Origin of the sequence: Gordonia sp. CPCC 205515, assembly GCF_048537925.1 — a bacterium.
GTDB lineage: Bacteria > Actinomycetota > Actinomycetes > Mycobacteriales > Mycobacteriaceae > Gordonia.
This window is the reverse complement of record NZ_JBCLVJ010000010.1, coordinates 1-56,422: the sequence shown is the minus strand read 5'-3', so window position 1 is coordinate 56,422 and position 56,422 is coordinate 1. Positions and strand designations below refer to the sequence as shown.

Below are 56,422 nucleotides of genomic sequence, written 5' to 3'. Positions count from 1 at the left end.
GACGTCTCCGACGACGACGCGGCAGCGTTACTCGGGGAGTCATCACTTCCGCCGGTCGACCAGACGATCAGACCGATGATCAGCGCAACCACAACGGCGGCACCACCAATGGCGACGACTCGTCGTCGCCAATAAATCTCGGGTGGCAGCGGGCCTTGCGGTTCGATCACGCAGCCCACGCTAACGGCCAGGGAACCGGCCCCGGTCGACCCTGACCGGCGTGTCGCGCAAACAGCCTCTGACCGGCCAAAAGTCTCAAGTTGGGGTTAAGGCCGACATGTGTCGCAGGCCATAGCCGAACCTGGGTCAGGCGGTGGCGGCTGCACTCGGTACGACCGCCGTCGGCAGGTCGCCGACCTCGCCGTACACACCGCGCAGCTGAACGCGACCTTCGCCCAGCTGATAGGTCAGGCCGACGATGGCGAGTTTCCCGGTGGCCACCCGATCGGCGATGATCCGGCTGCGCTGCATGATCAGCCGGCCGGTCTCGACGACGTGGCGCGCCTCGAACTCATCGACGCGGGTCAGTCCCTCGCTGCGGCCGGCGAGGATGCTCGGTGTCACCTTCTCCACGACGTCGCGGATGTACCCGCCGGGGATCTGCAGGTCGTCGAGGGCGTCGAGGGTTGCCTTGACCGCACCGCAGCTGTCGTGGCCGAGGATCGCGATCAGCGGCACCTCGAGCACCTCGGCGGCGTACTCGAGCGAACCGAGCACGGCCGAATCGATGACCTGACCTGCGGTACGAACGACGAACATGTCGCCGAGTCCCTGGTCGAAGATGATCTCGGCGGCCAGGCGCGAGTCGGAGCAGCCGAAGAGCACGACGTGCGGGTGTTGCCCCGAGGCCAGACGCGCACGGTCCTCGCTACCCTGACTGGGATGCTGAGACTCGCCCACGACGAAGCGGTCGTTCCCTTCGCGCAGTACCTGCCAAGCCTTCGACGGAGTCAATCCTGCAGTCATGACGACTAGTGTGCCACCGGCCACCCTCCTCGGCTGGTTCGACGTCCACGAACGGGATCTGCCCTGGCGGGAGCCGGGCTTGTCCGGCTGGCAGATCCTGATCAGCGAGATCATGCTGCAGCAGACGCCGGTCGCTCGGGTGACGGGCCCGTGGCGGGAGTGGGTGACCCGCTGGCCGGTGCCCTCGGCCATGGCCGCCGCTTCGCAGGGTGAGGTGCTGCGAGCGTGGGGCAAGCTGGGCTATCCGCGCCGCGCGCTGCGGCTGCACGAGTGCGCGACGGTCCTCGCCGAACGCTTCGACGACCGCGTGCCCGACGACGTCGCGACCATGCTCACCCTGCCCGGCATCGGCGACTACACCGCCCGCGCGGTCGCCTGTTTCGCCTACGGACAGTCGGTCCCGGTGGTCGACACCAATGTGCGTCGGGTCATCGCCCGCGCCGTGCACGGTCGCGAGCAGCCGGGCAATCCGTCGCGCTTCGACCTCGACGACGCCAATGAACTCCTGCCCAAGGACCGCAAGGGCAGGCTCGCGCCGTCGGCACCCCGGTTCTCCGCCGCGTTGATGGAACTCGGCGCACTGGTATGCACTGCCCGTAACCCCCGATGCGACGACTGCCCACTGTCCGACTGCACGTGGATTCGGTTGGGACGCCCCGCGCACACCGGGCCGCCGCGCAAGGTGCAGAAGTTCGCGGGGACCGACCGACAGGTCCGCGGACTGCTGCTCGACGTCCTACGCGGAACCGAGCATCCGGTCGACCGCTCCCGCCTCGACACGGTATGGACCACCGACATCACCCAACGCAACCGCGCGCTGGACTCGCTGCTCGTCGACGGCCTCGTCGAGCTGACCACCGACGGTCGGTATTGCCTTGCCGGAGAGGGCGATTGATTCGACGCTCGGTGTCGGCTCGCTGACCGACTGTGCGCACCCGCCAATCCTGCTACGTTGGCGCGATGAGCGAACCGCCCAGCGTGCCGCCGACCGGCGGCCCTGAACCGTCCAATCAGTCATATCCGCCGCCGCAGCCGGGATACGGGCCCGGTTACCCGCCGCCACCCCACCCGGGTTATGGCTATCCACCGAGCCAGCCCGCACCCGGCCAATATCCTCCGGGTCAATATCCCACCGGCCAGTACGCGGCCGGCCCGCCGCCCGGCTCCCCCTACCCGCCGAACGACCCCACCAAGCTGGACTTCGGGAAGGCGTTCAGCTGGTCGTGGGATCGGTTCCGCGACAACCTCTGGCCGATGCTGCTGCCCGGCATCCTGATGTTCGTGGCGGTGCTGGTGTTCGGCGGCCTCATGATCCCGGCGGGCATCTGGGCGTTCAGCAACCTGGAGACCACCACCGACGCGTACGGCTATTCGACGACGACCGGCTCGGTCAACGCGGGCGGCCTCCTGCTGATGGTGCTGCTGGGAATCCTGCTGACGATCGCGCTCATCTACCTGTACATGGCGGTCTATGCCGGATCGATCCGTACCGTCAACGGTGAGCCCGTCACCAATCGAACCTTCTTGACCACCATCCGTTTCTGGCCGCTGCTCGGCACGATGATCCTGGTCGGAATCGTGGTGACGATCGGGTTGATCCTGTGCATCATCCCCGGCCTCATCGCAATGGTGCTGCTGCAGTTCGCGCCGTTCTTCGTCGTCGATCGCAAGATGGGCCCGATCGCTGCGATGAGCGCGTCGTCGCAGCTGGTGCGTCAGCGCGTCGGCGATTCGGTGCTGGTGTTCATTGCCATCTACGGCATCAACTATCTCGGGCAGGCGCTGCTCTACATCGGCAGCATCTTCACCATGCCGTTCACCGCGCTCCTGCACGCGTACTCGTATCGCCGGATGAGCGGGGCACCGATTGCCTACGACACGGCCGTACAACCCGGATGGCCGACAACGCCGCCCGGCGCAGCACCGCAATACGGCGCCCAGTATCCGCCGAACCCGCCGTACCCGCCCCAGAACCCACCACAGCAATACGGTCCCGGAAGCTACGGTCCGCCAAGCTGATCCGCGTCTACAGCGCGGAGAGGAAGGCCTCGACGGCGCCCCGATACAAATCGGGCGCGTCGTCGTGGACGAGGTGGCCCGCGCCGAGTGCCGACAGGTATCGGGCGGAGTCGTTGACCGAGGCCATTTTTCGCATCTGGCCGGGCGGCGCGACGGTGTGTTCGGCTTCGATGAGCAACGACGGCACGGCCACCGACTGCCACTGCGACCAGAAGTCGCGGGTACCCCACTCCTCCGCGATCTCGGTCCAGATATCCAGCCGCCCATGCAGTTTGCCGTCGTCGAAGGCTTCGTAGAAGTACCGGCCGGCGACGGCACCGAACATTGCCTGCGCGTCGTCGACGGACTCGAAACGTTGCGGCCAACTGTCGAACCACGGCGTCCAACTGCGGGTGGTGCGGCCCCGGAAGTCCGGTGCCATGTCCTCGATCACCAACGCGGACACCATCTCCGGATAGGTCGCGGCGGTACACCAGGCGTGCAGCGCGCCCATTGAATGGCCGACGAGCACCGCCGGGCCCTGGTCGATCCACACGAGGATCTCCGCCAGATCGGCGACGAACCGTTCGGTACTCAACTCGGTGGGATCGGCGGGCAACTCGACGTCGGCCCCGGTGTGAAACGCCGCGTCGAAGGTGAACACCCGGCCATGCCGACGCAGCCACGGAATCTGCCGCCGCCACGTCCGTCCGCGCCCCATCAGACCGTGCAACAACACGATCGGACCTACTCCGCGCACGGGTAATCCGTCTCGGTCGATGGGTCCACCGTGGTCGAGCAGACCGATGTCGGCGCAGGCCGCGGATGTCGCAGTCACGCCGTCCACCCTATGGCGCCGGCCGGGAATCAGTCCGATGCCACGTCGACGTGGTCGGGATAGAACGCCACGTGCCCGGCGATCTCGTGGACCGCGGGATAGGGCTCTCGGTAGGTCCAGACCGCGTCGGTGATCTCCCGCCCGTCGACGACGAGGTCGTAGTAGGCGCAGTCCCCTTTGAACGGGCAGTACGTCGTCGTGGCACTGTCCCGCAGCAACTCCTTATTCACATCGGACAACGGAACATATTGCATCGGTGGATAATTCGCCTCGGCGAGGGTGAGCGCCGCCGAGGTGTCGGCGATCACCACATCACCGACGCGTACCACGATCCGCGCTCCGGTGGGACTCACCGTGATGGGATGCTCGTCGGATGGTTCGAGCCGTTGTCGGGCCATGTCGATCCTCCTGTTCGTCCTGCATCGATTACACCGCACCCGCGCCGATTCGCCGAGAGTTGCCAGTAGGGTGGATGCATGACTGTTGTGAAGATCAACGCGATCTCGGTGCCCGAGGGCGCCGGTCCGGAACTCGAGAAGCGATTCGCCAATCGTGCGCATTCGGTGGACGGTTCCAAGGGATTCCTCGGGTTCCAGTTGCTGCGCCCGGTCAAGGGCGACGACCGCTACTTCGTCGTCACCCAATGGGAGACCGAGGAGGACTTCCAGGCGTGGGCGTCGGGTCCGGCTCGCGAAGCGCACTCGGGTGAGCGCGCCAAGCCGGTCGCCTCCGGTGCGGACCTGCTGGAGTTCGAGGTCGTCCTCGACGCCAGACCGTCCGCCTGAGCAATTCCGTGACACCGCCGGTCACGCCGATGTTCCCGCTGGGCACGGCGTTGCTTCCGGGTGAGCCGTTGCCACTGCGGATCTTCGAACCGCGTTACCGGCAGATGCTCGCCGACTGCCTCGGCACCTCCAAGGAATCGGGACGGTTCGGGGTGGTGCTGATCGCCCGCGGCAGCGAGGTCGGAGGCGGTGATGTGCGCAACGAGGTCGGGACGTACGCACGGATCGAGAACCTCCTGCGCCAGCAGGACGGCCAGGCGTCCCTGACATGCACCGGCACCGAGCGGTTCCGCGTCCTCGAGTGGTTGCCCGACGACCCTTATCCGCGCGCGATCACCGAGGTGCTGCCGGATCCGGTGATCGGCGACGACGACCGGGCGGCTCTCACCGAGCTGAGTGTCGCGATCCGGTCGTTGGTCGCCGATGTAGCCGCGGCCCGCAACGCGCCCCTCGACAGTCTGCCCACCTTCGACGACGACGATCTCGCCGAGCACGGCGTCTTCGGGTGGGCCGCGCGCCTGCCGATCGGCGCCGCCGACCGCCAGGGCCTGCTCGAGTGCACCACCGTCGCCGAGCAGGTCGCATTGCTGCGCGACGCAGTCGACGGCATCTCCGACATGATCCGCTTCGGTCTCTGAGGTTTCACCGCCGGCTGAGCCGGGCCGGAGCGCCAGCTGAGGCCCGTGTCGCAGCCCCCTGGCCAACGAAGTAGAACGTGTTCTAGTATCGGTCCCGGGAGCAACGCACATCACTCATGCACAGGGGAGCAGCTACATGACCGAGACCGTCGAGTCCCGTCCGAGCGCCGAATTGGTCGGCGCCGGCGATCAGCCGCAGTTGTACCTCGGCGGACAATGGGTCGACCCGCACTCGACCGAGACGTTGGAGGTCTTCTCCCCCGCCACCGGCGAGCGCGTGGGATCGGTTCCGCTGGCCGACGACACCGACGTCAACACCGCCGTCGAGATCGCCCGCACGGTCTTCACCTCGGGCGTCTGGCGCGACCGGACACCCGCCGACCGGGCGGCCGTCCTCAACCGTGCCGCCGATCTGATCAATGAGCGCATGGGCGATATCTCCGCACTGGTGTCGGCGGAGATGGGTGCCACGCCGACCGACGTCGCCACCTTGCAGGGACTGCCGGCCACCGGCGTGCTGCAGGGCTATGCCGCGGCCGCCACCGATTTCCCGTGGGAAGAACTCCGCACCGGCATGTTCGGCGAGACCCTGGTGACCCGCGAGGCCATCGGTGTGGTCGGCGCGATCATCGCGTGGAACGTCCCACTCTTCCTGCTGGCCAACAAGTTCGGGCCCGCGCTCGCCGCCGGTTGCTCGATCGTCCTCAAGCCCGCACCGGAAACCCCGCTGAATGCCAATCTTCTCGCCCAGATCTTCACCGAGGCCGGCGTCCCCGAGGGCGTCATCTCGGTGGTGCCGGGCGGGGTCACCGCCGGCCAGACCCTCGTCGATCATCCCGACGTCGACAAGATCACCTTCACCGGATCCACCGCCGCCGGACGCGCGATCGCCGCGCGGTGCGGTGATGCGCTCAAGCGTTGTTCGCTGGAACTCGGCGGCAAGTCGGCGGCCATCGTGCTCGACGACGTCGACCTCGAGTCGAACATCTTCATGCTGGTGTTCTCGGCCGGACTGATCAACGCCGGTCAGGCCTGCGTCGCCCAGACCCGCGTACTGGTGCCACGTTCACGGCACGACGAGATCGTCAGTGCCATGGTCGAAACCGCGAAGACGTTCGTTCCCGGCCTACCGACCGCCGAGGGCACCATGCTCGGCCCGCTGATCACCGCCAAGCAGCGCGACAAGGTCGAGGGCTACGTCGCCAAGGGCAAAGAAGAGGGCGCCACTCCCGCGCTCGAAGGCGGCCGTCCGGACGGACTCGAGAGCGGGTTCTACGTGACGCCAACCATCTTCACCGGTGTCACCAACGACATGACCATCGCCCGCGAGGAGATCTTCGGCCCGGTCATCAGCGTCATCGCATACGACACCGTCGACGAGGCCATCGAGATCGCCAACGACTCCGATTACGGTCTGGCCGGCTCGATCTGGACCTCCGACGTCGAACGGGGCGTCGAGATCGCCAAGCAGGTACGCACCGGAACCCTCGGAATCAACTGGTACGCCATCGATCCGGCGTCCCCGTTCGGCGGGTTCAAGAACTCCGGCATCGGTCGGGAGAACGGTCGCGAGGGGCTGGAGTCCTACCTGGAACACAAGTCGATCCTCATGCCGATGGGGTACATGACACCACAAGCCTGAACTCTCACAGGGGAATCGGGGCCGGTCACTGCCGAGTGACCGGCCTCGTTTTTTGTGCGGCACGCTCCGCGTCAAGTAGGAGCCCGCGTCATCCATCCGCTGGCTGAGGAGCGACGAGCGAGCGCAGCGAGCCCGACGCGTCACGAAGCCGGTCGCGAGCCCTTCGTGGCTCGGCTAGCGCCTCGCTCCTCAGGGATCGGGTGGTCGCCACGCCTCACACCTCACACCTCAGGGATTACGGCGTGGGCGCTGCGGTACTCGCCCCGGGCGGGGTCGGCACCGGGACGGCTGCACTCGACGACGGCGGTGCCGACGGATTGAGCGGGACACCGTTGGCCGGGGCCTTGTCGGTGACACCGATCTTGCTGCGGAACGAATCATCGGTGATGACGTCGATGCCGCTGATCTTCCACACGCCGTCCTGCTCGACCATGTCGAACGTGAGGCGGCTCGGGTCGACGCGGACCAGTTCCTTGTCGCCGCGGGTGACCGACTGATTCATGAAGATCAGCACCTGCGAGGTGTTCTTGGTGTTGGTCACCACGCCGGCGTCCTGGATGGTGACCTCGGAGACGACGCCCTGCTTACGCACCTCGGCGGCCAGGTTGTTCTTGCTCACCAGGTCGTCGTAGGTCGGTTTGGCGGCGCCGGTGAGCACGCTCTGCGACTTGGCGATATGGTCGTCGACGTTGTTCGGCTGGTAGCCGAACATTGTTGTGGCGTATCGCTTTGCCGAGTCCAGCGACGAATTGCGGGCGTTCTCCACGCTGCGCAGATCCCAGTAGCGCCAGCCGAGGAAGGCGGTCACCACGATTGCCGCGAGCGCCAGCACCGCGATGGTCACGCCGGCGAGTTTGCCGGTGGTCGTCCGCATTACGTCACCCACTCGAAATTGGTCATCTTCAGGTCACCGTTGATCCGGGTGAGCTGAACCCGCCACCGGAAGGTCTGAACGATGGTGTCCTGCTTGGCATCCGGTGACTTCATCTGCCACCCGGACACCAGGATCACGGTGCCTTCGTCGGGGGTGGCCTTGGTCACCGCGTTGGAGATGATGGTCGATTTGGTGTCGACCTTCTGGTCTTGGACGAGTCCGACGGCTTGCCGCATCGAGTCCTGCATCTGTTGCTGCGCACGACCACTCGTCTTGGTCTCCATGGTCTTCATCGCCTGGTCCACGTTGCCCGGATTGAGGGTGGTCAGGTTGACGATCATCTGACTCGCGAAGGCCGAGTACTCGGCACGTAGGTCATTCAGGCGCTCCTGCCGCGAGATACCGACCGCGAACGCGACCGATGCGGCGACACACGCGATGATGAGCACGATGCCAACCACTCCGGCGATCAGCCACTTCGCCGACGCTCCCCGACGACCGGCGTACCGCACCTCGGAGGCTTGAGCCACAGCGCTTTCCGGCGCCGCTGCCCGCGCACGCCGGCGGTCCCGATAGGTGAGGGTCTTCTCGACGTCGCTGGGGTCGCGTGCGTCCGCACCGGCGGCTTCCGTCGAATCGACCTCGGTAGGAACATCTTCGGTGGGAACGTCGTCGGTTCGAACGTCGACGGTCGGATCTTCTTCGGCCGCGGTGGTCACGGCGTCCGGCGACGTCGGCTTGGACCGTCGCCCACGCCCGAGCGGCGCCGAGCGCACCGGGGTGCGCGCGGTCTCCACCGGTTGCCGGTCCCGCACCTCGGTCGTGTCGGTTGCCCCGGTGTCGGTTGTCCCGGTGTCGGTCACTTCTGCACGGTCGTCGTGATCAAGCTCTGCCATGTGCTGCTTTGTCCTTGCGATTTCTGTCCGAGTCCGGCGTTGTAGGTCTTGCCGTCCGGACCGATGAAGTCTCCCGAGTCCGGATCGTAGCCGGTGGCGTAGACGGCCGGATCGGCACCGTGCTCGGTCGGTGTCCCCTGGGTGACATGCCCGGCTGGTTTGCTCCACGGGCTGGGGAACGGAAGCCCTTGCGGGAACGGTGAATTGTTGTCGCTGACCGGCTTGTACCCGGTGCGACATTCTTCCGGCGTCGGTGCCCGTCGACCCGGGAACTCGACACACGGGAAGTTACGGGCGCCGCGCACCGCGAGATTCGAGTCCTGCGGCACCCGGCACAGCATGCCGGGCGGTACGTCGCGGGCGGTTTGCGCGTTGCCGAACCGCCAGTCGGTGTACGGCAGGAAGCCGACGGTGCACGTGCCCGGGTCCTGGAAGCCCAGCGAGAAGTTGACGTTCGCGCCGTAGCGCGGGCTGCCGGTGTTCATCGCCGTGTACAGCTCGGCCAGCACCCGCGGATACAGCACGATGATCTGCTGCAGGTTCGGTAGGTACACCGCCATGGTCTTCGCTGCGACGTTGAGGTTGGCGATGGTCATCGGCAACGTCTGGTTCATCGAGGCGAAGAGTTCCTGGCTCTGCTTGGCCGCTCCGGGCCCCTTGTCCAGGATGCTGACCAACTCGGGCCGGTTGGCCCGCAACTGATCGGTGAACTTGGTGACCTCCGACGTCCAGGTGCGGATGCTGTCAGCGGTCTGCGACTGCGTTGCCAGCAGCGGCCCCGCCTGCTGCACCAGCTTGATGGTGACGTCGGTGTTCTTCGTCGCGTCCCCGACGAGCAGCGTCATCGAATCCAGGAGTCGTTGCAGCGCTTCGCCGGTGCCGTTGAATGCCAGGAACGCCTCGTCCATCGCCGACCGCAGCGCGGTGTCGTCGATGTCCTTCAGCAGGGCGTCGGCCTGGTTGAGCATCGTGGAGATCTCGACCGGCACATCGTCGCTGCTCACCACCGATCCGTCGTAGAGGTTGCCCGACTGCCCGTCGGGTTGCGGCATGAACTCGACGTATTGCTCGCCGATCGCCGACACGCTGCGCACCGACGCCGTCGACGACGCCGGGATCTTGGCGTCGCTGTCGATGCTCAACGTGGCCTCGACGCCGGTCGGACTGAGCCGCACCGATTCCACCTTGCCGACGTTGACGCCGCGGAAGCTGACGTTCGCATTCTGGTACAGCCCACCGGAACTCGGCAGGTTCAGCTGCACCTTGTACTGCCCGACGCCGAACATGCCGGGCACGCGGACGTAGTAGATGGCCATCGCGACCATCGCGATGACGGTGACGATCGCGAAGATGAGCAGCTGGATGCGGACGAATCTGGTGATCTTCATCAGTTGCCACCTCCTTGCGGTGCCGCGGTTTTCGGCGCCGGTTTCGGAACCGATTTGGCTGCGGGTGCTTTGGCGCGCGGTTGCCCGCCACCCGGAACGAGCGGGGATGTGAACGGATTGAGGCCGCGCTTGGCGGCACCGGCCGGTGCTCCGACGACGCCTTCGGGCCCCACGAGTCCGATGGAACTGAACATGCCCTTCTTCAACCGGTCGAACGTGAGGTCGAGCACCAGGTCACCGTTGACGTAATCGCCACGCACGATTCCCGGGATCTTGTCCTCGACGAACGGGAAGGTGAAGAGCAGACCGAGCGACTCGGTCAATGCCGGACCTGTCGACTGCAGCTGGTCGAGCAGCGGCGACAGGTTCTTGACGATGTTTCGGATGTCCGCGGAGTTGGCGTCGAGGATGTCGTTGGTGGTGTGCGACAGGCGGTCCAGGGCAGCGAGGGTATCGGTGAGGTGCGGTCGTTGATCGACCAGCAGCTGCAAGATCTGCGGTCCGTCGGCGAGCGCCTTCTCCACCGTCGGGGTCTGGGAGTTGATCGACGCGGACAACCGGTCCAGCCCCTCCATCGCCTTGATGATGTTCGCCTTCTGCGCGTCGAGGTCGGACACGAGTGTGTTCAACCGCGGCAACAGCTTTGCGATCACGTCCTGGCGTCCGGTGAACACCGAGTCGAGTTCGTGCACGACGTCGCCGAGTTGGGTGAGTCCGCCGCCGTTGAGGACCACCGACAAGGAGCTCAACACTTGCTCGGTGGTCGGATATGTACACGCCGCGACCTGCTGCGCCGAATTGATGTCAGGGATCGGCTCGGTGTCGGTCGGCGTGGTGATGTTCTCCTGCTCAGGGCATTTGGTGAGCGGGATCTCGTCGCCCGGCGCGAGCATGCCGCCCTCGGGATGTTCGGGTTGCACGATCTCCAGGTGCATCGACCCGAGCACACTGGTCATGCCGATCATGACATGCGAACCCTGAGGGATCTGGGTGCCCTTGTTCAGCCGCAGGGTGACCTGCGCTTTCCAGTCCTTGATCCTGATCTGCCCGACACTGCCGACGGTGGCGTCGTCGATCATCACCGGAGCGTTGGTGGTCAGTCCGGCCGCGGTCGGGATCATCGCGGTGATCTCGTAGGAACCCCGGTCGGTGCCCTCGCCACCGGGGATGGGCATGCTGGACAGCCCCTGAAATCCGCAGCCGGACAACAGGAGCAGCACTGCGGAGACGATCAGCGGAATGACGAGTCGTGTTCGCATCAGCCCTCGGCTCCCCACGGCACCAGCAGGTCGCCGAGCGAACCGCCGCCGTTGTGTTGGCGGGTGATGGCATCTTGCTGCCGGATCGCTTCCTGGGCACGGGCTTTCACGTCGGCATTCTGGTACTGGATCTGATCCGGCCGGGCCATGATGCCGTTGACCGGGTTGGTCAGGAACGGCGGATAGTTCACCGAGATCGTCGCGAGGACCGGTTCGAGGACGTCGACGCACTTCTCGACCTCACCGGGGTCTAGTTCCGGTCGGTCGTTGGCGGCCATGGTGCCGCACAACAGGGTGATCAGGTTGGCGCCCATGCCCAGACCGAAGATGCCGACCAGCGATCCGGTCAACGGGTTATAGATGTTGAGGAAGTTCGCCAGCTGGGTTGGCGAGGAGTGCAACAGGCCGCGGAACTGTTCGTCCTTGTCGGCGAGGATCTTCGTCGACTTGGCGAGCTGATTCATCGACGCCGACAACGTCTTACCGTTCTGGTCGATGAAGGTCTGCACGTCGGTCAGCGCGGAGTTCAGGTTGTGCATGGCACCGTTGAGGGCGGTGGTATTTTCGCCGAGTACCGAACTGACCGAGGCGATCCGACCATTGAACTGCACCATCTGCTCGTGACTGTCGGCGAGCGCATCGGTGAGCTTCTGCAGGCTGCGGATGGTGGCAAACAGATCGCCGCGACCCGCCGACAACGTGCCCATCACGTCGGAGAGTTCCCTGATCGAGTCGTTGATCGCCTGCCCATTGCCGGAGAGGTTCTTGTCGAACGTGTCGATGGTCTTGGCCGCGGTGCCCTTGTCCGCACCCTCGGGCCCGATCGCCGTGGTGAGCCGCGTGAGCTGCTTCTTGACGTCGTCCCATTCCATGGGCACGGCAGTGCGTTTCATCGGAATAGTTGCGTTGGCAACCATCTTCGGTCCCGATTGATAGACCGGCGTCAGCTGGATGAACCGGCCCGACACCAGGCTCTGGGCGACCACGACGGCCTGTGCATCCGCGGGGATCGCGGTGTTCTTCTCGACGTCCATGACGACCTTGACGTCGCCGTCCCGCGGTTCGATGGAGGCCACATGGCCGATCGTCACACCGAGCACTCGCACCGAATCACCCTCGTACAGACCGGTGACCGACGGAAAGTACGCGGTGACGGTGTTGAAGCGGGCCTTGTTGACGACGAAGTAGCCGGCGACCACCACGACGATGACCAGCACCACACCGGCGATGACCTGCCACACCCGTTTGCCGAGTCCCATGTCAGCGTCCTCCCGTCGGCGGGACCGGCGGCGCGGTCGGCGAAGTGGTCGGGTTCGGTGGATAGGTCGGCGGCGGCGTCGGATACTCCGGCTTCGGCGACTTGGGCTGCGGTGGGTCCTGGGCGCCGGGCGTCATGCTCCACGATCGCGGGTCGGCGGGAGAACCGGTGCGGCCCAACGCGGTGTAGAGCTGCGGGTACTTCTGCTGCAAGACCTTCATGAACAGGCCGGTATAGTCACCGAAGGTCGGCACACCGACCAGCGACGAGAAGTACGGCCCGGAGGCAACCGCCTCGCCGAGCAGGTTGGCGTACGGTCCGAGTCCGTCGATCGCCTTGCGCAGCGATGCATCGTTGTCGCTCAGGATCTTCAGGACGCCGTTGAGTTTGGTGAGCACGGGCGTCAGCTGTGCGTTGTTGTCGGCGATGAATCCGCTGATCTGATTGCTGACGTCACGGGTTCCGGTGATCAGCGCGGCGATTGCCGAGCGCCGCATCTGGAGTTCACCGAGCAACGAGTTGGCGTCGAGGAGCAGCCGGTTGATCTGCGTGCTGCGGTCGCCGACGATCTTGGTGACCTCGTTGGCGCGGCCGAGGAGTTCGCGGAGTTCGTTGTCGCGATCGGCGACTGCCTTGGACAGGCGCGCAACACCGTTCACCGCACCCTTGACCTGGTCGGGTGTCTCGGCGAACGCCTCGTCCATGGTGGTCAACGCGACGTTGAGCTGTTCGGTGTCGGTCTGGGAGAGGGTGTTGGTGGCGCCTTCGAGTGCGTCGGTCAGCGAGTAGGGCGAGATGGTGTTCTCGTTCTTGATCTCGCCGCCCGGCTTGATCCGTCCCGGTCCGTGTGGGATGAGGGTCAGATTTCGGCGGCCGAGCACCGTCTCGGTCTTGATCGCCGCCTGGCTGTCGATTCCCATCAGGACGTCGTCCTGCATCCGGAAGGTCACTTCGGCCTTGGTGCCGCGGTCGGTGCTCGCCAGCGAAATGGCTTGCACGGTACCGACGTTCACGCCGGACACGGTGACGATGTCACCCGTGACCAGACCACCGGCGTCGTCGAAGTAGGCACGGTAGGTGCTGATCGGCGACAGGTAGGGCAGCTTGTCCATCTGCATGGCGACGATGACGACCATGGCGGTGACCACGACACCGATCACCCCGACCTGCGCCCGGCTGCGACCTCCCCGGCCCTCTTCGCGTTTGACGTCGGCGTCGTCGGATTCGGTTCGGGTGCTGCGGAATAGTCCACGGAATGGGCTCATCGGGGGTAACACCGCCCGCCCGGATTGGTGGACTGCGAGGTCACATCGACCGGAGTGAACCAGATCTGGTTGTTCCCGGGCCCGTTGAACAGCAGTCGAATTCGGCACAGCCACAGCTGCAGCCAAGCACCGTAGCTACCCACGTTGGACAGCATCTTGTAGTCGTTGGGCAGTCGTTGGATCAGTCCGCGCACATACGGTTCTGCCTTGAGCACCTCGGCCGACGTCTTACCGAGGTTGTCCGTGGCCGACTTGATGTCGGGGCGGGTGGTGACGAGCAGATCCGACAGGCTGTTGGTGAGCTTGGAGGTCTGGGTCAACGAGTCGCCGATGACGCCCCGCTGCTCATTGAGTCCGCTCACCAATTGCTGGAGTTTGTCGAGACTCTCGTCGAATCCGGTGCGATCGCCCTCCACGGTGGCCATCGTCGCGTTCAGGTTGTCGATGACCTCGCCGATCAGTTGGTCGCGATCAGCCAGCGTGTTGGTGAAATCTGCTGTGCTGGTTAGCAGTTGGTTCAGCGCCGGACCTTGCCCCTGGAACACCTGGATCAGGGAGGATGACAGGTCGTTGACCTCGTCCGGGTTCAGCGTGCGGAACAGGGGTTTGAATCCGCCGAGCAGTTTGTCGAGGTCGAGGGCGGGTTCGGTTTGGGCCAACGGGATCTCGGATCCCGCGGACAGCGTCTGGCCCGGATTCCCCGTACCCTGCTCGAGTTCCAGGTACCGGTCACCGGTGAGGTTCTCGTAGCGGATCAGCGCGCGCACCGACGACGGTAGCGGGTACTGCCGGTCAACGCTGAAGTCGACCTCGGCCTCATTCTGCCGATTGAGCGAAATAGAGTGCACCGCACCGACTTCGACACCGGCGATCTTCACCTTGCTGCCCGACTTCATCGCCGACGCACTGGTGAAGATTGCGGTGTAGTCGTCGGACTTGCCCGAACGATACCGGCTGAACACGACGACGAGGGCGACGAACACCAGCACCATCACGATCGCGAAGGCACCGAGCTTGATCAGGGTCGCGCGGAACGCGCGGGCTCTGTTATCCACGGGGCGGGGCTCCGAACAGCAGTTGGAACAGCTTGGTCCGATCGGCCTTGGGCTTGGTTCGCGGCGCGTAGGGCTGTTCCGCGTTGTCGCCGACGTAGAAGTCGACGTGCTCGGCCGAATCGGGATCGCCGAGGCCGCCCTCACACGTGGGCGGGCCGTCGACGTTGTTGCGCGGCAAGTTCTCCGGGTACCGGTAGGGCTCCGAGCCCGGCAGCAATCCGGCGAACAGGGTCAGGCCGTATTCGCCACCGAAGATCGGGGCTGCCTTCTTGGTACCGATGGCTGATGCGGTGATGAAGCAGGCGAGTCCGGGTGCCTGATAGCCGAGCATGCTCGCGACCGGACTGAAGTTGGACAGTGTCGCCATCAGCCGGGCCTTCGACGGCGAGATGACGCCGTCGATGGTGTTGGCCATGCCGGTGGCGTTGATCAGCAGGGCGTCGAGGTTGGCGCTGTTGTCGACGAGGGTGTTGCCGATGACAGTGAAGTTGTCGATGTCGCGCATCAGGCTCGGCATCGCGTCGGCGTAGACGTTGGTCGCCGTCGCCGTCTCGGCCAGCAGTCGATTCAGTTCCGGCAGGTGCGGATTGGTCTTGCCCAGCAGATCGGAGAGCTGCTCAAGCGCGACACCGGTCTGCTCGCCACGCCCGGACAACGCGGTGTCGATCGCGCCGAGGGTGGCGTTGAGCTTGTCGGGCTGCATCTGGGCCAGCACGCTGACCAGCTGCTGATAGACGGTATTGAGCTCGACGACGACCTGGTCACCGCTGATGGTCTGTCCCGACTGCAGGGTGCCCGAGGCCCCCGAGGCCGGCACGACCAGATCGACGGCCTTGGCGCCGAATACGGTGTTCGACTTGATGTCGGCACCGACGTTGCCGGGGATCTGCGACATCTGGTCGGCGTTGATGTTGAGCTTGAGGACGGCCTTGGAGTCGGTCTCGGTGATCGACTCGACCCGGCCCACCTCGACGCCGCGCAACTTCACCTTGGCGTCGGGGTTCATCACCAGTCCGGCGCGCGGGGCCTCGAGGGTGACCGGTTCGGTGTCGGCGAACCACCCGAGGAACTGGCCTGCGGCGGCGGCGATGATCACGACCAGGCTGCCGACCATGACCACGGCCGCGGTCCGGCGGACCGCCCTGCTGCGCTCCTGCTTTCTCGACATGCCCCTACCCCGCCAGGTTGAACTTGCCGTCGGCGCCGTAGATGGCGAGCGAGGTGAGCAGTGTGATCACGACCACAACAACGAGCGATGCGCGCACCGCGTTCCCGACCGCGACGCCCACGCCGACCGGACCCCCGGAGGCGTTGTAGCCGTAGTAGGTGTGGATGAGCATGACCGCGACAGCCATGCAGATCGCCTGCACGAATGACCAGAGGATGTCCGACGGGATGAGGAAGGTGTTGAAGTAGTGGTCGTAGACGCCCGGCGACTGACCGTAGAGGAAGACCGTCGCGAACCGGCTGGCCAGGAATGACGCCAGCGATGCGAGCGCGTACAGCGGGATGATCGCGATCAGTCCGGCGACGATTCGGGTGCTGACCAGGTACGGGATCGACGAGATGGCCATCGTTTCCAGCGCGTCGATCTCCTCGCTGACACGCATGGCGCCGAGTTGGGCGGTCGCGCCCGCGCCGATCGTCGCGGCCAGCGCGATGCCGGCGATGACCGGCACCGCGATGCGGACGTTGATGAACGCGGAGAAGAAGCCGGTGAGTGCCTCCACACCGATGTTGGCCAGCGAGCTGTAGCCCTGCACGGCGATGGTGCCGCCGGTGAACAGGGTGAGGAAGCCGACGACGACGACCGTGCCGCCGATCATCGCCAGTGCGCCGGTGCCCATGGAGATCTCCGCGATGAGCCGCAGCGTCTCCTTCTTGTACTGCTTGAGGGCGCGCGGGATCGCCACGAGGCTGTCCCAGTAGAACAGCGCCTGGTCGCCGATCTGATCCCAGTCCTCGCCGGCACGTTTGGCGGCGACCCGGGCGGTGCGGAATCGGGTGGTGAAGGGTAAGACCATCGCTCAGCCCGCCGTTGCTTTGAGGCCGACCGCGGTGACCACGACGTTCACCACGAACAGTGCCATGAAGGAGTAGACGACCGTTTCGTTGACCGCATCGCCGACGCCCTTGGCGCCGCCCTTGACGTTGAGGCCCTGGTAGCAGCCGACCATGCCGGCGAACAAGCCGAACAGCGCGGCCTTGACCATGGAGATCATCAGCTCGCCGAATCCGGTGAGCAGGGTGAGGTTGGCGATGAAGGCGCCTGGGTTGACGTCTTGCAGGAAGACGGAGAACACGAAGCCGCCGCCGATGCCGATGGTGCAGACGAGGCTGTTCAGCAGAATGGCCACGCCGGTCGAGGCGATGATCCGCGGCACCACCAGACGATGGATCGGGTTGATGCCGAGCACCTTCATCGCGTCGATCTCTTCGCGGATGGTGCGGGCGCCGAGGTCGGCGCAGATGGCGGTGGCGCCGGCACCGGCCACGATGAGCACGGTGACGATCGGGCCGATCTGGGTGATGGTGCCGAGAGCGGCACCGGCCCCGGACAGATCCTGTGCGCCGATCTCACGCAGCAGGATGTTGAGGGTGAAGCTGACGAGGACGGTGAACGGGATCGCCACCAGCAATGTCGGCACCATCGACACCCGGGCGATCGCCCACGACTGTTCGACGGTCTCGCGCCACTGGAATGGTCGCCGAAACAGTTCCCGTGCTGAATCGACCCCCAACGAGACGAAGTCCCCGACGCCTGCCATCGGCGTGGCGAGCTTCTCTAACACCAGCACTCCTTACCCCCCGGGGCAATGCCCGTTCGGTGCGCTCGACCGGATTACCCGCGAACCTATCACGCACCGTTGACCGGATCGGTCAGTTGACCAGTTGACTCGCGGAGAATGTCCGACCCGCGTCACGACCCGCGAAGTAGCTGGTCAACGCCTTGTTGAGATCCCCCGAATCCCACGCGTCCCCACCCGCGGTGAACGTCTCCTCGATCGTCGGTGCGGCCATCAGCATGACATTGGGGCCGTAGACGACGAACACCTGTCCGGTCACCTCGTCGGCGTCGGGTCCGGCCAGATAGGTCACGAGCTTCACGACGTGCTCCGGCGACAGCGGGTCGACACCGTCGGTCGGCGCGTTCCCGAACACCCCGGCGGTCATCTGGGTCCGTGCCCGCGGGCAGATCGCGTTGGCCCGTACGCCGTAGCGGCGCAGTGCACGCGCCGCCGAGAGAGTGAGTGCGGTGATCCCCGCCTTCGCCGCACCGTAGTTGGCCTGTCCTTCCGGACCGAGCAGTCCGGCCTCCGACGACGTGTTGATCAGCCGTCCGTAGACCGGGCCACCGGCCGCTTTGGACTCGGCGCGCCAGTGGCTCGCCGCATTGCGGTTGAGCAGGAAGTGTCCGCGCAGATGCACCCGGACCACCAGGTCCCACTCATCGTCGGTCATGTTGAACAGCATCTTGTCGCGGGTGACGCCGGCGTTGCTCATGACGATATGGAGTCCACCGAGCTCCTCGGTGGCGGTGCGCATGATCTCGGTGGCCGTCGCCGCGTCGGCGATGTCCCCGGCCACCGCGACCGCGCGTCCCCCCGCGGTGTTGATGACGTCGACGACGTCACTACCCTCCAGCGCGCTTCCGAGGTCGTTTACGATCACCGTGGCGCCTTGTTCGGCGAGCCCGATGGCTTCCGCGCGGCCGAGGCCGGCCCCTGCTCCGGTGACGACCGCGATCCGTCCGTCCAACGACTGCCCCACGGCGACTTCCTTCCCGAGAACTTCAAAACTAGAACCTGTTCTAGCACGATTGCCGGAGAACCGAAATAGTCGGGGGTCGATCCGGGCGCAGAGGCTACTCCAGCGAGAGGGCCGATTTCGGGCAACTGGCGATCACCTGACGCATTTCCTCTTCGCGTTCGGCAGGAACGTCTTCAGCGAGAATGACCAGGTAGTCATCATCGTCGAGATCAAAGACGTCCGGCGCCATCCCGACACACACCCCATTGGACTCACACAGGTCGAAATCTGCCTTGATACGCATCGTGATTGCTCCTTAGCGGAATGATCGTCGGTTGACGGGCTGTGGGATACACGTTAGAACGTGTTTCAGAAGTTGGCGAGTATGGGCTCGCCGATCACCGGTTCCCTCGATTGACACGGAGACCCCGATGCGCATCGCTTACACGGACCAACAAAACGAGCTCCGGCGCGAGTTGCGGACCTATTTCGCCAACCTGATGACCGACGACCGCCGAGCCGCGCTGTCCGGTGGCGAGGGCGGCGAACTCGGCGAGGGTGACGCCTACCGCGACGTCGTCGAGCAGATGGGGGCCGACGGGTGGCTGGCGCTCGGCTGGCCGACGGAGTATGGCGGCCAGAACCGGTCGATGATGGATCAGCTGATCTTCACTGACGAAGCCGCCATCGCCGGGGCGCCGGTACCGTTCCTGACCATCAACTCGGTGGCGCCGACGATCATGCACTACGGCACCGACGAGCAGAAGGAGTTCTTCCTGCCGCGGATCGCGGCAGGCAAGCTGCACTTCTCCATCGGCTACTCCGAGCCGGGAGCCGGCACAGATCTCGCCGCGCTGCGCACCACGGCCATCCGCGACGGCGACGAGTACGTGATCAATGGCCAGAAGATGTGGACCAGCCTCGTGCCGTATGCGGACTACATCTGGCTGGCATGCCGCACCGACCCGAGCACGCTCGAGCCGGGCGGCAAGAAGCACAAGGGCATCTCGATGCTGATCGTGCCCGCCACCGCCGAGGGCTTCGGGTATACCCCGGTGCACACCATGTCCGGGGTCGACACCAGCGCCACCTACTACCAGGACGTGCGGGTGCCCACCTCGGCACTCGTCGGCGAGGAAGGCGGCGGCTGGTCCCTGGTCACCAATCAGCTCAACCACGAACGGGTCGCGTTGTGCAGCGCCGCACCGATCCAGACCGCCCTGCGCGAGACCGTCGAGTGGGCCCAGCACACCAAAACCGGAGATGGACAACGGGTCATCGACGCACCGTGGGTCCAGGCCAATCTTGCGCGCGTGCACGCCAAGGTCGAGTTTCTCAAGTTGATCAACTGGAAGATCGCCTCGATCGCCAGTTCTGGTGGTTCACCGAGCCCCGCCGACGCCTCCGCCACGAAGGTCTTCGGCACCGAATTCGCCACCGAGGCATACCGACTGCTGATGGAGGTCGTCGGCCCCGCCGCCACTCTGCGCACCAACAGCACCGGCGCCCACCTGAACGGCCGGCTGGAACGCTTCCAACGCACCTCGCTCATCCTGACCTTCGGTGGCGGCACCAACGAGATCCAGCGCGACATCATCGCCATGCTCGCGCTTGGTCTCCCCCACCAGCGGAGGTAGACCCGCGCGCTGGTCCCCAACCGCTGGTCGCCCACCGCTCGTTCCCACCGCTGGTCCCCACCGCCGGTCCCCACCGTCGGTCCCCACCGCTGGTTGAGCAGCGACGAGCGAGCGAAGCGAGTCCGACGCGTGTCGAAACCGATACCGAACCAAACACCACGACATAGAGGCCCACAATGGATTTCACCCTCCCCGAGTCCGGCTCCGACGTCCGCACCCTCGCCCGCGACATCGCCACCAAGATCGCCACTCCGGAGCACACCGCCGAGTTGGAGTCCGCCGACGCACCCATCGACTCAACCCTGTGGCGCGAACTCGGCACCGCCGGACTCCTCGGACTCGAGCTGCCCGCGGCACTCGTCGGCGACCACGGCGGCGACCTGTCCGCCGTCGAAAACCTCCTCGTCGCCGAAGAATTGGGCCGTGCACTGGCGCGCGTCCCCTTCGGTCCGCACGCCTGCGCTGCACTCCCGCTGATCGCATCCCGAGGCAGTACGACACTGCGTGACCGCCTACTCACCGCCGGCGCGGCCGGGAACCTCGTCATCGCTGTCGCGGTAGAGGAAGACCTCGGCATCGATTCACTCTCCCCCGCAACGACATTGACCGACGGCGTACTGACCGGCACCAAGGTGAACGTCTCCTACGCGACGACCGCCGATGCGCTGCTGGTGACCGCGCACACCGGCGCCGGCCCGGTCGTGGCGGTCGTCGACAGCGCGACACCCGGCATCCGCATCACCCCGACGCCGTCGACCGGCCTGGTCCCGACCGCGCAGATCGACTTCTCTGACGTCACCGTCACCGCCGATGCCATCCTCTCCGACGGCCCGGCTGCGGTGGGCGAACTCGTCAACCGACTCACGCTGGCCGTCTGCGCCGAGCAAACCGGAATCGTCTCGCGTGCCCTGGAACTCACCGCGGAGTATGCCCGCGAGCGAGAGCAGTTCGGCCGCGCGATCGGCTCATTTCAGGCGGTCGCACAACGCCTCGCCGACGGCTACATCGACGTGCAGGGTCTGTCGCTGACCACCACTCAGGCCGCCTGGATGTTGTCCGGAGCCGAGGCCGACACCTCCGACGCCGATCTGCACACCGCCATCGCGACCGCCAAGTTCTGGGCCGCCGAAGCCGGACACCGCGTCGCGCACACCGCGGTGCACGTCCACGGCGGCGTCGGACTGGACACCAGCCATCCGGTACATCGATACTTCCTGCGCGCCAAGCAGAACGAGTACACTCTGGGTTCGGCGACCGCTTCGCTACGCACCATCGGCATCGACCTCGCGCACATCCCCGCCTGATCTTCATGTCCACCGACACCGCCGTGGCGACGATCGCCGCGATGCTCGCTCCGCTCGCGGACGTTGATGATCGAGGTATCTGGTTCGACGGGGAATTCGTCTCGTGGCGAGATCATCTGGGGTACGCCGCAGTGATGGGACGCGCGGTCCGCGAAATGCTCGACTCCACTCGTCCGTTGCACGTCGGTGTGCTGTCGAACAATTCGCCAGATTTCTCGGCGCTGATGGCAGCCGCCGCGCGCGACGGCTTCGTCGTCGTCGGGTTGAACACCACCAGGCGGGGTGCTGCGCTCGGTGCCGACATCACCCGCGCCGACTGCCAATTGGTGTTCGTCGCCGACGACACGGCGGATCTGATCGATGGTGTCGATCTCGGGTCCGTGCCGATCATCAACCTCGACTCCGCCGGTTGGCGCCGACAGGTGACGGTCGGCGGCACCGAACCGCCTCGGATCGAGCCATCCCCGGACGATCTGCTGATGTTGATCTTCACCTCCGGCACCACCGGGGACCCGAAAGCAGTTCGCTGTACCCACCGCACATTCGCCGGCGCCGGAAAGATGCTCGCGGAGCGCTTCGGCATCGGACACGACGACGTCGTCTACCTGTCGATGCCGATGTTCCACTCCAACGCGATGATCGCCGGCTGGACCGTGGCCGTCGCCGGCGAAGCGTCGATTGCGGTGCGTCGCAGATTCTCTGCGCGTGGCTTCGTCGACGACGTGAAACGTTACGGCGTCACTTACGCCAACTATGTCGGCAAACCGGTGAACTACATCCTGGCCACCGAACCCGCACCCGACGACGCCTCGTGCGCACTGCGAATCATGTACGGCAACGAGGCCTCCGCGCGGGATCGGCAGCACTTCGCCGATCGTTTCGGGTGTCGGGTGATCGACGGATTCGGCTCCACCGAAGGGGGTGTCGCCATCACCCGCACCCCGGACACACCGTCGGATGCGTTGGGCCCCTTACGGGCACCGACCGCGATCGTCGATCCTGAGACGGGCTTGCCGGTGACCCCCGGCCAAGTCGGCGAGATCGTGAACTCCTCGGGTCCAGGGCTTTTCAGTGGCTACTACAACGATTCGGAGGCCACCGCCGACCGACTGCGCGGCGGCATCTATCACACAGGCGACCTCGGATGGGTGGACGACGAGGGGTACATCCATTTCGCAGGTCGACTGGGTGATTGGATGCGCGTCGACGGCGAGAACCTCGCCGCCGGTCCCATCGAGCGGATCTTGTTGCGGCACCCCGCTATCCGTCAGGTCGCGGTCTACGGGGTGCCGGTGGAGATCGGCGACGAGATCGAGGCGGTGCTCGTTGCCGACGGCGCGCTCGATGCGACCGAGTTCACCGATTTCCTCGGCGCTCAAACCGATCTGGGACCCAAACAGTGGCCGCATCGGGTGCGCATCGTCGACGCGCTCCCGGAAACCGCGACGTTCAAGACGGTCAAACGCACGCTGCGCGAGCAGCACGCGCCTGCCACCTGGGTACGCCAGAGCAGCCGGTACGTCCCGACCGCTCGTTGAGCGCGACGCCGGCCCCAACCGCGTGTTGAGCGCAACGCTGGCCCACCCGCCCGTTGAACGCCGCGCTGGCCCCGTCCGCTCGTTGAGCGCGACGAGCGAGCGCAGCGAGCCGGACGCTGGTCGAAACGAGAATGCCTAGAGCAGGACTGGTTTCGACGGACGCCGCCTCGGCCAGCGCCTCGGAGGCAGCTCAACCAGCGGGAATGGCAGCGCCCTTTACCGTCTTGTCGAGCCGACCCACCGCCTCGTCATACTCGCTGACCAGGTCCGCGATCAGGTCGGCGACGGGGGTGATCTCGTTGCAGCGTCCGACGATCTGCCCGGCCGGCATCGCCACCACTTCGGGGTTGTCGGCCGCCGAGATTCGCGCATGCGCGTCGGCTACCAACAGGTTCTGCAGGGGCATCGGCAGCGGGTCCGGTGCGCCCGGGGCGTCCCAGGCGTCAGTCCACTTGGTCTTCAGCAACCGCGCCGGCTTGCCCGAATAGATGCGTCGTCGCACGGTGTCCCGGGATGTGGCGGCCAACAGCGCCTTCTGCACGGTCGATGGCTCGTCGGAGCCTGCCGGTACGCCGAGCTTGTACTCGGCGGCAGTCAGCCAATAGGTGCCCATCCAGACACCCTGCGCGCCAAGCGCAATGGCCGCGGCGATTTGCCGACCACTGCCCACGCCACCCGCCGCCAGCACCGGCGCGGCATCACCGACGGCGTCGACGAGTTCGGGCCACAGGATCATCGAGGTGACCTCGCCGGTGTGGCCGCCGCCCTCGTAGCCTTGCGCGATGACGATATCGACGTCCGCCTCGACGTGGTGCAGCGCATGCTCTTTCGCGCCCGCGAGCGCGGCGACGGCAACTCCGTTGTCGTGGGCGATCTGGATGACGTCGGGCGGCGGTGAGCCCAGGGCGTTGGCGATCAACGAGATCTGACCGTACTTGCGGCGATGCTCCATCGCCACATCGACGTGCGAACGTGCGACCGAGTGCAACCAGCCGAGCACGCCCGCATCGACGCGATCGCCGTCCGGTAGTGGTGGCACACCGAGGTCGTCGAGAGTGCGCTCCACGAAGGCCCGGTGTTCGGGCGAGATCATCGAGTCGAGGTCGAATTTGGTGCCCTCGGTGGGGATCTTCGCCGGCATCACCACGTCGACGCCGAACGGTTTACCGTCGGTGTTCTCGTGCATCCACTCGAGGACCCGGTCGAGTTCGTCGGCCTCGTTGAAGCGGACGCAGCCGAGCACTCCCATACCGCCTGCCCGGCTGATCGCGGCGGCGACCTCCTGACTCGGGGTGAACCCGAAGATCGGGTACTCGATGCCGAAGCGTTCGCTGAGTTCGGTTCGCATGTCAGCTCTTTTCCGTCGGGGCGTGCGCCTCGTCTGCCGGACGTTCCTGCGTGATGGCCGTGCCCCACCGATAGTCGGGCTTACCGGCCGGCGATCGTTTGATCTCGTCGACGAACCACACACTGCGCGGGCACTTATAGCCCGCCAGTTCTTTACGCACGACGTCGTTGAGTTCGGCCAGTGACGGTCGCACGCCGTCGCGGGTGGCGATCACCGCGGCCACGCGCTGCCCCCAGCGGTCGTCGGCGATCCCGACGACGACGGTGTCGAACACGTCGGGATGCGCCTTGAGCGCACCCTCGACCTCTTCGGGAAACACCTTCTCGCCACCGGTGTTGATGGATACCGATCCGCGGCCGAGCATCGTGATGGTGCCGTTCGACTCGAGTTGGGCGAAGTCACCCGGGAACGAGTAGCGAATCCCGTTGAACTCCTTGAAGGTTTTCGCCGATTTCTCCGGATCGTTGTGATAGCGCAGCGGAATGTGACCCGTGCGGGCAAGCAACCCGATCTCGCCGCTGCCCGGCTCCACCGGCGTGCCGTCCTCACGGAGGACATGGGTCTCGCTGTCGGCGTTGACGTTCGGTCCGCCCGCGTGCGGCGAATCCTTCGCGATGACCGACAACCCGCCGAAACCGGTCTCCGACGAACCGATCGCATCGATGATGACGGCGTTGGGGAACCGGTCGACGAACTGTTCCTTGACGCTGGGCGAGAATAACGCGGCCGACGATGCGACCGACACCACGCTCGAGAGGTCGTGCGCGTCGTTCTCCGCGAGCGCCTCGATCATGGGGCGTCCCATGGCATCTCCGGTGATGAACACGACGTTTACGCCGTGCCTGGCGATCACCTCCCAGGCGTGGTGGCCGTCGAAGTCGGGATACACCACCGCTTTTCCGCCGGCGAACAGGGATTGGAAGATCGCCCACTGTGAGCCGCCGTGGATGAACGGCGGAATCGGGAACCGCACCAGCTGACCGCCGTCGGCCCCCTGACGCGCCAGATGCCACTCATCGGGCACAGGTTCACTGGTGTACCAGTCGATTCCACCACCGAGTACGCGCCACACATCGACCTGCCGCCACACCACGCCCTTGGGCTTCCCGGTGGTGCCGCCGGTGTAGAGCATGTAGAGGTCGTCGTCGCTGCGCTCCTCGAAATCGCGTTCTGACGACGACTCGGCGATCACGTCTTCGTAGCGGAGCGCATCGGCGTAGCCCGTGCACCCGAGTTCGGCATCCGTGCCGTCCTCGACGACGATCCGATGCCGCAGCGACGGCGCTTTCGGCAACGTGTTGCACACGCGCTCGCAGTACTGCCGTTCGTGGATGAGGACGCTCATGCCGGAATCGGTGAAGATGTGCTCGAGTTCGGACTCGACGTAGCGGTAGTTGACGTTGACCATCACAGCGCGCGCTTTGAAGATGGCGACCATCGACTCGACGGATTCGATGGTGTTTCGGCTGTACAGCCCCACTCGATCGCCCGGCTGTACGCCGAGGTCGCGGAGTTTGTGCGCCAGCGCGTTGGCGCGGGCGTCGAGCTGGGCGTAGGTGCGTGTGCGCTCTCCGGATTCGAGCGCGATGCGGTCGGGCATGAGGTCGACGGCGTGCTCGATGAGATCGGCGATCGTGTAGGCCATGGCATCAAAATTAGAACGTGTTATTGTTTTCGGCAAGCGCCAGTTCATCCATGATTCGCGAGGGACGACGATGACCACTTTTGCCGAGTCCGCGGCCGCCACCGACAAGACGCCCGACTGCCTCGTCGAGCAGCGCGGTCATGTGCTGATCGTGACGATGAATCGCCCGGAGGCGCGCAACGCGCTGTCCGCGGAAATGATGGCGATCATGGTCGAGGCCTGGGACCGCGTCGACAACGATCCCGACATCCGGGTCGCGATCCTGACCGGGGCCGGCGGGGCGTTCTGTGCGGGCATGGATCTCAAGGCGATGAGCAAGAACTCGCCCGGCGACACGGTCGATCAGGGAACGTGGAACCCCGCTCGTCTGCCCGCCTTGCTCAAGGGCCGCCGCCTGACCAAACCGCTGATCGCCGCGGTCGAGGGCCCGGCCATCGCCGGCGGCACCGAGATCCTGCAGGGCACGGACATCCGGGTGGCCGCCCAGAGCGCCAAGTTCGGTGTGGCCGAGGCCCGTTGGGGTCTGTTCCCGCTCGGCGGCAGCGCCGTCCGACTGCCGCGCCAGATCCCGTATACGATCGCCGCCGACCTGCTGCTCACCGGACGCCACATCACCGCGGCGGAAGCCAAGGAGTACGGCCTGATCGGGTACGTGGTGCCCGATGGCCGCGCCCTCGAGAAGGCCCTGGAGATCGCCGACACCATCTCCGCGAACGGCCCCCTGGCCGTTCAGGCCATCCTCAAAACCATGCGCGACACCGAGGGCATGCACGAACTCGACGCGTTCGAGATCGAATCCAAGCTGGGTATCGCGGTGTTCAAGAGCAAGGACGCCAAGATCGGTCCGAAAGCGTTCGCCAACAAGGAGAAGCCGGTGTTCACCGGGGAGTAGTGCTCCCCACCGCTGCGTCGTCCCTCCGCTGGTCGAGTAAGCCCGCGAGCGCCAGCGAGTGAGCGCATCGAGGCCACTGAACCTTACACGGAAGGTGATCTCGATACTCTCGTCGCTATCGCTCCTCGCTACTCGATCAGCGGGAGAGGAGACTCTTCGGATAGCGGTGAGGGATGCTTCAGTGCCCGCACCCGCGGCGTGAGCGTCACCTCAAAGTTCTTGGGCACCATGGTGAGCCGCTCGTCGACGGCGAGTTCATAACCGGGATCACCGCGCAAATCGTAGCGGTGTAGCAGACACGCCAACACGAGCACCGATTCGTGCAGCGCGAACTGCCGACCGATGCAGGCACGCAGCCCGGTGCCAAATGGCTTGTAGCTCTGGGCAGGTCGCTTCTTGATCGCAGCCGGCAGGAACCGATCCGGGTCGTAGTCGTCGGGGTTCTCCCAGATCGTCGGATCGCGGTGCACGTGCGCGAGGATGATCACCGCCCAGTCCTCCGGGCGCATCCGATAGCGACCGCCGATCGTCGTCTCGGTGCGTGGGCTGCGCGCGAACGCCGGGACCGTCGGCCAGATGCGCAGGGCTTCGTCCAGGCAGCGTCGGATATATCGGAACTTCGCCACCTGCTCGAACGTCGGTGTGGCGTCGGGATCGTCACCGAGTAGCTCGTCGGCTTCGCGTTGCGCGGCCGCGAGACACTCGGGATTGCGCGAAAGATAGTAGAGCGTGAACGACAATGCACCGGAAGTGGTTTCGTGCCCCGCGACCAGGAACGTCAGGATCTGATAGCGAATATTCAACGGTGACAGTCGTTCCCCGGTGTCCGGGTGGGACACGTTGAGCATGATGCCGAGTAGGTCGTGCTGTTCTGGGCTGCCGGATCGCGCGGCGATCAGGTCGTCGAGCAGTCCGTCCACGTAGGCCTGTCGCGCGGCATTGCGTCGATCCATGTACCGGCCGACCCATTGACCGCCGGGCGCGGTGCCGATGCCGCCCTTGCGTCGTCCCGTCTCCAGCGCCCGCACCATCGCCCCGACGAACGGATGCGGTTCCTCGGTGGCGAACGACCCGAAGTCATGACTGAACGCCGCGCGGCTCAGGGTCTCCATGGTCAGCTTGGTCATCGACCGTGTCACATCGACCGGACCCGACTGCCGGTCCCAGTACGCGAAGAGTTCGGCCGCGGTCTCGAGCATGATCGGGTGATACGACTGCATCGCCGAACGCGTGAACGCCGGCATCAGGAGCTCGTGTGCGAGTTGCCAATTCGATTCGTCGTTGAATGCCGTGAACAGGCCGTCGCCGGCATACTGCCGGAGCGCGGTGATCGCCGGGGGCAACGCTTTACAAAAGCGCTTCTCGTCGCAGAGTTCGGCCGCGAGTTCGGCGCCGGAGACGAAGACGAACTTCTGCCGGAAGATCTGCAGCTCGTAGATCGGACCTAGACGGGCGCCCCACCCCAGCAGGCTCAGCAACGGATTTCGCGGGTCGGACACGCCTAGGTCGCCGACGAACGGCTTACGACGACCTGCGTGTGGAAACGATTGCCCCGACCAGTCGTTCTTCAGCTTCCTGCCCACGTCTCGACGATGCGCGAGCCCTACAGTGATGTCAATCTCACCGGCCTGCAATCCCGCCGGAGTGTGACCGGCCTCATACGAGGGTTGCGAGTTCGCGAATCGTGCCGACGTCGCGGGCGGTGACCATCAGCATGCCCACCCCCGCCGCCTCCCACTGCTTGATCTGGCTCCGCACGTCCTCGGCGGTTCCGGCAATCAGCGTCTCGCGCACCATCTCGTCGGGCACTGCGGCCATCGCCTCGGCCTTACGACCCTCCCGGAACAGCGCGCCGATCTCGTCGACAGCGTCGCCGTACCCCATGCGACGGTAGAGCTCGGCGTGAAAGTTCTTATCCTTGGCGCCCATTCCGCCGACATAGAGCGCCGTCGACGGCCGGTACCGGTCGATGGCGGCATCGACGTCGTCGGTGATCATCACCTGCACGGTGGCCGCGACCTCGAAGTCGTCGCGGGTGCGCCGCGCACCGGGCCGGGCGAATCCCTCGGCAAGCCAGTCCTCGTACTGGTCGGCCAGGCGCAGGCTGTAGAAGATGGCGAGCCAGCCGTCGGCGATCTCCGCGGTCTGCGCGACGTTGCGTGGCCCCTCCGCACCCAGCCAGATGGGGATGTCGGCACGTAGGGGGTGGGTGATCGGCTTGAGAGGCTTGCCCAGTCCGGTCGATCCGGCAGCGCCGGCCGGGTACGGCAACGGATAGTGCGGGCCGTCGTTGCGCACGAGAGCTTCCCGGGCCAGGACGTCGCGGACGATCTGTACGTACTCGCGCGTGCGCGCCAACGGTTTGGCGAACGGCTGCCCGTACCAACCCTCGACGACCTGCGGCCCCGACACACCGAGCCCGATGATGTGCCGTCCGCCGGAGAGGTGGTCGAGGGTCAGCGCCGCCATGGCCAGCGAGGTCGGCGGGCGGGCGGACAGTTGGGACACCGCGGTGCCCAACCGGATCCGCTCAGTCGCCGCTCCCCACCACGCGAGCGGGGTGTAGGTATCCGAGCCCCAGGATTCGGCGGTGAACACCGCGTCAAATCCGACCTCCTCGGCCGTCGCGATGAGCTCCGGCGCGTTGTCGATCGGGCCGGCCCCCCAATATCCGAGCTGCAATCCGAGCTTCATGCTGCCCCACCTCTACCGTCACGGCCACGCCCCTGACGTGCACCTTGTGAACCAATACTAGAACGTGTTCTACTCGAAGATGTGAGCACCAGCCAAACCGCACCCCGCGCCATCACGGGCAGTCCCGTCGCCGCGGTACCCGAACCCGAGTCCACCGTTCTCACCGCGCCGCTGAAGAACTCGTTCGATTACACGCGTTCCCTCGGTCCGGTCCTGAGCCAGTTCGCCCTCGCTCTGCGCGACGGCCGCATTGTCGGCTCACGCAGCAGCAACGGCACCGTCTCGGTGCCGCCCGTCGAGTTCGATCCGGCGGGCGGGGCACAGACGACCGAGCTCGTCGACGTCGCGGCCGTCGGGACCGTCGTAACGTGGACGTGGCAGCCGGAACCGCTGGAACCGCAACCACTCGACACGCCCTTTGCCTGGGCGCTGATCAAGCTCGACGGCGCGGACACCGCGCTCCTGCACGTGGTCGCGGTCGACTCCCCGGACGAGATCGCCACCGGCGCACGCGTGCACGCGGTGTGGCGGCCGGCCCGGACCGGCCGCATCGACGACATCGCCCACTTCGCGCTCGGCGACACGGTCGATCCCGCGCCGACCAACGAGGCGGAGAACCCCGACGGCGAGCAGGTGGTGATCACCACGCCCATCACGACCGAGACCATCCACTCGGCCACCGAAGCCGAGTCGTGGTACCTCGAAGGCCTCAAGGCCGGCAAGCTCTACGGTTGCCGGATCGGCGAGGGCGTCGACGCCGGCCGCGTCTACTTCCCACCGCGCGCGGTGAGCCCGTCCGACGGATCACCGTCGGTCGAGCGAGTCGAGTTGCCCGACACGGGAATCGTGACCACCTTCTGCATCGTCAACGTCCCGTTCCAGGGACAGCGGATCAAGCCGCCGTATGTGGCCGCCTACGTCTTGCTCGACGGCTCCGACATCCCCTTCCTGCACCTGATCCTCGACTGCCCCGCCGACGAGGTGCGGATGGGTATGCGCGTCGAGGCGGTCTGGGTGCCCGAGGAGGAGCGAGAGTTGTCACTCGGCAGCATCAGTCACTTCCGCCCGACCGGCGGACCCGACGCCGAGTACGAGTCGTACCGCGAATTCCTCTGACCTGCGAACAACTTTCGACCAAGGAGTCGTCATGAATCTCCCCCGGATCGCGATCATCGGGTTCGCACACAGCCCGAATGTCGTCGGGACCCACGGCACCACCAACGGTGTCGAAATGCTGATCCCGTGTTTCCAGAAGCTCTACGCCGAACTCGGCATCTCCCGCACCGACATCGAGTTCTGGTGCAGCGGATCGTCGGATTACCTTGCCGGACGGGCTTTCTCGTTCATCTCCGCGATCGACTCGATCGGTGCCATGCCGCCGATCCACGAATCCCACGTGGAGATGGACGGCGCCTGGGCGCTGTACGAGGCGTGGGTGAAGATCGCCACCGGCGAGGTGGACCTCGCGCTGGCCTACGGCTTCGGCAAGGCCACCGCCGGCAACTCCGATCTCACCCTGGCCCTGCAGACCGATCCGTATACCGTTGCCCCGCTGTGGCCCGATGCCCGCGCGCTGGCGGCACTGCAGGCACGGGCCGGCCTCGATGCCGGAACCTGGTCGGAGGCCGACATGGCCGCGGTGGCCGCGCGTACCTCCGGGCAGTCGGTCGACAAGCTCCTGGCGGCCGACTACGTCGCGAATCCGCTTCGCGCCCACGACATCGCTCCGTACACCGACGCTGCCGCAGCGGTGATCATCGCCAGCGAGCGCCGCGCCCGCGAACTGGTTGCCAATCCGGCGTTCGTCACCGGTTGGGATCACCGGATCGACAGTCCGAACTTCGGGGCGCGCGACCTGACGGTGTCGCCGTCGACAAAACTCGCCGCCGACACCGCGTTCGGTGACCGGAGTCGTGCTGTGGACATCGCCGAGATCGCCGCCCCGTACACCCACCAGGAGCTGATCGTGCGCAACGCGCTCGAACTGCCCGACTCGGTGCGGATCAACCCGTCCGGCGGCGCGCTGACCGGGAACTCGCTGTTCTCGGTGGGCTTGCAGCGGATCGGGTACGCAGCGCACGAGATTCTCACGGGCAACGCGGGCACCGCGGTCGCCCATGCGACGGGCGGTCCGTTGCTGCAACAGAACATGGTGGTCACCCTGGCAGGAGACGAAAACTGATGGCACACAACAATCGCGCGGCCGTTCTGGGCACCGGGCAGACGAAGTACGTCGCCAAACGCCACGACGTCACCATGGCCGGCATGTGCCGCGAGGCGATCGACAAGGCACTGGCCGACGCCAAGGTGTCACTCGACGAGATCGACGCCATCGTGATCGGCAAGGCCCCCGACCTGTTCGAGGGTTCGATGATGCCGGAGTTGGCGATGGCCGAGGCGATCGGCGCCGTGGGCAAACGGATGATCCGTGTCCACACGGCGGGCTCGGTGGGCGGCTCCACCGCGAACGTCGCCGCGTCCTTGGTGTTCGCCGGTGTCCATCAGCGTGTGCTGGCGGTGGCGTGGGAGAAGCAGTCGGAGTCCAATGCCATGTGGGCGTTGTCGATTCCGGTGCCGTTCACCAAGCCGGTGGGTGCCGGCGCAGGCGGATTCTTCGCACCGCACGTCCGGTCCTACATCCGGCAGTCCGGTGCGCCCGACTACATCGGAGCGATCGTCGCCGCGAAGGATCGGCGCAACGGTTCCCTCAACCCGCTGGCTCATCTGCAGCAAGCCGACATCACCAAGGAGAAGGTCCTCGAATCCCAGATGCTCTGGGACCCCATCCGATACGACGAGACCTGCCCGTCGTCGGACGGCGCCTGTGCGGTGGTGATCGGCGACGAGAAGGTGGCCGACGCGGCGGTCGCCGCCGGCGATCCGGTGGCCTGGATTCACGCGACCGCGATGCGTACCGAGCCGCTCTTCTTCGCCCATCGCAACGTCGTCAATCCGCAGGCCAGTCGCGACGCCGCGGCCGCTCTCTGGAAGGCGGGCGGCATCGACAACCCGGTCGAGCAGATCGACGTCGCGGAGATCTATGTCCCGTTCTCTTGGTTCGAGCCGATGTGGTTGGAGAGCTTGGGATTTGCCGCCGAAGGTGAGGGCTGGAAGCTCACCGAGGCGGGCGAGACCGAGATCGGCGGCAAGATTCCGCTCAACGCCTCCGGCGGTGTGCTGTCGTCGAATCCCATTGGTGCGTCGGGCATGATCCGCTTCGCCGAGGCCGCCATCCAGGTGATGGGCAAGGCCGGCGCGCACCAGGTGAAAGACGCCCGCAAGGCACTCGGCCACGCCTACGGCGGCGGCTCGCAGTACTACTCCATGTGGCTGGTGGGCGCGGACAAGCCCACGCACTGAACTCGGTCAGGGCTCGGGGAGCGCGCACGCGCTCCCCTCAGCCATGCCGGTAGGACGCACGCCCAGCGCCTGGTTGAGTCGCGCTCGCTGGTTCTCCCATGCGATGGTGGCAGCCAGTTCGGCGACCTGCGATTTCGAGAATTGTTGCAGCAACTCTGCTCTCAGCTCGGCGAGGTCGTCGCCGACCGCCGGTGTGCGGGTCATCGCTTCGGCGCACGCGAGCACCAGCTTCTCGGTGTCGTCGTAGGCCGAGCTCTCCCGGAATCGCGGTAGATCGCGGATCTGCTGCTCGGTGATGCCTGCGCCGTGTGCCAGCGCGGAGCCGATATCGAGACAGAACTCGCAGCTGACCAGGCCGGCCGTCTTGAGTTCGGCCAGTTCCTTCAGCTTCGGGTCGAGTGCGTTGGACAGCAGCAGCGCCGATTCGTAGACGCCGGTCGCGCCCAGAAGTTGCGGACGACGTCCCAGCCATCCCGTCAGATCACCGCGGTGTCGTTTCGACGATCCAAATGCCGAGACATAGTTACGAACTCGCCCCACTACACGCATGCCCCCACGGTACATCCCCACGCACCCCGTACATCCCACGCAACCATCAATCCCCACGCCACCAGCACGAACGTCGAGAGCAACCAAAAATCTGCCGACAGCAACCGGATAAACGCCGACAGCAACCGGACACTTGGAAGTCCGGTTGCTGTCGGCAGATTTTTGGTTGCTCTCGACGTTCGTGCTGGGCGCGATAACGACGTCAGTTACGCGGGGCGGACTGACTTGATCGTCTTCTCGACCTCCCAGAAGGCTCGCAGCGCAGCCATTTTCCCGTCGGGTGCCGCCTTGTAGGTGAACACTCCGTGGGCTTCGGAGATGTGGCCGGCGATATGCGTGACGATCTTGCCGACGTAGGCGACCTCGTCGCCGCAGATGATCTCGTCGTCGAAGACGAACTCGATGCTTTCGGTGGTGGCGATCGACTTGTCCCAGAACTCCGCGATCTGGTCGTGCCCGCGGAATCCCTTGCCCTCCGGGTCGAACATCGAGGGCCCGACCGGATCTTCGACGGTCCCGTCGGCAGCGAAGTTCGCCACCCACGCGTCTTTGTCCCGGGCGGCGACCAGTTCTCGTGACCGCCGGCCGGCCACGACCGCCGGATGATTCTCCCGGTCGATGTTCAGGTACGCGGGAGTCTCACTCGCCGTGGTCATTTGGTTCCGTAATTGACTTGGAGTTCCTTGACCCCGTTGATCCACCCGTGCCGCAGACGACGCGGCGCCTCGAGGCGACTGATGTCGGGGACGAGATCGGCCAGCGCATTGAACATCAGATTGATCTCCATGCGGGCCAGGTTGGCGCCTACACAGAAATGCGCGCCGTTACCACCAAATCCCACATGCGGATTCGGATCACGCAGGATGTTGAACGCGAACGGGTCATCGAACACCTCCTCGTCGTAGTTCGCCGAACCGTAGAACAGTCCGACTCGCTGCCCCTCCTTGATATCGACCCCACCGATCTGGGTGTCGCGCTTGGCCGTGCGCTGGAACGCATTGACCGGGGTGGCCCAGCGAACGATCTCGTCGACCGCGGTGGCCGGACGCTCTTTCTTGAAGAGCTCCCACTGGTCGGGATGCTCGAGGAAGGCATTCATGCCGTGGCTGATGGCATTTCGGGTGGTCTCGTTGCCGGCGACCGTGAGCAGGATGAAGAAAAAACCGAACTCGGTCTCGTCGAGTGACTGCCCGTCGATGTCAGCGTTGACCAGAGTGCTGACGATGTCCTCGACCGGGTTCTTCCGACGCTCATCGGCCATGTTGTATCCGTAGCCGAGGATCTCGGCGGATGCCATTGCCGGGTCTTCGCCGAACTCGGGGTCGTCGTAGTTCATCATGTTGTTCGACCAGTCGAACAACTTGCCCCGATCCTCTTCCGGCACCCCGAGGAGGTCGGCGATTGCCAGCAGCGGCAGGTCGACAGCGACGTCGTGCACGAAGTCGCCGGTCCCCTTCTCCGCAGCCTTGCTCACGATCGTGCGCGCCGCGCCGTCGAGCTTTTCCTCCAGCGAGTGCACCGCACGCGGGGTGAACGCCTTCGACACCAGCTTGCGCAGCCGCGTGTGGTCCGGCGGATCGTGGTTGATCAGCAGCGCCTTGGTGACGTCGAGCTGATCTTGGGGCATGTCGTCCTCGAACCGCATGATCACGCCGTCCGTGGAAGTCGCCCAATCATCGTTGTTCTTGGAGATCTCCCGAATATGCGCATGCTTGGAGATCACCCAGTAGCCGCCATCATGGAACCCACCCCCCTTTCCCGGGAGTTGGGCATTCCACCACACCGGCGCCGTCCTTCGGAGTTCGGCGAACTCGTTGACGGGGATTCCCTTTTCCAGCAGATCAGGGCTGGTGAAGTCCCAGCCCTCCTGAGTCATGAACGAACATTCCACTGCAGCGCCCCCCTCGGCGCTGGCCGTCGCACCCTTGGTTTGGGTCACGTCACACCACCTCGCTGTGAGATTAGAACCTGTTTCAATCTCATTAGAGCACATTGTGACGGTGATGACAGTCCCAAACGAGAACTTGTTCTAGTTTTGGCGCGCAGGGGTCGCGATGACGTGCGCAAACACTACCAATCTTTGTTGAGACATTGGCCGAGTGTCGCCAGCTCGAGACCGAATCGACTGCACGCGGACCCGCGCGCACCGCACGTGCCACCCAATCGCCGAACAGCTGTGATGCATCGCACAGGATTGGTCGCCGCCCCCATAGACGCAAAGTTGCAACGTGTTCTAATTTGGGGAGAAGGGGTTCGAAACGAGCAAGGAGTGAACATGGGTGTGCCGGTGATCGTCGAAGCGGTGCGGACGCCGATTGGCAAGCGGGCCGGATGGTTGTCGGGGCTGCACCCCGAGGAACTGCTCGGCCTCACACAGAAGGGCTTGCTCGAGCGGGCCGGCATCGATCCGGCGCTCGTCGAGCAGGCGATCGGCGGGTGCGTCACCCAGGCGGGCGGCCAGGCGGGCAACGTCACCCGTAAGGCGTGGCTGTCGGCGGGTCTGCCCGAGCACACCGGCGCCACGACCATCGACTGTCAGTGCGGCTCTGCGCAGCAGGCCAACCACTTGATCGCCGGACTCATCGCCACCGACACCATCGACGTCGGCGTGGCCTGCGGCATCGAAGTGATGTCGATGGCCCCACTCGGCGCCAACGTCGGGACGCAGGCCGGGCCGTATCACGCGGATTCGTGGAATGTGGACATGCCCAGCCAGTTCGAAGCGGCCGAACGTATCGCGCAGCGCCGCGGACTCACCCGCGACGACGTCGACTGGCTTGGCGAGCGAAGTCAACGACTCGCCAAGCAGGCCTGGGCCGAGGGCCGGTTCGACCGAGAAGTGTTGACCTTCAAGGCCCCCGAGCGCAGCAAAGAAGGCGAACTCACCGGGAACGTACTCGACGTCAGCCGCGACCAAGGCCTGCGGGACACCACCCTCGAGTCGCTGGCCGGCCTCAAGCCGATTCTCGACGGCGGAATCCACACGGCCGGAACGTCATCGCAGATCTCCGACGGCGCTGCCGCCGTACTGCTGATGGACGAGGACAAAGCTCGCGCCCTCGGACTCACCCCGCGCGCCCGGATCAAGGCGCAGGCACTCGTCGGCGCCGAGCCCCACTACCACCTCGACGGCCCGGTGCAGGCAACCGAGCGGGTTCTCACCAAGGCCGGAATGTCGTTGTCGGACATCGATCGCGTCGAGATCAACGAGGCTTTCGCGTCGGTGGTGCTCAGCTGGGCCCAGGTCCACAAGGCCGACATGGACAAGGTCAACGTCAACGGCGGCGCCATCGCGCTGGGACATCCGGTGGGCAGCACCGGTTCCCGGCTCATCACCACCGCCTTGCACGAACTCGAGCGCAGCGATTCGCAGACCGCACTGATCACCATGTGCGCCGGCGGCGCAATGGCGACCGGCACGATCATCGAACGCATCTGATGCCGGTCCTCGACCCGAATACGCGCCCCGCGCAACTGGGTTCGCCGGCCGTCGCGGCGCTGATCAAGGTGGGTTCGCGGATCAACGCGAAGCTCTATCAGCTCAGCGGCGGCCGGATCGGCGGTTCGTGGCGGGTCGGCGCAGGATTCCGCAAACCGGTACCGGTACTTCTGCTCACAACCATCGGCCGCAAGTCCGGCGAACCCCGGACCGCCCCGCTGAACTACCTACGCAAAGGCGACAGCTTCGTCGTCGTCGCGTCCCAGGGCGGTTTGCCGAAGAACCCGGCGTGGTACCTCAATCTGGTTGCCACACCAGAGGTGTGCGTGCAGGTCGGACGCGAACGCCACGATCTCGTGGCCCGCACGGCCACCGGCGAGGAACGGGAAGCGCTCTGGAACGAACTCGTCGAGTTGTACGCTGACTACGACACCTACGCCGCCTGGACCGACCGCGAGATCCCGGTCGTCATCTGCGAAAAACGGTAGCCGGATAGCGTGGGGAAGAGCGTTGACAGCGCCGTGAGTTTCATTGACAGCGCCCATCCCGCCGCCCATCCGCCGGGTCAACCTACGTTCATTGGGCGCTGTCATTGAAACTCAGGGCGCTGTCAACGCAACTCCCGAATCGCCGCACCGGTCCAGGAACCCAGAAAACTCCGCCACTCATCGCTCGACCGTGGGGGCTCTCCCGGATCGAGCACCATGGATTGCAGTGTGCGCAAGATGATCTCGACGATTACCTCGAGGTCGTCGTCGGTGTAGCCCCGCGCCCGCCAAGCCACATCCATCCGACCGATGATCGATCGCGCGAAGTCACGCGCCATCGACGAGGTGAACTCGCCGACGACCGGGATGCTAACCCGATCGGACCGCAGTAGTAGACCGACGTAGTCGTCGCGCCCGAGTTCCTCGAGTACACCAACCAGCCCTTCGACTACCGCGACGTCGGGCTCCTCGATTCCCGCGAGTCGCTGTGTCATCCGATCCAGCAGACCTCCGACGGCGTCCACCGCGGTCGCCGCGAGCAGCTCATCGGTGCTGTGGAAGTAGCGGTAGACGGTCTGCCGGGTGACCTCCAATTCCCGCGCGACATCGGCGATGCTCGTCGCTGCACCACGACGGTCGATCGTCGTGCGGGTCGCGGCAAGGATGCGCGCCCGGGCTTCCTCATCGGTATTCGGGACGCGACCACCCCAGCCGTGAGTTCTCATCCGCCGCACCTCGTCGATGCATCTCCCAGCCAGGTCATGACAGCACGTTACCGCCCACACACCCGGCCACCCACGCCATCATCAGACCATACAGATCATACAGATCATACAGATCATAAACAGGCGTATGGTGTAGTGATGACCACCACAACTGGCGTCGCCCCGTTCCCACCCGGCAGCCTCGACCTCACCGACCCGGATGTCCTGGAGCGGGGCGTTCCACGCGAGGAGTTCGCGGCGCTACGTCGCACCGCTCCGGTGTGGTGGAACGCGCAGCCGATCGGCACCTCCGGCTTCACCGACGGCGGGTACTGGGCGGTCACCAAGCACGCGCACGTCCGCGAGATCTCCAAGCACAGTGAGATCTGGTCGACCAACATGAACGGCGCGATCATCCGCCTGCCCGATTACGTGACACCGGATCAGATCGAGTTCACCAAGGCGCTGCTGATCAATCATGACCCGCCCGAGCACACCCGGCTGCGCAAGATCGTGTCGCGGATCTTCACCCCGAAGGCGGTCGCGACGCTCAAGGAGGGGTTGCGTGGTTACGCGCGACAGATCGTCGAGGAGGCTGCGGCCAAGAGCACCGGCAACTTCGTTGATGACATCGCGATTCACCTTCCGCTACAAGCGATTCTGGATCTAATCGGGGTGCCCGACCCCGACCGCGCACGGATCCACGAACTCGTCGACGCCATCATCAACAACGACGACCCCGATCAGTCGATCGATCCGGCGACCGCCAACGCCGAACTCCTCGGTTACGCGTACACGATGGCCGAGGAACGCCGGAAGAACCCGACCGACGACATCGTCACCACCCTCATCGAGGCCGACATCGATGGACACGCGATGACCGAGATCGAGTTCGGCTTCTTCGTCGTCCTGCTCATCACCGCCGGTAACGAGACCACCCGCAACGCGACCAGCCACGGCATGAACGCCTTCTTCGACCACCCCGATCAGTGGGAGCTGTTCAAATCCGAACGACCCGCCACCACCGCCGACGAGGTCATCCGCTGGGCGTCGCCGGTGCATGCGTTCCAACGGACCGCACGGATCGACACCCGCGTCGGTGACGTGGACATCGCGGCCGGGCAGCGCGTCGGACTCTTCTACAGTTCGGCCAACTTCGACGAGGAGGTCTTCGACGACCCGTTCGGCTTCAACATCCTGCGAAACCCCAATCCACACTTGGCCTTCGGCGGCAACGGCGCACACTTCTGTATCGGCGCCAACCTCGCCCGCATGGAGCTGAATCTGATCCTCGACGCCATCGCCGACACCCTGCCCGACATCACCCGTCTCGGTGAGATGCAGCGGGTGCGTTCGGGCTGGCTCAACGGCGTCAAAGACCTGCCGGTGCGCTATTCGGCATGTCCGGCACAGTGACACGGTAACGTCACTATGAGGTAGCACACAGCGGAGTTTGCGAGGTTCCCATGACCGGTTCGACCACCCGCCCCCACGCCGACATCGACTTCACCGACCCGATGCTGCTCGAACAGGGGTTGCCGCTCGCCCAGTTCGCCGAGTGCCGCGCGACCGCACCCGTGTGGTGGAATCCGCAACCCATGTCCCGCACGTTCTTCGACGACGACGGCTTCTGGGTGATCAGCCGGCACGCCGACATCCGTGCGATCTCCAAAGACACTGCGACGTGGTCCAACTGGGCCAAGGGTGCGGTGATGCGCATGCCCGAGTCGGCAACCCGCGAGCAGGTGGAGGCGGGTCGGAACTTCCTGCTCAACATGGATCCGCCCGACCACACCCGCATGCGCAAGATCGTGTCCCGCATGTTCACACCACGGGCGGTCGGCGCCCTCGAGGAGCGACTGGCCGCGCACGCCCGGGAGATCGTCGCGGCGGCCGCCGATTCCGGCAGCGGCAACTTCGTCGACGACGTCGCCGTCCACCTCCCGTTGCGCGCGATCCTCGACCTGCTCGGCGTGCCCACCGCCGATCACGAACGTCTGTGCATCCTGGCCGATTCGATGGTCAATCCAGACGACCCGGACAGCAAGGTCGACCCGTTCACCGCCCACGTCGAGATGATCGGCTACGCCTACGCGATGGCCGAGGATCGTCGGCGCAACCCGCGCGACGACATCGTGACGGTCCTGGTCCAGGCCGACGTCGACGGGCACGCGCTGACCGAGGCCGAGTTCGGGTTCTTCGTCATCCTGCTCGTCATCGCCGGCAACGAAACCACTCGAAACGCGATCTCCCACGGGCTCAACGCGTTTCTCGACCGACCCGATCAGTGGGACCTGTTCCGAGGTGAGCGGCCGATCACCGCGGTCGACGAGATCATCCGCTGGGCCACGCCGGTGCATTGCTTCCAGCGCACCGCCAAGGTCGACACCTCGGTGTCCGGCGTCCCGATCGGCGCCGGGGAACGCGTCGGATTGTTCTACAGCTCAGCGAATTACGACACCGAGGTGTTCGACGACCCGTTCACCTTCGACATCCTTCGCGACCCCAACCCGCACCTGTCGTTCGGCGGTAACGGCGCACACTTCTGCATCGGCGCCAACCTCGCCCGACTCGAGGTCAACGTCATGTTCAACACGCTCGCCGACCTGGTGCCCGACATCACCAAAGTGGCCGAACCACAACGGGTCCGCTCGGGATGGCTGAACGGGGTGAAGGAGTTGCAGGTGAATTACCAGCCTACCTGGACCGCCTCACCGCTGGTCGAGTAAGCCCGCGAGCGCCAGCGAGCGAGCGCATCCGCCGGGCTGAGCTTGTCGAAGTCGAGGCCACTGAGCCTTACCCGGCAGGAGATCTCGATACGCTCGTCGCTAGCGCTCCTCGCTACTCGATCAGCGTGTGGAGGCAGCGGTACGACTCACCCCACCCCACGCTCTCCGCCCGCCCAGAACTGCGCCCGCAGCGCCTTCTTGTCCGGCTTGCCAAGCGCGGTGAGCGGCAACGACTCCGCGAAGATCACCTGCTTCGGCGACTGCACCGCACCCTTGCGGTCCTTGACCGCCTGCTGGATCTCGGCGGTGACCCGTGCCTTCGCCTCGTCACTCTGATCGGCGTCACCGCGCAGCACGACGACGGCGGTGACCGCCTCACCCCACTTGTCGTCGGGCACCCCGATGACACCGACCTGCCCGATCGAGGGATGTTCGGCCACAACGTCTTCCACCTCTCGCGGGAACACGTTGAACCCGCCGGTGACGATCATGTCCTTGGTGCGGTCGACGATGTACCAGAAGCCATCCTCGTCTTCGCGGGCGACGTCGCCGGTGCGCAGCCAACCGTCACGAAAGGTGTCGGCGGTCTGATCCGGCAATCCCCAATAGCCACCGGCCAACAACGGTCCGGCGACGCAGATCTCGCCCGGTTCACCTGGAGGCACCGGCTTGTCGTCGGCTCCGAGCAGCGCGGTCCGCAGGAACGCCGACGGGCGTCCGCAACTGCTGAGCCGTCGCGGATCCTCACCGGGCTTCGGATGATCGTTCTTGCCGAGATAGCTGATCACCATCGGCGCCTCGGACTGTCCGTAGTACTGCGCGAAGATCGGACCGAAACGTTCGATCGCCTCGGCCAGCCGCACCGGATTGATTGCCGAGGCACCGTAATACACCGTTTCCAACGACGACAGGTCGCGCGTGCGGGAGTCAGGATGGTCGAGCAGGGCGTAGAGCATCGACGGCACCAGCATGGTGGCGGTGATCTTCTGTTCCTCGATGGTGCGCAGCACTTCGGCAGGATCGAACTTGGCGAGCACCACCATCGAGCCGCCCTTGATCAGTGTCGGGACGAAGAAGGCGGCACCGGCATGCGAGAGCGGCGTACACATCAGGAACCGGGGGGCCTCCGGCCACTCCCACTCGGAGAGCTGGATCTGGGTCATGGTCGACATGGCCCGCGCGGTGCCGATGACGCCCTTGGGTTTTCCCGTGGTGCCACCGGTATAGGTGATGGAGACGATGTGCTCCGGCGGCAGTTCGGCCGCGGTGAGTGGTCGCGGTTGATAGTTGTCGGCCTCGGCGATGATGTCGTGGCCGTAGGCGGCGAGCTGTTCGGGCACGGGGCCCAGGGTCAGCACCTGCTTGAGGCTGTCGACGCGTTCCATCAGCGCGGCGGCGCGCTCGACGAACATCGGCACCGGATCGATGACGAGCGTGGTCACCCCCGCGTCGGACAGCACGTAGGCGTGGTCGTCGAGGGAACCCAGCGGATGCAGCGCCGTGCGGCGCCAGCCCTGGGTCTGTCCGGCCCCGATGACCAGCAGCACCTCGGGGCGATTCAGCGCGAGCAGCCCGACCGTCGCACCGGTCCCGGCACCGACCGATTCGAAGGCCTGCTGATACCGGCTGACCGCCGCGGCCATCTCGCCGCCCGTCAATTCGGTGTCGCCGAGGTACAGGACCTTCTTGGCGGCATGTCGCCGCAGGGCCGCCACCAGCAGGTCGCCGAGATGTGTCCCCCCGCGCAGATGGTCGAAGTCAGTGCTTGCGTCCACAACATCAGTCATGACTCTCAGACTAGGACGTGTTACAGGTTTGGCGAAAGTCATCGGCACAAGATTGTTCATGACTAGTGGATTTACTCCAGAACATTGACTAGAACCTGTTTCATTTCCACCGCGGGGCGAGGATGCTCGTCCCTACCCCAGTGGCCCGCCTGAACTAGGATCTGACCCATGACTGATCTGGATCTGGCCACCACGCGCCGTGACATCACCGATGCCCTGTTGACCGCGTTTGAGCGCCGACACGAAGTCCTCGACGCGATCGTCGACTCGGAGAATCACGACGACGCCGTGAAGGCCGTCGCCGAACTGCTGGGCAAGTCGACCCTCGGTGCCGAAGCAGTGCTGGGGATGCAGCTCGATCAACTCACCAAGGACGAGCGCCGCAAGAACCAGGCCGAGCTGGACGACCTCAACAACGCGCTCACCTTCACCCTCGCCGAGCGCCCGGCAAGCAGCGGCGACACTCTCGATCTGCGGCCGTTCGCCGGCGACGAGGACGCCGAGCTGTTCACCGTGCGCACCGAAGAACTCAAGGTTGCCGGCGACGGATCGGGCACTCCGGCAGGCAATGTGGCCGATGAGATCGCCAAGGCCACTGAACGCGTCGACAACGAGGACGCCGTGTGGCTGGTCGCCCTCGAGGGCGACGACAAGGTCGGTTTGGTGTTCGGCGAGCTCGTCAACGGCGAGGTCGATGTCCGCATCTGGGTGCACCCCGATCACCGCAAGAAGGGTTACGGCACTGCCGCACTGCGTAAGTCGCGGTCGGAGATGGCCGCATACTTCCCCGGCGTGCCGATGGTGGTGCGGGCGCCGAGCGCCTGAGGGGTCAGCGTCGTCGACGCGGAACACCGAACTTCGCCACGATCTTGCGAATTCGATTCTCCTCGTCGACGACGAACGACTCGTGCACCTGTGCGGCGAGACCAATGCTTCTGGGCCGCACGTGCACCCAGTAGCGGGTCACCACCGTGTGGCCGTCGACCTCGGCGGTGAAATCACTGATCCGATGGATCAGCCGATACTGCGGCCCGCGGGACAGTGATCGCTCGAGATGAGCGCCGTTTCGACCGGTCTTGACCCCGAGCTCGGTACGCGTGCAATCGGGGTGCAGCGCAACGTCCGACGGGTCGTGGCTGACGAGCGCATCGACGTAGGCCCGTGCGACAGCGATTCGTTGAGCCGCACGCTCGGGGTCGACAGTTGGTGTCACGGCCGTCTTACCGCGCCCCGTAGACCGGCACCGGGACCGGCGACTTGGCCAGGATCTCCTCCATCACGGGACCCAGTTCGCTTGGCGCCCAGCGCGACCCCTTGTCCTGCTCGGCGCTGCGCTGGAACGCGTCGATGACGGTGACGCGGCCACCCTCGACCTCGAACACGCGTCCGGTGACGTCCGCCGATTCCGGCGACCCGAGCCATACGACGAGCGGCGAGATGTTCGCCGGGTCCATCGCGTCGAAGGAGCCGTCGGCGGGTGCGGCCATCTGCGCGGCCATCGCATCGCCTGCGCCCATGGTCATCTGGGTGCGCGCCGACGGGGCGATCGCGTTGGCGGTCACACCGTAGCCGCCGAGTTCGGCGGCGGCCTGAATCGTCAGCGCGGTGATACCCGCTTTGGCCGCGACGTAATTGCCCTGTCCGACGGAACCGAACAGACCGGCTCCCGACGAGGTGTTGATGATCCGGGCGGCCCGCTGCTCCCCTGCCTTCGCTTGGGCGCGCCAGTAGGCGGCAGCGTGATGCAGGGTGACGAAATGCCCCTTGAGGTGTACACGGACGACCGCGTCCCATTCGTCTTCCGACATTGCGACCAGCATCCGGTCGCGGACGAATCCGGCGTTGTTGACCAGGATGTCGAGTCCACCGAACTCGGTGACCGCGGCATCGATCAGTGCCGCACCGAAATCCCAGTCGGCGACGTCACCGATCGCGGCGATGGCCGCCCCGCCGGCAGCGGTGATCTCGGTGGCGACGGCATGCGCGGCGTCGCCGTCGAAGTCGTTGACGACGACCTGCGCACCGTTGGCGGCGAAGGCCAGTGCGTGCGCGCGACCGATGCCTTGTCCGGCACCGGTGACGATCGCCACCCGCCCCTCATTCAGCTTGTCCGACACTATGTCTCCTTGATTTGTCACTGAAATGATCTGTCTTGAAAGGTCTTCGGTCACACTCGGTTGTCCGCGGTCGCCGCATCCAGGAACGCGGGCCGCTCGCCGCCGCCGTGCACGGTGATCGTCGACCCGGTGATGTACCCGGCCAACGGACTGAGCAGGAACGCCACCGCGTTACCCACATCCTCCGGAGTCGCCATGCGCCCCATCGGAATCGTCGCGTCCACCGCAGCGATGCCGGCCTCGTCACCGTAGTGCAAGGCCGACTGCTCGGTCAGGACCGGTCCGCAGATCACCGAGTTGACCCGCACCCGAGGCGCCCATTCGATGGCCAATGCCGTCATTGCGCTGTCCAGACCGGCCTTCGCCGCACCGTACGCGGACGTTCCCGGTGACGGGCGGTGCCCACTGACACTCGACACGTTGACCACTGCACCGCCGTATTCCTGTTGCTGCATCACCGCATTGGCCGCACGAGCGACGTTCAGCGGGGCAAGCAGGTTGAGGTCGACGATCTTGCCGACAAACCGCGGCGACGCATCGGCCGCCAGTGCGAACGGTGACCCGCCGGCATTGTTGACCACACCGTCGAGCCGACCGTGCGTTCGGGCGATCTGGTCGACGAGCCGTTCCACCGCGTCGGGATCCCGTACATCGCAGGCGATGAACTCGACGTCCGAGTCGCTGCCCGCCGTACGTCCACACGTCACCGGAACCGCCCCGAGACCCGCGAGTACGCGGGTGATCCCGGCGCCGACGCCGCGCGCCCCGCCGGTCACCAGCACGACCTTCTTGTCCAGACCGAGATCGACCGCAGCCTGCACTCCTGCATCCATGAGTGCTACTGTACCAAACAACCAAGCACTTGCTTGGTTCGTGCGGAACGACTGATCCGCACGACACGGAAGGAGCAGGTGTGCCGATCACCACCTCACGCAGCGACACCGGGATCGTCACCGTGACCGTCGACTATCCCCCGGTCAACGCCCTGCCCTCGGCGGCATGGTTCGAGTTGGCCGACGCGATCACCACCGCCGGGCGCGACATGAGCACCCATGTGGTGATCCTGCGTGCCGAAGGCCGCGGCTTCAACGCCGGTGTCGACATCAAGGAAATGCAGGCCACCGAGGGTTTCGATGCTCTCATCGGCGCCAATCACGGGTGCGCGGCGGCGTTCTCCGCGGTCTACGACTGCGCGGTCCCGGTCATCGTCGCGGTCAACGGTTTCTGCGTCGGCGGCGGCATCGGCCTGGTCGGCAACGCCGACGTCATCGTCGCCTCCGACGATGCGGTCTTCGGCCTGCCCGAGGTCGACCGCGGCGCGCTCGGCGCTGCCACCCACCTCGCGCGGCTCGTCCCACAACACATGATGCGCACGCTCTACTACACCGCGCAGAACGTCACGGCGCAGCAGCTCGAGCACTTCGGCTCCGTATATCGGGTCGTGCCGCGCGGACAACTCCTCGACACCGCACTCGAGGTCGCCGAGCAGATCGCCGCCAAAGACACCCGGGTGATCCGTGCCGCGAAAGAGGCCATCAACCACATCGACCCGGTGGACGTGAAGGCCAGCTACCGACTCGAGCAGGGGTACACCTTCGAGCTCAACCTGTCCGGCGTCTCCGACGAGCATCGGGATGAGTTCGTGACTACTGGAAAAGCCTTGAACAGCAATGGAGGACGCGCCTGATGACGCCCACCCCGACCGACAAGACCAGCTCCCTCGACGACGTCATCGGCGAATTGCGCGACGGCATGACCATCGGCCTCGCCGGCTGGGGTTCACGCCGCAAGCCAATGGCGCTGGTTCGCGCGCTGGCCCGCTCCGACGTCAAGGATCTGACGATCGTCACCTATGGCGGCCCGGATCTCGGATTGCTCTGCGCTGCAGGAAAAGTACGCCGCGTCTACTACGGTTTCGTGTCGCTTGACTCGGCGCCGTTCTACGATCCGTGGTTCGCTGCCGCCCGCACGTCGGGCAGCATCGAGTCCCGGGAGATGGACGAGGGCATGGTCAAGTGCGGGCTGCAGGCCGCGGCCGCACGGTTGCCGTTCCTGCCGATCCGCGCCGGACTCGGCTCCGATGTCCCGGCGTTCTGGGAGGGTGAGCTCAAGACGGTCACCTCCCCGTACCCCGAGGCCGACGGCCGCGCCGAGACGCTGATCGCGATGCCCGCCCTGCGACTCGACGCAGCGTTCGCGCACCTTGATCTGGCCGACTCCCGCGGCAACGCCGCGTATACCGGGGTCGACCCCTACATGGACGACTTGTTCTGCGCCGCCGCCGATCGTCGCTACGTGGAGACCGATCAGCTGGTGTCCACCGAAGTACTGGTGAAATCCGTCCCCAAGCAACGACTTCTGCTCAATCGGATGAATGTCGACCGGGTCGTGCACACTCCCAACGGCGCGCATTTCACCTTCGCGGGTGAGTATGGGCGCGACGAGAAGTTCCAGCAGTTCTATGTGGAATCGGCGAAGGATCCGGACAAGTGGGCGGCGTTCACCAAACGCTTCCTCGACGTCGACGAGGCCGACTACCAGCACGCAGTCACCGAATGGCAAGGCGAGCAGGAGGATCAGCAGTGACCACCACCGACACGGCGGCAGCCGTCGAAGCCACCCGTGCCGAGATCTGCGTCCTGGCGTGCGCTGAGATCTTCTCCGGCGCAGGCGAGATCATGGCCTCACCGATGGCACCCATCCCGCTGATCGGCGCCCGCCTGGCGCGCCTGACCACCGAACCCGATCTCCTGATCACCGATGGCGAGGCGCTGATCCTCGCCGACACACCACCGATCGGCAAGTCCGGGCCGATCGAAGGCTGGATGCCGTTCGGCAAGGTCTTCGACGTCGTCGCGTCCGGTCGTCGCCATGTGGTCATGGGCGCCAACCAGATCGACCGGTTCGGCAACCAGAACCTCTCCGCCTACGGTCCCCTGCAGCACCCGACGCGGCAGATGTTCGGTGCGCGTGGGGCTCCGGGCAACACCATCAACCACGCCACCAGTTACTGGGTGGCGCGTCATTCGTCGCGGGTGTTCGTCGACAAGGTCGACATCGTCTGCGGCGTCGGCTATGACAAGGTCGATCCGGACAATCCAGCCTTCAAGTACCTCAGCATCCCGCGAGTGGTCACCAACCTGGGCGTCTTCGACTTCGAGGGCCCCGACCACACGATGCGGGCACGGTCGCTGCATCCCGGAGTCACTGCCGACGAGGTCGCCGAGAACACCACCTTCGAGATCGCCGGACTCGCCGACGCGCCCGTGACGCGTACTCCGTCCGACGAGGAACTCACCCTCATCCGGGATGTGTTGGATCCCAAGGGTGTCCGGAATCGAGAAGTGAAATGACCGCGTCGGGAGCGGCGCCAGCGGGCGGAATCAGTTCAGCGCGCGCAGCCGGACTGTCCACACGGTTCACCGATCTGGTCGGTGTCGAGTACCCGATCGTGCAGACCGGTATGGGGTGGGTGTCGGGTCCGTCGCTCACCTCGGCCACGTCGAATGCCGGCGGCCTGGGCATTCTCGCATCGGCGACGATGACCTACGCCGAACTCGAGGCGGCGGTCGCGAAAACGAAGTCGTTGACCAACAAGCCATTCGGCGTGAACATCCGCGCCGACGCCACCGACGCGCCGGAGCGGATCGATCTGTTGATCCGAGAGAAGGTGAAGGTCGCGTCGTTCGCGTTGGCGCCCAAAAAGGAGCTGATCGCCAAGCTCAAAGACCATGGTGTCGTGGTGATCCCGTCGATCGGCGCCGCCAAGCATGCGGTGAAGGTCGCGTCCTGGGGCGCCGACGCGGTGATCGTGCAGGGCGGCGAGGGCGGTGGGCACACCGGACCGGTGGCCACCACTCTGCTCCTGCCGTCGGTCCTCGACGCGCTGGGCAACAACGGGATTCCGGTGATCGCCGCCGGCGGCTTCTTCGATGGCCGCGGCCTGGCCGCCGCACTGGCCTACGGTGCCGAAGGTGTCGCGATGGGGACGCGGTTCCTGTTGACCTCCGATTCGGCGGTGCCGGATTCGGTGAAGCAGGAGTATCTCGGGCGCGGTCTCGGCGACACCGTGGTGTCAGTGAAAGTCGACGGCATGCCCCACCGCGTCTTGCGTACTCCGCTGGTCGAGGCGTTGGAGAGCGGTAATTCGGTGAAGGCGCTGCTTGCCGCTGCCCGAAATGCCAACGAGTTCAAGCAGTTGACCGGAATGAAGTGGACGACGATGCTGCGTGACGGCCGCACCATGCGGAAGTCCGGCGAGCGGACCTGGCAGCAGGTGATCATGGCCGGCAACACCCCAATGTTGTTGCGCGCCGGCCTCGTCGAAGGAGACACCCGCGCCGGCGTGCTGGCGTCGGGTCAGGTGGTCGGCATGATCGACGACCTCCCCAGCTGCGACGAACTCGTGCAATCGATCATGACCCAGGCGCACGGTCGGCTGAAGGCGTTGGGGTCGGTCCTCCCCGCTGGTCGAGTAAGGGAGGAGCTTGCGACGACCGCATCGAGACCGACGCGCATGTGATCTCGATCAGCGGCGGCCAACCCGGATAACCGTCCGCACCCCCGGTTCGTCGGGTTCGGTCCACACCCGCTCGACGTCGGCGAGCGCAACCTCCCTGGTACGCACCCCGATTCGACCGGCGTCGATCTCGTCCACCAGCGACGGCAACTGCGCGAGGTAACCCCTCGGCGACACCGATCCCTGCCCACTGCCGAGGAGTCGTAGGTTGGCCGATCGCAGTGCGGCGGACGGTAATTGCAGTTCTTGGCCGGCCATCGAGCCGATCTCGATCCAGTCGAGTGCCCGGCTGCGGTCGGCGCGGGCGGTGAGGATCGCGACGATGGCGTTCGCCGTCGTCGCACCCCACAGGTAGTCGAGCACCACGTCGACCTCGGCTGCTGCCTCGGCGAACGCGCGCGCCGTGGCATCGGTGTCGTCGGTCAGTGCGACGACGGCATCGGCACCGCGATCGCGGAGCGCGGCGAGCCGTTCGGGATCGCGACCCGCACCGATCACTTCCCCCGCACCAAGCAGTTTGGCGATCTCGACGGCCATCCCACCGGCATTGCCGGTGGCACCGAGGACGAGAACGCGGGCACCGGGCTGCAGCTCGTAGCGGGCACGGAGCGAGACCCACGACGACATCGCCGGATTCATCGCAGCGGCAATCGTCACGACGTCGGCGTCGTCGGGCAGCTCGATGCACCGGCGGCTGTCGATGATGGTTTGCTCGGCAACCGTACCGAGAGTGTCGTCGTCGGCCGCGAAGTAGACCAGCCGACCATCGGCGCGGCGTCCGACATCGTCGATCCCGGGGATCAACGGCAGCGCACCGGTGGACGTGTAATGCGTTCCGGCAGCACCGGAACGGGTTCGAGGGTGCAAGCCGACGGCGAGAACGTCGACGAGTTCCTGCCCCTCGGCGATAGCAGGCAGTTCGAATTCCGCGTAACTCGGAGACTTACCGAACTCGGTGACCACTGCAGCATGTGTCGTTGTCATAGAGAATCTCCTTCATTGGTTCGTGTCACGTACTAATATAGTTGGTGCCACGAACTAATTCAAGATAGGGTTCTGACCATGACGATTCCGGACGAACTCAGCGACATCGACGCGCTGGCGCAACTCTCCTTTGTCGTACAACAGAAGCTGCAGCGGCGGGTGTCCGGACACGATCTGTCGATGATTCAGATCCGCCTGCTCGGCGTCCTGCGGGATCGACATCCGACGATGAAAGAACTTGGCGCACTGCTGGATCTGGACAAGTCAAGTGTCAGCGGTTTGGTGGTTCGGGCCGAACAGCGTGACCTGGTGTCCCGCGAGACCGACGAGACCGACCGCCGGGTCATCCGGGTGTCCTTGTCCCCCATGGGGCGGCGTCTCGTGACCGAGGTGAGCACTGGATTCGACGAGGACATGAACGAACTGCTCAGCCCGCTGTCGGCTGCCGATCGTCGCCGACTGACCGGGCTGATCGGCCGCATCCTGCCGAGCCAATGACAGACGGCTACCACCGCTCCACCCGCCACACCGCGTAGAGCTCGTCGAAGTACGGCGCCATCTCGTCGTAGGTGTCCCACGTATCCGGCAGATGGTAGGTCGTCTCGCATCGCGCAACCACCGGAAACCGCTCCAACGCATTCAGATACGCACGGTACGCATCCTTGGCGAATCGGTTTCCGTGATCGTTCAGCATGAACGAGCAGATCTGCGACACGAAGTACTTCTCCGCGATCACGCCGGGCGTGACAAGTCGGTGTCGGGCCGCGTCGATCACCTCGTTGTGGTCGGACAGTGTGGTGGCGATCATGTTGTGTAGCGCGGCCCACGTGAGGAACATCCCGATGTGGGTGGCTGCCGCCGACTGTTCGAGGCCGAGGTCAATTACCGAGTCCGTGTGCCATTCTGCGTCGTCGTAGTGCATACGGCGACGGTAGCCAGTGGTAGCGCCCAGCATCCAGACACTTCCGTTACCCGAACGACCTCGGGAACATCGGTGACGCGACGCGCAACACGCCTCACTCGCACCCGCTCACCGAACCTCACCCGATATCGAGATGATCTGCTGAACGGCGCTGACCGCCTGTCGCGCGTCGGGCTCGATCTCTGCGTCCACCTCGAACAGGTTAATCGCCGAGTCGGCCAGCACCCGCCAGAAGTCGACCAGATACCTCGGATCGGGCGGCATCGTGAACACGCCCGGCACCACGACGAGGCGCGGGATGTTCTTGGCGATGCAGGCGCCGAGGAGTGCAATGTCGTCGGGCCTGATCCCGTCGAAAGTGCCGGGCGTCTCGAACACCACGGGCCCGGCTTTCGCCTTGCGCCCGGCCGGATCTACGACTGACGCTCGGATCGGCACCGACGCCCCGACCCCGGCCGGCGGCTCGAGACGCAAAGTCCGCGCGAGCGTATCGATCGAGACTGCAAGTGTCACAGGTGAACCGGCGATCATGATCGTCACCGATCGGTCGGTATCAGCAAGGGTTTCGGTACCCACCCGCCACTCGACGTCGATCGGCGATCTGTCGTCGGTGCGCGCCCGCGTCGACTCGAGACCGGCCACACGCGCTCCGAAGGTCTCGGCGGATCGAATGCGCCAATGTCCGTAGGACACCGTGTCTCCACACGGCGTCCTCGAGGTCCGATCGACTTCGCCACCGGTAACCACGTCGCTGCGGTCGACACTCACGATGGTGACCGACGACGGAGCCGTCCGCCGATAGCGCAGCGTGACATGGTCCGCCGCGCCGTCGTCACGGTATCCGAAGGAAGCGCTGATGACCAGATTCCGACCGGGCACCACGAGGTCGTCACGCAGTCCGTCATCGATGATGTTCCCCCGATACCACGGCTGCACCCCCTGCCCCGTGCCCGTGTCGACGATCTCGTGTACCACCACGCCGACCCGGGATGCATCGGTACCGATCGTGTCCAGCCCGGCATCCCATCCGACTGCGGTGCGGTATTCGACGACCACGCTGCCGACGGGGTCTGCGGGGTCGGCACCGGGCGGACGCAGGATCAGGGCAACAGGGGCGCGGGTGCGGCGGGCCGGTTCGATACGGACAGTGCCGGTGCCGCTGCCGGCCGGCAGCGTGCGCTCGACGCTGCGCCCGGCAAGCGCGTCCGGCCATGCCCGGTAGAGCATGGCCGCCGACAGCGCGGGCCCCATCGTCACCCACCTTCCGCCAGGCCACGATGGCGAAACACCCGCTGCCGCACTGAGAGTCTCCATGAACGTCGGACTGCCGCCACCATACTGTTCGGCCGACATGATGTCGTAGGGCGATCCGTATTGGGGAAGCCAATCGTCGTCGGGAGCGGGAGACCAGTCCGATCCGGCGTTGAGCACGCCGAACGAATGCCCGAGCCCGAGTACGTGGCCGACCTCGTGCGCCGCGAACGACATCGTCGACGGCATCACCGGCAACGCGCAGAACCCAAATCCCCCGGTACCGCCGGACCCTCCGTCGAAATTCACCGACAGATTGGCAGGCTGACCGGGTTCTCCGGCGAGCGGATTGGCGATCATGAACGCAGTTCCCGGATGGGTGAGAACGATCAGCCCGTCCAGTCCGGCGAGAGGATCCGCACCAGGGTGATCGGCACGTAACGTGTCGATGGCCAACTGCGCCTGGGTGTTCCGTGTGATCACACCGGTACCGGGGCTGCTGGCAGGATCGGGGATCGTGACGTCGCCTGCGGTGAGGGTGACGTCGAACCACTCCGACAGGTAATACCCGGAGAGATCGAGATGGCCGTATGTCGAGTTCTCCCAGAACTTCAACACCGATGGATACCCGGTGGTCATCACCGCCCGGCACGCGTCGTCATCGATCACCGCCTGCGCCGGGTCGTGCCGCATCCGCAGAATACCCAGTCGCTTGGCCACGCTCATCGGAGCACCTCTCGCCGTTGGATTCCCGACCATCCCATGGTCCTCCGCCGGCGAGACCGTGTCGCGGGTAGCGGACTACTCGATGTCAGCCGGCGGTGTCCGCGATCTCCGCGTGTCGCACCCGCAAATCCCTCTTGAGGATCTTCCCGCTTGGATTCTTCGGCAGCGCATCGGCGAACACGATGTACTTGGGCCGCTTGTACCCCGCGAGGATATCGTCGAGGTGCGCGTCGACCTGCTCCGCGGTCAGCGTCACGCCCTCCTTCGGCACCACCACCGCGGTCACCGCCTCAATCCACTTCGGGTGCGGCACACCGAAAACCGCGACCTCGGCAACGCCGTCGAGCCGATAGATGGCCTCCTCGACCTCCCGGGAGGCAACGTTTTCGCCACCGGTCTTGATCATGTCCTTCTTGCGGTCGACGACCGACAGGTAGCCGTCGGCGTCGATGATGCCGAGATCGCCGGAGTGGAACCAGCCGTTGCGGAAGGCGGCGGCGGTCTTCTCCTCGTCGTTGTAGTAGCCCAGGCTTGCGTGCGGACTGCGGTGCACGATTTCGCCGATCTCCCCGGTCGGCACCGGATTGTCCTCGTCGTCGACGACTCGAGTCTCCACGTTGAGGGCCGCGCGACCGGCGGAGCCTGCCCGCTCGATCTGCTCGTGCGGCAACAGGATTGTGGCCAGCGGCGACATCTCGGTCTGTCCGTAGAAGTTCCACAGCGAGACTTCCGGCAACCGGGTCGACATCTCTCGCAGCACCTCAACCGGCATCGCGGATGCACCGTAGTAGCCCTTGCGTAGCGACGACAGGTCGCGGGTGTCGAAGTCCGGATGTCGCAGCAGCGAGATCCATACGGTTGGCGGGCAGAAAAGCTTTGTCACGCCTCGTGATTCGATGGTTGCCAGGACGGTTGCGGGATCCGGTGCGGGCAGGATGATGCTGGTGGCACCGAGGTAGACGTCGACGGAGAGGAAGCAGTCGAGTTGCGCGCAGTGGAAGAGCGGCAGGGAGTGGATCTCGATGTCGTCGCCACTCATGCCGCCGTCGATGATGCATGAGACATACTGGGTGATCAGTGATTTCGACGAGAGCAGCACGCCCTTCGGACGCGACTCGGTACCCGAGGTGTACATCAGCCGAAGCGGATCGTCGTCGGCGACGAGCACCGTCGGCGCGGTGGTGTCGCCGGACCGAATCCACTCATCAACGTTGTCCCAACCGGTTTCGGCGTCGGAACCGGATGCCGGAATCCATCCGCGCACCGCGTCGGTGAGGCCGGACAGTTCCATCGCCTTACTTACCGTCGGCGCCAACGCATCCTCGGTGACGACTGCACTGGCACCGGAGTGATCGAGGATGAACGCGATCTCCTCCGGGCCGAGCCCGAAGTTGACCGGTACCAGGACGACGCCGAGTCGCGCAGTGGCGTAGTGGATCACGGCAAACTGCCAACAGTTGTGGCTGACCAGGGCCAGCCGGTCGCCCTTGGCCAGGCCGCGTGCGGTGAGTGCGTTGGCGCAGCGATTGACCGCGTCGTCGAACTCGGCGAACGTCAGTTCGGTGTCGCCGTTGATGATTGCCGTCTTGGTCGGGACGCGGAGAGCTGTGCGGCGGAGCAGGTCGCCGAGGGTGTGCTGACGCGCCGAACCGATCGCCGCCGCTGTGTCCGGGGTGTAGCTCGATGTCATGGCCGGGTCCTCCACCTCTCGCGATGCTGTTGTCCAGGTCACACTAGCAATGGTGGAATAGCGCCCGCCGCCGACCGGTTCACTGCTTCATGAGTAAAACAATTGTGATCTTCGGCGGCACGGGTTACGCGGGCGGCAACATCGCGCGCGAGGCAGCGGGCCGCGGCCATACCGTCATCTCCTACAGCCGTTCCGGCGCCCCGACCGAGCCGATCGACGGCGTCACCTACCGCACCGGCAGCCTCGCCGACACCCAGGACCTGAAACAGGCGGCGACCGACGCCGACGACCTGGTCATCGCGGTCCACGGCGCCGATGTCGACGGGAAACCGCTGGTCGAGATCACCCCGGCCATCATCGACGCCGCGATCGGCCACGGCGCACGCCTCGGCGTCGTCGGCGGTGCCGGCAGCTCGCTGGTCGCCGAGGGCGGCCCCCGCCTGGTGGACACCCCGGAGTTCCAGGAAGCGTGGAAGCCCGAAGCCCTCTCGCACGCCGAGGTACTCGAGGCCCTGCGACAGGCTCCGGCCGACCTCGACTGGTTCTACGTCTCCCCCGCCGCGCTGTTCGGTTCCTTTGCCCCCGGTGAGGCAACCGGCTCCTACCGCACCGGCGGCGACCTGCTGGTGACCAAGGACGATGGCAGCTCGGAGATCTCCGGCGCCGACTACGCGCTCGCCTTCGTCGACGAGATCGAGCAGCGCAAGCACGTGAATCAGCGATTCACCACCGGTCGCTGAGCCGGCACGCTCAGATCGGGCTCAGCGCGGCAGAATTCCGTCCAACACCACCGAGAGATACTGGGCGGCGATGTCGTCGACCGACATCGCCCCGCCGGGCCGGTACCACCGCACCGCGACCCAGACGGTATCGCGCATGAAGCGGTAGACGAGTTCGACGTCGAGGTCGGCACGGAACTCGCCGTCGTCGACGCCGCGTTGCAGGACGGCGTGCCACAGATCGCGGAACTCGATGTTCAGCTCGTCGATGTATACGAAACGTTCTTGTCCGGCAAGGCGTTTGGCCTCATCCTGGTAGATGGCAACCGCATCGCCCTGGGCATCGATGGCCTCGAAGGACGCAACGACGAACTGTCGCAACGTCTCGGTGGCCGACAGTCCGGACACCGCGATCTGACGGTAGCGAGCGAAGAGACCGTCGAGGAATCCGCGGAGGATCTCGTCGACCATCGCCTCTTTGGAGTCGAAGTGGTGGTAGAGACTCCCTGAGAGGATGCCTGCGGCATCGGCGATGTCGCGCACGGTGGTGGACCGCAAGCCCTGGTCGGCGAACATCTTGCCGGCGGTCGCGAGGAGTTCGTCGCGCCGTGTCGAACCGTTGACGGTGCCACGAGGAGCCATACGGTTACCCTACCAAGCGCTTGGCCGGTTTGCCTCGGGCGTCGACTCGGGACCAAGACGCATGTCGGCCGGGGACCACAGGGGCGCGCCCGCCGAGGCGCGCGCGGTGCCGCGGTACCCGCGCAG

General features: G+C 65.6%; 56 protein-coding genes (1 of these 56 cut by a window edge). 23 read left to right on the top strand and 33 right to left on the bottom strand.

Annotated features, from left to right (window positions below):
• Both AAFP30_RS15270 and AAFP30_RS15265 read right to left on the bottom strand, forming a co-directional pair.
• On the bottom strand, positions 1-170 hold the beginning of the coding sequence (locus tag AAFP30_RS15270) for a hypothetical protein (protein ID WP_419230805.1). The gene continues 598 nt to the left of window position 1, outside the view; only the first 170 of its 768 coding nucleotides appear in the window; its start codon is at positions 168-170; the stop codon falls past the left edge of the window.
• 136 nt (positions 171-306) lie between these two features.
• The gene (locus AAFP30_RS15265; protein ID WP_419230804.1) at positions 307-966 is read right to left on the bottom strand and encodes a carbonic anhydrase; all 660 of its coding nucleotides are present in this window, start codon (positions 964-966) and stop codon (positions 307-309) included.
• On the opposite strand from AAFP30_RS15265, the gene AAFP30_RS15260 reads away from it, so the two are divergent.
• Positions 965-1,861: an A/G-specific adenine glycosylase gene (locus AAFP30_RS15260; protein ID WP_419230803.1), complete on the top strand. Its 897-nt coding sequence runs from the start codon at positions 965-967 to the stop codon at positions 1,859-1,861. The genes AAFP30_RS15265 and AAFP30_RS15260 overlap by 2 nt on opposite strands.
• A gap of 65 nt (positions 1,862-1,926) precedes the next feature.
• Positions 1,927-2,985, top strand: coding sequence for a hypothetical protein (locus tag AAFP30_RS15255; protein WP_419230802.1), 1,059 nt, complete (start codon positions 1,927-1,929; stop codon positions 2,983-2,985).
• A 7-nt stretch (positions 2,986-2,992) separates the two neighbouring features.
• On the opposite strand, the gene AAFP30_RS15250 is transcribed toward AAFP30_RS15255, so the two are convergent.
• Both AAFP30_RS15250 and AAFP30_RS15245 read right to left on the bottom strand, forming a co-directional pair.
• Positions 2,993-3,802, bottom strand: coding sequence for an alpha/beta fold hydrolase (locus tag AAFP30_RS15250; RefSeq protein WP_419230801.1), 810 nt, complete (start codon positions 3,800-3,802; stop codon positions 2,993-2,995).
• 29 nt (positions 3,803-3,831) lie between these two features.
• A complete protein-coding gene (locus tag AAFP30_RS15245; RefSeq protein ID WP_419230800.1) occupies positions 3,832-4,200 on the bottom strand; it encodes a DUF427 domain-containing protein in 369 nt (122 codons plus the stop codon).
• 78 nt (positions 4,201-4,278) lie between these two features.
• Here AAFP30_RS15245 and AAFP30_RS15240 point away from each other — a divergent pair, with 78 nt between their 5' ends.
• The 3 genes from AAFP30_RS15240 to AAFP30_RS15230 all read left to right on the top strand — a co-directional run bounded on the left by AAFP30_RS15240 (position 4,279) and on the right by AAFP30_RS15230 (position 6,867).
• Positions 4,279-4,587: an antibiotic biosynthesis monooxygenase family protein gene (locus tag AAFP30_RS15240; protein WP_419230799.1), complete on the top strand. Its 309-nt coding sequence runs from the start codon at positions 4,279-4,281 to the stop codon at positions 4,585-4,587.
• A gap of 8 nt (positions 4,588-4,595) precedes the next feature.
• Entirely contained in the window at positions 4,596-5,225 is a 630-nt protein-coding gene (locus AAFP30_RS15235; protein WP_419230798.1) for an LON peptidase substrate-binding domain-containing protein, read from the top strand.
• Positions 5,226-5,361: 136 nt separating this feature from the next.
• Positions 5,362-6,867: an aldehyde dehydrogenase gene (locus tag AAFP30_RS15230; RefSeq protein WP_419230797.1), complete on the top strand. Its 1,506-nt coding sequence runs from the start codon at positions 5,362-5,364 to the stop codon at positions 6,865-6,867.
• Between the two features lie 235 nt (positions 6,868-7,102).
• On the opposite strand, the gene AAFP30_RS15225 is transcribed toward AAFP30_RS15230, so the two are convergent.
• The 12 genes from AAFP30_RS15225 to AAFP30_RS15170 form a co-directional block, all read right to left on the bottom strand.
• The gene (locus AAFP30_RS15225; protein ID WP_419230796.1) at positions 7,103-7,741 is read right to left on the bottom strand and encodes a hypothetical protein; all 639 of its coding nucleotides are present in this window, start codon (positions 7,739-7,741) and stop codon (positions 7,103-7,105) included.
• Entirely contained in the window at positions 7,741-8,637 is an 897-nt protein-coding gene (locus tag AAFP30_RS15220) for a hypothetical protein (RefSeq protein WP_419230795.1), read from the bottom strand. The genes AAFP30_RS15225 and AAFP30_RS15220 overlap by 1 nt, the downstream gene beginning before the upstream one ends.
• Positions 8,601-10,025: an MCE family protein gene (locus tag AAFP30_RS15215; RefSeq protein WP_419230794.1), complete on the bottom strand. Its 1,425-nt coding sequence runs from the start codon at positions 10,023-10,025 to the stop codon at positions 8,601-8,603. The genes AAFP30_RS15220 and AAFP30_RS15215 overlap by 37 nt, the downstream gene beginning before the upstream one ends.
• Complete coding sequence (locus tag AAFP30_RS15210; protein ID WP_419230793.1) at positions 10,025-11,284, bottom strand: MlaD family protein; 1,260 nt, start codon at positions 11,282-11,284, stop codon at positions 10,025-10,027. Before AAFP30_RS15210 ends, AAFP30_RS15215 begins: the two co-directional genes overlap by 1 nt.
• Complete coding sequence (locus AAFP30_RS15205; RefSeq protein ID WP_419230792.1) at positions 11,284-12,543, bottom strand: MCE family protein; 1,260 nt, start codon at positions 12,541-12,543, stop codon at positions 11,284-11,286. Before AAFP30_RS15205 ends, AAFP30_RS15210 begins: the two co-directional genes overlap by 1 nt.
• A 1-nt stretch (position 12,544) precedes the next feature.
• Positions 12,545-13,807, bottom strand: a complete 1,263-nt coding sequence (locus AAFP30_RS15200; protein ID WP_419230791.1) for an MCE family protein — start codon at positions 13,805-13,807, stop codon at positions 12,545-12,547.
• On the bottom strand, positions 13,804-14,862 hold the full coding sequence (locus AAFP30_RS15195; RefSeq protein WP_419230790.1) for an MCE family protein: 1,059 nt from the start codon (positions 14,860-14,862) through the stop codon (positions 13,804-13,806). The genes AAFP30_RS15200 and AAFP30_RS15195 overlap by 4 nt, the downstream gene beginning before the upstream one ends.
• Complete coding sequence (locus AAFP30_RS15190) at positions 14,855-16,030, bottom strand: MCE family protein (RefSeq protein ID WP_419230789.1); 1,176 nt, start codon at positions 16,028-16,030, stop codon at positions 14,855-14,857. The genes AAFP30_RS15195 and AAFP30_RS15190 overlap by 8 nt, the downstream gene beginning before the upstream one ends.
• 4 nt (positions 16,031-16,034) lie before the next feature.
• On the bottom strand, positions 16,035-16,886 hold the full coding sequence (locus AAFP30_RS15185) for an MlaE family ABC transporter permease (RefSeq protein ID WP_419230788.1): 852 nt from the start codon (positions 16,884-16,886) through the stop codon (positions 16,035-16,037).
• A 3-nt stretch (positions 16,887-16,889) separates the two neighbouring features.
• On the bottom strand, positions 16,890-17,654 hold the full coding sequence (locus AAFP30_RS15180) for an MlaE family ABC transporter permease (RefSeq protein WP_419230787.1): 765 nt from the start codon (positions 17,652-17,654) through the stop codon (positions 16,890-16,892).
• An 88-nt stretch (positions 17,655-17,742) separates the two neighbouring features.
• Positions 17,743-18,633 (bottom strand): 3-oxoacyl-ACP reductase, encoded by an 891-nt coding sequence (locus tag AAFP30_RS15175; protein ID WP_419230786.1) that lies wholly within the window; start codon positions 18,631-18,633, stop codon positions 17,743-17,745.
• A gap of 94 nt (positions 18,634-18,727) precedes the next feature.
• A complete protein-coding gene (locus AAFP30_RS15170) occupies positions 18,728-18,916 on the bottom strand; it encodes a ferredoxin (protein ID WP_419230785.1) in 189 nt (62 codons plus the stop codon).
• Positions 18,917-19,043: 127 nt separating this feature from the next.
• On the opposite strand from AAFP30_RS15170, the gene AAFP30_RS15165 reads away from it, so the two are divergent.
• The 3 genes from AAFP30_RS15165 to AAFP30_RS15155 all read left to right on the top strand — a co-directional run bounded on the left by AAFP30_RS15165 (position 19,044) and on the right by AAFP30_RS15155 (position 23,091).
• Positions 19,044-20,249, top strand: coding sequence for an acyl-CoA dehydrogenase family protein (locus AAFP30_RS15165; protein WP_419230784.1), 1,206 nt, complete (start codon positions 19,044-19,046; stop codon positions 20,247-20,249).
• A 176-nt stretch (positions 20,250-20,425) separates the two neighbouring features.
• On the top strand, positions 20,426-21,553 hold the full coding sequence (locus tag AAFP30_RS15160) for an acyl-CoA dehydrogenase family protein (RefSeq protein ID WP_419230783.1): 1,128 nt from the start codon (positions 20,426-20,428) through the stop codon (positions 21,551-21,553).
• A 5-nt stretch (positions 21,554-21,558) separates the two neighbouring features.
• The gene (locus AAFP30_RS15155; RefSeq protein WP_419230782.1) at positions 21,559-23,091 is read left to right on the top strand and encodes a long-chain-fatty-acid--CoA ligase; all 1,533 of its coding nucleotides are present in this window, start codon (positions 21,559-21,561) and stop codon (positions 23,089-23,091) included.
• A gap of 190 nt (positions 23,092-23,281) precedes the next feature.
• Here AAFP30_RS15155 and AAFP30_RS15150 read toward each other — a convergent pair whose 3' ends face one another.
• Both AAFP30_RS15150 and AAFP30_RS15145 read right to left on the bottom strand, forming a co-directional pair.
• Positions 23,282-24,439, bottom strand: coding sequence for an NAD(P)H-dependent flavin oxidoreductase (locus tag AAFP30_RS15150; protein WP_419230781.1), 1,158 nt, complete (start codon positions 24,437-24,439; stop codon positions 23,282-23,284).
• 1 nt (position 24,440) lies between these two features.
• On the bottom strand, positions 24,441-26,084 hold the full coding sequence (locus tag AAFP30_RS15145; RefSeq protein WP_419230780.1) for an acyl-CoA synthetase: 1,644 nt from the start codon (positions 26,082-26,084) through the stop codon (positions 24,441-24,443).
• Between the two features lie 70 nt (positions 26,085-26,154).
• Here AAFP30_RS15145 and AAFP30_RS15140 point away from each other — a divergent pair, with 70 nt between their 5' ends.
• The gene (locus AAFP30_RS15140) at positions 26,155-26,976 is read left to right on the top strand and encodes a crotonase/enoyl-CoA hydratase family protein (RefSeq protein ID WP_419230779.1); all 822 of its coding nucleotides are present in this window, start codon (positions 26,155-26,157) and stop codon (positions 26,974-26,976) included.
• A 128-nt stretch (positions 26,977-27,104) separates the two neighbouring features.
• Here AAFP30_RS15140 and AAFP30_RS15135 read toward each other — a convergent pair whose 3' ends face one another.
• A complete protein-coding gene (locus AAFP30_RS15135; protein ID WP_419230778.1) occupies positions 27,105-28,559 on the bottom strand; it encodes a cytochrome P450 in 1,455 nt (484 codons plus the stop codon).
• Between the two features lie 73 nt (positions 28,560-28,632).
• The gene (locus tag AAFP30_RS15130) at positions 28,633-29,670 is read right to left on the bottom strand and encodes an LLM class F420-dependent oxidoreductase (protein WP_419230777.1); all 1,038 of its coding nucleotides are present in this window, start codon (positions 29,668-29,670) and stop codon (positions 28,633-28,635) included.
• A gap of 81 nt (positions 29,671-29,751) precedes the next feature.
• On the opposite strand from AAFP30_RS15130, the gene AAFP30_RS15125 reads away from it, so the two are divergent.
• Genes AAFP30_RS15125 through AAFP30_RS15115 form a run of 3 tightly spaced genes read left to right on the top strand, consistent with a single transcriptional unit; the run spans position 29,752 to position 33,030 of the window.
• Positions 29,752-30,786, top strand: coding sequence for a Zn-ribbon domain-containing OB-fold protein (locus AAFP30_RS15125; protein WP_419230776.1), 1,035 nt, complete (start codon positions 29,752-29,754; stop codon positions 30,784-30,786).
• Between the two features lie 31 nt (positions 30,787-30,817).
• Positions 30,818-31,852 carry a thiolase domain-containing protein gene (locus AAFP30_RS15120; RefSeq protein ID WP_419230775.1) on the top strand — a complete coding sequence of 345 codons (1,035 nt, stop codon included), beginning with the start codon at positions 30,818-30,820 and terminating at the stop codon, positions 31,850-31,852.
• Complete coding sequence (locus AAFP30_RS15115) at positions 31,852-33,030, top strand: thiolase domain-containing protein (protein WP_419230774.1); 1,179 nt, start codon at positions 31,852-31,854, stop codon at positions 33,028-33,030. The genes AAFP30_RS15120 and AAFP30_RS15115 overlap by 1 nt, the downstream gene beginning before the upstream one ends.
• A gap of 6 nt (positions 33,031-33,036) precedes the next feature.
• Here AAFP30_RS15115 and AAFP30_RS15110 read toward each other — a convergent pair whose 3' ends face one another.
• The 3 genes from AAFP30_RS15110 to AAFP30_RS15100 form a co-directional block, all read right to left on the bottom strand.
• Positions 33,037-33,579, bottom strand: coding sequence for a carboxymuconolactone decarboxylase family protein (locus AAFP30_RS15110; RefSeq protein WP_419230773.1), 543 nt, complete (start codon positions 33,577-33,579; stop codon positions 33,037-33,039).
• A gap of 206 nt (positions 33,580-33,785) precedes the next feature.
• Positions 33,786-34,235, bottom strand: a complete 450-nt coding sequence (locus AAFP30_RS15105) for a nuclear transport factor 2 family protein (protein ID WP_419230772.1) — start codon at positions 34,233-34,235, stop codon at positions 33,786-33,788.
• Positions 34,232-35,518: a cytochrome P450 gene (locus AAFP30_RS15100; protein ID WP_419230771.1), complete on the bottom strand. Its 1,287-nt coding sequence runs from the start codon at positions 35,516-35,518 to the stop codon at positions 34,232-34,234. The genes AAFP30_RS15105 and AAFP30_RS15100 overlap by 4 nt, the downstream gene beginning before the upstream one ends.
• A 336-nt stretch (positions 35,519-35,854) precedes the next feature.
• Here AAFP30_RS15100 and AAFP30_RS15095 point away from each other — a divergent pair, with 336 nt between their 5' ends.
• Both AAFP30_RS15095 and AAFP30_RS15090 read left to right on the top strand, forming a co-directional pair.
• A complete protein-coding gene (locus tag AAFP30_RS15095) occupies positions 35,855-37,018 on the top strand; it encodes a steroid 3-ketoacyl-CoA thiolase (RefSeq protein WP_419230770.1) in 1,164 nt (387 codons plus the stop codon).
• Positions 37,018-37,506, top strand: a complete 489-nt coding sequence (locus AAFP30_RS15090; RefSeq protein ID WP_419230769.1) for a nitroreductase family deazaflavin-dependent oxidoreductase — start codon at positions 37,018-37,020, stop codon at positions 37,504-37,506. Before AAFP30_RS15095 ends, AAFP30_RS15090 begins: the two co-directional genes overlap by 1 nt.
• A 122-nt stretch (positions 37,507-37,628) precedes the next feature.
• Here AAFP30_RS15090 and AAFP30_RS15085 read toward each other — a convergent pair whose 3' ends face one another.
• A complete protein-coding gene (locus tag AAFP30_RS15085; protein ID WP_419230768.1) occupies positions 37,629-38,231 on the bottom strand; it encodes a TetR/AcrR family transcriptional regulator in 603 nt (200 codons plus the stop codon).
• 138 nt (positions 38,232-38,369) lie between these two features.
• On the opposite strand from AAFP30_RS15085, the gene AAFP30_RS15080 reads away from it, so the two are divergent.
• Both AAFP30_RS15080 and AAFP30_RS15075 read left to right on the top strand, forming a co-directional pair.
• Positions 38,370-39,626 carry a cytochrome P450 gene (locus tag AAFP30_RS15080; protein WP_419230767.1) on the top strand — a complete coding sequence of 419 codons (1,257 nt, stop codon included), beginning with the start codon at positions 38,370-38,372 and terminating at the stop codon, positions 39,624-39,626.
• 50 nt (positions 39,627-39,676) lie between these two features.
• On the top strand, positions 39,677-40,939 hold the full coding sequence (locus tag AAFP30_RS15075) for a cytochrome P450 (RefSeq protein WP_419230766.1): 1,263 nt from the start codon (positions 39,677-39,679) through the stop codon (positions 40,937-40,939).
• 146 nt (positions 40,940-41,085) lie between these two features.
• On the opposite strand, the gene fadD8 is transcribed toward AAFP30_RS15075, so the two are convergent.
• On the bottom strand, positions 41,086-42,726 hold the full coding sequence (fadD8, locus tag AAFP30_RS15070; protein WP_419230765.1) for a fatty-acid--CoA ligase FadD8: 1,641 nt from the start codon (positions 42,724-42,726) through the stop codon (positions 41,086-41,088).
• 168 nt (positions 42,727-42,894) lie between these two features.
• On the opposite strand from fadD8, the gene AAFP30_RS15065 reads away from it, so the two are divergent.
• Positions 42,895-43,551 (top strand): GNAT family N-acetyltransferase, encoded by a 657-nt coding sequence (locus tag AAFP30_RS15065; RefSeq protein ID WP_419230764.1) that lies wholly within the window; start codon positions 42,895-42,897, stop codon positions 43,549-43,551.
• A 4-nt stretch (positions 43,552-43,555) separates the two neighbouring features.
• Here the strand turns inward: AAFP30_RS15065 and AAFP30_RS15060 are convergent, their stop codons facing one another.
• From AAFP30_RS15060 to AAFP30_RS15050, 3 genes are read right to left on the bottom strand one after another with little or no spacing between them, the layout of a single operon-like run.
• Positions 43,556-43,939 carry a hypothetical protein gene (locus AAFP30_RS15060; RefSeq protein ID WP_419230763.1) on the bottom strand — a complete coding sequence of 128 codons (384 nt, stop codon included), beginning with the start codon at positions 43,937-43,939 and terminating at the stop codon, positions 43,556-43,558.
• A 7-nt stretch (positions 43,940-43,946) separates the two neighbouring features.
• Complete coding sequence (locus AAFP30_RS15055; RefSeq protein ID WP_419230762.1) at positions 43,947-44,843, bottom strand: SDR family oxidoreductase; 897 nt, start codon at positions 44,841-44,843, stop codon at positions 43,947-43,949.
• Between the two features lie 50 nt (positions 44,844-44,893).
• Positions 44,894-45,676, bottom strand: coding sequence for an SDR family oxidoreductase (locus AAFP30_RS15050; protein ID WP_419230760.1), 783 nt, complete (start codon positions 45,674-45,676; stop codon positions 44,894-44,896).
• 80 nt (positions 45,677-45,756) lie between these two features.
• Between AAFP30_RS15050 and echA20 the strand changes: the two genes are divergently transcribed.
• The 4 genes from echA20 to AAFP30_RS15030 are packed head-to-tail and all read left to right on the top strand — an operon-like array spanning position 45,757 to position 49,365.
• Positions 45,757-46,530, top strand: coding sequence for a (7aS)-7a-methyl-1,5-dioxo-2,3,5,6,7,7a-hexahydro-1H-indene-carboxyl-CoA hydrolase (gene echA20 / locus AAFP30_RS15045; RefSeq protein WP_419230759.1), 774 nt, complete (start codon positions 45,757-45,759; stop codon positions 46,528-46,530).
• A complete protein-coding gene (locus AAFP30_RS15040; RefSeq protein ID WP_419230758.1) occupies positions 46,530-47,429 on the top strand; it encodes a CoA transferase subunit A in 900 nt (299 codons plus the stop codon). The genes echA20 and AAFP30_RS15040 overlap by 1 nt, the downstream gene beginning before the upstream one ends.
• Positions 47,426-48,196: a CoA-transferase subunit beta gene (locus tag AAFP30_RS15035; protein WP_419230757.1), complete on the top strand. Its 771-nt coding sequence runs from the start codon at positions 47,426-47,428 to the stop codon at positions 48,194-48,196. The genes AAFP30_RS15040 and AAFP30_RS15035 overlap by 4 nt, the downstream gene beginning before the upstream one ends.
• Positions 48,193-49,365, top strand: coding sequence for an NAD(P)H-dependent flavin oxidoreductase (locus tag AAFP30_RS15030; protein WP_419230756.1), 1,173 nt, complete (start codon positions 48,193-48,195; stop codon positions 49,363-49,365). Before AAFP30_RS15035 ends, AAFP30_RS15030 begins: the two co-directional genes overlap by 4 nt.
• 6 nt (positions 49,366-49,371) lie before the next feature.
• Here AAFP30_RS15030 and AAFP30_RS15025 read toward each other — a convergent pair whose 3' ends face one another.
• Positions 49,372-50,346 (bottom strand): quinone oxidoreductase family protein, encoded by a 975-nt coding sequence (locus AAFP30_RS15025; RefSeq protein WP_419230755.1) that lies wholly within the window; start codon positions 50,344-50,346, stop codon positions 49,372-49,374.
• A 78-nt stretch (positions 50,347-50,424) separates the two neighbouring features.
• Between AAFP30_RS15025 and AAFP30_RS15020 the strand changes: the two genes are divergently transcribed.
• The gene (locus AAFP30_RS15020; protein ID WP_419230754.1) at positions 50,425-50,844 is read left to right on the top strand and encodes a MarR family winged helix-turn-helix transcriptional regulator; all 420 of its coding nucleotides are present in this window, start codon (positions 50,425-50,427) and stop codon (positions 50,842-50,844) included.
• A gap of 7 nt (positions 50,845-50,851) precedes the next feature.
• On the opposite strand, the gene AAFP30_RS15015 is transcribed toward AAFP30_RS15020, so the two are convergent.
• The 3 genes from AAFP30_RS15015 to AAFP30_RS15005 all read right to left on the bottom strand — a co-directional run bounded on the left by AAFP30_RS15015 (position 50,852) and on the right by AAFP30_RS15005 (position 54,935).
• Entirely contained in the window at positions 50,852-51,268 is a 417-nt protein-coding gene (locus AAFP30_RS15015; RefSeq protein ID WP_419230753.1) for a hypothetical protein, read from the bottom strand.
• Between the two features lie 108 nt (positions 51,269-51,376).
• Positions 51,377-53,245, bottom strand: coding sequence for a hypothetical protein (locus AAFP30_RS15010; RefSeq protein ID WP_419230752.1), 1,869 nt, complete (start codon positions 53,243-53,245; stop codon positions 51,377-51,379).
• 85 nt (positions 53,246-53,330) lie between these two features.
• Positions 53,331-54,935: an acyl-CoA synthetase gene (locus AAFP30_RS15005; protein ID WP_419230751.1), complete on the bottom strand. Its 1,605-nt coding sequence runs from the start codon at positions 54,933-54,935 to the stop codon at positions 53,331-53,333.
• Between the two features lie 89 nt (positions 54,936-55,024).
• Here AAFP30_RS15005 and AAFP30_RS15000 point away from each other — a divergent pair, with 89 nt between their 5' ends.
• The gene (locus tag AAFP30_RS15000; RefSeq protein ID WP_419230750.1) at positions 55,025-55,675 is read left to right on the top strand and encodes an NAD(P)-dependent oxidoreductase; all 651 of its coding nucleotides are present in this window, start codon (positions 55,025-55,027) and stop codon (positions 55,673-55,675) included.
• 21 nt (positions 55,676-55,696) lie between these two features.
• On the opposite strand, the gene AAFP30_RS14995 is transcribed toward AAFP30_RS15000, so the two are convergent.
• A complete protein-coding gene (locus AAFP30_RS14995) occupies positions 55,697-56,296 on the bottom strand; it encodes a TetR/AcrR family transcriptional regulator (protein WP_419230749.1) in 600 nt (199 codons plus the stop codon).
• Positions 56,297-56,422: the final 126 nt, after the last annotated feature.

Bases quoted from the DNA above. Each gene is read 5' to 3' on its own strand.
- AAFP30_RS14995 (WP_419230749.1), bottom strand. From the start codon at position 56,296: ATGGCTCCTCGTGGCACCGTCAACGGTTCGACACGGCGCGACGAACTC.
- AAFP30_RS15130 (WP_419230777.1), bottom strand. From the start codon at position 29,670: ATGAAGCTCGGATTGCAGCTCGGATATTGGGGGGCCGGCCCGATCGAC.
- AAFP30_RS15085 (WP_419230768.1), bottom strand. From the start codon at position 38,231: ATGAGAACTCACGGCTGGGGTGGTCGCGTCCCGAATACCGATGAGGAA.
- AAFP30_RS15215 (WP_419230794.1), bottom strand. From the start codon at position 10,025: ATGAAGATCACCAGATTCGTCCGCATCCAGCTGCTCATCTTCGCGATC.
- AAFP30_RS15120 (WP_419230775.1), top strand. From the start codon at position 30,818: ATGAATCTCCCCCGGATCGCGATCATCGGGTTCGCACACAGCCCGAAT.
- AAFP30_RS15115 (WP_419230774.1), top strand. From the start codon at position 31,852: ATGGCACACAACAATCGCGCGGCCGTTCTGGGCACCGGGCAGACGAAG.
- AAFP30_RS15020 (WP_419230754.1), top strand. From the start codon at position 50,425: ATGACGATTCCGGACGAACTCAGCGACATCGACGCGCTGGCGCAACTC.
- AAFP30_RS15265 (WP_419230804.1), bottom strand. From the start codon at position 966: ATGACTGCAGGATTGACTCCGTCGAAGGCTTGGCAGGTACTGCGCGAA.
- AAFP30_RS15110 (WP_419230773.1), bottom strand. From the start codon at position 33,579: ATGCGTGTAGTGGGGCGAGTTCGTAACTATGTCTCGGCATTTGGATCG.
- AAFP30_RS15025 (WP_419230755.1), bottom strand. From the start codon at position 50,346: ATGACAACGACACATGCTGCAGTGGTCACCGAGTTCGGTAAGTCTCCG.
- AAFP30_RS15050 (WP_419230760.1), bottom strand. From the start codon at position 45,676: ATGGATGCAGGAGTGCAGGCTGCGGTCGATCTCGGTCTGGACAAGAAG.
- AAFP30_RS15150 (WP_419230781.1), bottom strand. From the start codon at position 24,439: ATGCGAACCGAACTCAGCGAACGCTTCGGCATCGAGTACCCGATCTTC.
- AAFP30_RS15230 (WP_419230797.1), top strand. From the start codon at position 5,362: ATGACCGAGACCGTCGAGTCCCGTCCGAGCGCCGAATTGGTCGGCGCC.
- AAFP30_RS15030 (WP_419230756.1), top strand. From the start codon at position 48,193: ATGACCGCGTCGGGAGCGGCGCCAGCGGGCGGAATCAGTTCAGCGCGC.
- AAFP30_RS15145 (WP_419230780.1), bottom strand. From the start codon at position 26,084: ATGGCCTACACGATCGCCGATCTCATCGAGCACGCCGTCGACCTCATG.
- AAFP30_RS15200 (WP_419230791.1), bottom strand. From the start codon at position 13,807: ATGAGCCCATTCCGTGGACTATTCCGCAGCACCCGAACCGAATCCGAC.
- AAFP30_RS15225 (WP_419230796.1), bottom strand. From the start codon at position 7,741: ATGCGGACGACCACCGGCAAACTCGCCGGCGTGACCATCGCGGTGCTG.
- AAFP30_RS15065 (WP_419230764.1), top strand. From the start codon at position 42,895: ATGACTGATCTGGATCTGGCCACCACGCGCCGTGACATCACCGATGCC.
- AAFP30_RS15245 (WP_419230800.1), bottom strand. From the start codon at position 4,200: ATGGCCCGACAACGGCTCGAACCATCCGACGAGCATCCCATCACGGTG.
- AAFP30_RS15170 (WP_419230785.1), bottom strand. From the start codon at position 18,916: ATGCGTATCAAGGCAGATTTCGACCTGTGTGAGTCCAATGGGGTGTGT.
- AAFP30_RS15015 (WP_419230753.1), bottom strand. From the start codon at position 51,268: ATGCACTACGACGACGCAGAATGGCACACGGACTCGGTAATTGACCTC.
- AAFP30_RS15090 (WP_419230769.1), top strand. From the start codon at position 37,018: ATGCCGGTCCTCGACCCGAATACGCGCCCCGCGCAACTGGGTTCGCCG.
- AAFP30_RS15040 (WP_419230758.1), top strand. From the start codon at position 46,530: ATGACGCCCACCCCGACCGACAAGACCAGCTCCCTCGACGACGTCATC.
- AAFP30_RS15075 (WP_419230766.1), top strand. From the start codon at position 39,677: ATGACCGGTTCGACCACCCGCCCCCACGCCGACATCGACTTCACCGAC.
- AAFP30_RS15005 (WP_419230751.1), bottom strand. From the start codon at position 54,935: ATGACATCGAGCTACACCCCGGACACAGCGGCGGCGATCGGTTCGGCG.
- AAFP30_RS15140 (WP_419230779.1), top strand. From the start codon at position 26,155: ATGACCACTTTTGCCGAGTCCGCGGCCGCCACCGACAAGACGCCCGAC.
- AAFP30_RS15185 (WP_419230788.1), bottom strand. From the start codon at position 16,886: ATGGTCTTACCCTTCACCACCCGATTCCGCACCGCCCGGGTCGCCGCC.
- AAFP30_RS15095 (WP_419230770.1), top strand. From the start codon at position 35,855: ATGGGTGTGCCGGTGATCGTCGAAGCGGTGCGGACGCCGATTGGCAAG.
- AAFP30_RS15205 (WP_419230792.1), bottom strand. From the start codon at position 12,543: ATGGGACTCGGCAAACGGGTGTGGCAGGTCATCGCCGGTGTGGTGCTG.
- AAFP30_RS15190 (WP_419230789.1), bottom strand. From the start codon at position 16,030: ATGTCGAGAAAGCAGGAGCGCAGCAGGGCGGTCCGCCGGACCGCGGCC.
- AAFP30_RS15255 (WP_419230802.1), top strand. From the start codon at position 1,927: ATGAGCGAACCGCCCAGCGTGCCGCCGACCGGCGGCCCTGAACCGTCC.
- AAFP30_RS15105 (WP_419230772.1), bottom strand. From the start codon at position 34,235: ATGACCACGGCGAGTGAGACTCCCGCGTACCTGAACATCGACCGGGAG.
- AAFP30_RS15210 (WP_419230793.1), bottom strand. From the start codon at position 11,284: ATGCGAACACGACTCGTCATTCCGCTGATCGTCTCCGCAGTGCTGCTC.
- AAFP30_RS15010 (WP_419230752.1), bottom strand. From the start codon at position 53,245: ATGAGCGTGGCCAAGCGACTGGGTATTCTGCGGATGCGGCACGACCCG.
- AAFP30_RS15160 (WP_419230783.1), top strand. From the start codon at position 20,426: ATGGATTTCACCCTCCCCGAGTCCGGCTCCGACGTCCGCACCCTCGCC.
- AAFP30_RS15080 (WP_419230767.1), top strand. From the start codon at position 38,370: ATGACCACCACAACTGGCGTCGCCCCGTTCCCACCCGGCAGCCTCGAC.
- AAFP30_RS15000 (WP_419230750.1), top strand. From the start codon at position 55,025: ATGAGTAAAACAATTGTGATCTTCGGCGGCACGGGTTACGCGGGCGGC.
- AAFP30_RS15260 (WP_419230803.1), top strand. From the start codon at position 965: ATGACGACTAGTGTGCCACCGGCCACCCTCCTCGGCTGGTTCGACGTC.
- AAFP30_RS15240 (WP_419230799.1), top strand. From the start codon at position 4,279: ATGACTGTTGTGAAGATCAACGCGATCTCGGTGCCCGAGGGCGCCGGT.
- fadD8 (WP_419230765.1), bottom strand. From the start codon at position 42,726: ATGACTGATGTTGTGGACGCAAGCACTGACTTCGACCATCTGCGCGGG.
- AAFP30_RS15220 (WP_419230795.1), bottom strand. From the start codon at position 8,637: ATGGCAGAGCTTGATCACGACGACCGTGCAGAAGTGACCGACACCGGG.
- AAFP30_RS15155 (WP_419230782.1), top strand. From the start codon at position 21,559: ATGTCCACCGACACCGCCGTGGCGACGATCGCCGCGATGCTCGCTCCG.
- AAFP30_RS15165 (WP_419230784.1), top strand. From the start codon at position 19,044: ATGCGCATCGCTTACACGGACCAACAAAACGAGCTCCGGCGCGAGTTG.